59 protein-coding genes, 2 tRNA genes and 1 riboswitch (1 of these 62 only partly in view) are annotated in these 55815 nt (G+C 60.0%); of the genes, 32 read left to right on the forward strand and 29 right to left on the reverse strand.

From position 1 onward, the window contains the following. Positions 1-356: 356 nt before the first annotated feature. The 5 genes from KGA81_RS26340 to dapA all read right to left on the reverse strand — a co-directional run bounded on the left by KGA81_RS26340 (position 357) and on the right by dapA (position 4046). Positions 357-446: transfer RNA gene (locus KGA81_RS26340), tRNA-Ser, on the reverse strand. An 83-nt stretch (positions 447-529) separates the two neighbouring features. Further along, entirely contained in the window at positions 530-1243 is a 714-nt protein-coding gene (purC, locus tag KGA81_RS26345) for a phosphoribosylaminoimidazolesuccinocarboxamide synthase (RefSeq protein ID WP_007944067.1), read from the reverse strand. Positions 1244-1271: 28 nt separating this feature from the next. Beyond that, positions 1272-2030 (reverse strand): MBL fold metallo-hydrolase, encoded by a 759-nt coding sequence (locus tag KGA81_RS26350; RefSeq protein ID WP_218430385.1) that lies wholly within the window; start codon positions 2028-2030, stop codon positions 1272-1274. A 4-nt stretch (positions 2031-2034) separates the two neighbouring features. Next, the gene (gene bamC / locus KGA81_RS26355) at positions 2035-3150 is read right to left on the reverse strand and encodes an outer membrane protein assembly factor BamC (RefSeq protein WP_223549935.1); all 1116 of its coding nucleotides are present in this window, start codon (positions 3148-3150) and stop codon (positions 2035-2037) included. A gap of 17 nt (positions 3151-3167) precedes the next feature. After that, a complete protein-coding gene (gene dapA, locus KGA81_RS26360; RefSeq protein ID WP_223445998.1) occupies positions 3168-4046 on the reverse strand; it encodes a 4-hydroxy-tetrahydrodipicolinate synthase in 879 nt (292 codons plus the stop codon). A gap of 328 nt (positions 4047-4374) precedes the next feature. Between dapA and KGA81_RS26365 the strand changes: the two genes are divergently transcribed. Together KGA81_RS26365 and KGA81_RS26370 are read left to right on the forward strand one after the other, a co-directional pair. Then, positions 4375-4935 (forward strand): glycine cleavage system protein R, encoded by a 561-nt coding sequence (locus tag KGA81_RS26365; protein WP_007979776.1) that lies wholly within the window; start codon positions 4375-4377, stop codon positions 4933-4935. 10 nt (positions 4936-4945) lie between these two features. Then, complete coding sequence (locus tag KGA81_RS26370; RefSeq protein ID WP_223549937.1) at positions 4946-5419, forward strand: peroxiredoxin; 474 nt, start codon at positions 4946-4948, stop codon at positions 5417-5419. A 96-nt stretch (positions 5420-5515) separates the two neighbouring features. Here the strand turns inward: KGA81_RS26370 and KGA81_RS26375 are convergent, their stop codons facing one another. Next, positions 5516-6586 carry an AI-2E family transporter gene (locus tag KGA81_RS26375; RefSeq protein WP_085715400.1) on the reverse strand — a complete coding sequence of 357 codons (1071 nt, stop codon included), beginning with the start codon at positions 6584-6586 and terminating at the stop codon, positions 5516-5518. Positions 6587-6617: 31 nt separating this feature from the next. Beyond that, entirely contained in the window at positions 6618-6857 is a 240-nt protein-coding gene (locus KGA81_RS26380; protein ID WP_223549939.1) for a sulfurtransferase TusA family protein, read from the reverse strand. 98 nt (positions 6858-6955) lie between these two features. Here KGA81_RS26380 and KGA81_RS26385 point away from each other — a divergent pair, with 98 nt between their 5' ends. Further along, positions 6956-8389, forward strand: coding sequence for a M48 family metalloprotease (locus KGA81_RS26385; protein WP_223549941.1), 1434 nt, complete (start codon positions 6956-6958; stop codon positions 8387-8389). Positions 8390-8468: 79 nt separating this feature from the next. On the opposite strand, the gene KGA81_RS26390 is transcribed toward KGA81_RS26385, so the two are convergent. The 4 genes from KGA81_RS26390 to rpoE form a co-directional block, all read right to left on the reverse strand. Beyond that, on the reverse strand, positions 8469-9893 hold the full coding sequence (locus KGA81_RS26390; RefSeq protein ID WP_223549943.1) for a DegQ family serine endoprotease: 1425 nt from the start codon (positions 9891-9893) through the stop codon (positions 8469-8471). Positions 9894-10071: 178 nt separating this feature from the next. Then, the gene (locus tag KGA81_RS26395) at positions 10072-11034 is read right to left on the reverse strand and encodes a MucB/RseB C-terminal domain-containing protein (RefSeq protein WP_223549945.1); all 963 of its coding nucleotides are present in this window, start codon (positions 11032-11034) and stop codon (positions 10072-10074) included. A gap of 8 nt (positions 11035-11042) precedes the next feature. After that, positions 11043-11630 (reverse strand): sigma-E factor negative regulatory protein, encoded by a 588-nt coding sequence (locus KGA81_RS26400; RefSeq protein ID WP_223549947.1) that lies wholly within the window; start codon positions 11628-11630, stop codon positions 11043-11045. 31 nt (positions 11631-11661) lie between these two features. Beyond that, positions 11662-12243: an RNA polymerase sigma factor RpoE gene (gene rpoE, locus KGA81_RS26405; protein ID WP_003172477.1), complete on the reverse strand. Its 582-nt coding sequence runs from the start codon at positions 12241-12243 to the stop codon at positions 11662-11664. Between the two features lie 552 nt (positions 12244-12795). Here rpoE and nadB point away from each other — a divergent pair. After that, positions 12796-14412, forward strand: a complete 1617-nt coding sequence (gene nadB / locus KGA81_RS26410) for an L-aspartate oxidase (protein WP_223549949.1) — start codon at positions 12796-12798, stop codon at positions 14410-14412. Here nadB and KGA81_RS26415 read toward each other — a convergent pair. Together KGA81_RS26415 and KGA81_RS26420 are read right to left on the reverse strand one after the other, a co-directional pair. Continuing rightward, positions 14381-14833, reverse strand: a complete 453-nt coding sequence (locus KGA81_RS26415; protein ID WP_223549951.1) for a protein YgfX — start codon at positions 14831-14833, stop codon at positions 14381-14383. The two genes, nadB and KGA81_RS26415, sit on opposite strands and share 32 nt — an antisense overlap. Then, a complete protein-coding gene (locus KGA81_RS26420; protein WP_060541233.1) occupies positions 14817-15071 on the reverse strand; it encodes a succinate dehydrogenase assembly factor 2 in 255 nt (84 codons plus the stop codon). Before KGA81_RS26420 ends, KGA81_RS26415 begins: the two co-directional genes overlap by 17 nt. Before the next feature lie 149 nt (positions 15072-15220). Between KGA81_RS26420 and KGA81_RS26425 the strand changes: the two genes are divergently transcribed. Together KGA81_RS26425 and KGA81_RS26430 are read left to right on the forward strand one after the other, a co-directional pair. Next, complete coding sequence (locus KGA81_RS26425) at positions 15221-16162, forward strand: YgfZ/GcvT domain-containing protein (RefSeq protein ID WP_223549954.1); 942 nt, start codon at positions 15221-15223, stop codon at positions 16160-16162. Positions 16163-16186: 24 nt separating this feature from the next. Continuing rightward, positions 16187-17008: an HDOD domain-containing protein gene (locus KGA81_RS26430; protein ID WP_223549956.1), complete on the forward strand. Its 822-nt coding sequence runs from the start codon at positions 16187-16189 to the stop codon at positions 17006-17008. Between the two features lie 43 nt (positions 17009-17051). On the opposite strand, the gene KGA81_RS26435 is transcribed toward KGA81_RS26430, so the two are convergent. Next, positions 17052-18440: a sensor histidine kinase gene (locus KGA81_RS26435; RefSeq protein ID WP_223549959.1), complete on the reverse strand. Its 1389-nt coding sequence runs from the start codon at positions 18438-18440 to the stop codon at positions 17052-17054. Continuing rightward, on the reverse strand, positions 18433-19104 hold the full coding sequence (locus KGA81_RS26440) for a response regulator (protein WP_007979804.1): 672 nt from the start codon (positions 19102-19104) through the stop codon (positions 18433-18435). The genes KGA81_RS26435 and KGA81_RS26440 overlap by 8 nt, the downstream gene beginning before the upstream one ends. A gap of 238 nt (positions 19105-19342) precedes the next feature. Here KGA81_RS26440 and KGA81_RS26445 point away from each other — a divergent pair, with 238 nt between their 5' ends. From KGA81_RS26445 to KGA81_RS26465, 5 genes are read left to right on the forward strand one after another with little or no spacing between them, the layout of a single operon-like run. Then, a complete protein-coding gene (locus KGA81_RS26445) occupies positions 19343-20632 on the forward strand; it encodes an OprD family porin (protein WP_223549961.1) in 1290 nt (429 codons plus the stop codon). Between the two features lie 39 nt (positions 20633-20671). Continuing rightward, on the forward strand, positions 20672-21649 hold the full coding sequence (locus KGA81_RS26450) for a Bug family tripartite tricarboxylate transporter substrate binding protein (protein ID WP_223549963.1): 978 nt from the start codon (positions 20672-20674) through the stop codon (positions 21647-21649). Between the two features lie 59 nt (positions 21650-21708). Continuing rightward, complete coding sequence (locus KGA81_RS26455) at positions 21709-22167, forward strand: tripartite tricarboxylate transporter TctB family protein (protein WP_223549966.1); 459 nt, start codon at positions 21709-21711, stop codon at positions 22165-22167. A 1-nt stretch (position 22168) separates the two neighbouring features. After that, a complete protein-coding gene (locus KGA81_RS26460; RefSeq protein WP_223549968.1) occupies positions 22169-23683 on the forward strand; it encodes a tripartite tricarboxylate transporter permease in 1515 nt (504 codons plus the stop codon). Beyond that, a complete protein-coding gene (locus tag KGA81_RS26465; RefSeq protein WP_223549971.1) occupies positions 23676-24716 on the forward strand; it encodes an AbrB family transcriptional regulator in 1041 nt (346 codons plus the stop codon). The genes KGA81_RS26460 and KGA81_RS26465 overlap by 8 nt, the downstream gene beginning before the upstream one ends. Positions 24717-24788: 72 nt before the next feature. Here KGA81_RS26465 and ung read toward each other — a convergent pair whose 3' ends face one another. Further along, a complete protein-coding gene (ung, locus tag KGA81_RS26470) occupies positions 24789-25481 on the reverse strand; it encodes a uracil-DNA glycosylase (RefSeq protein WP_223549973.1) in 693 nt (230 codons plus the stop codon). 133 nt (positions 25482-25614) lie between these two features. Between ung and KGA81_RS26475 the strand changes: the two genes are divergently transcribed. Next, positions 25615-26727 (forward strand): enoyl-CoA hydratase/isomerase family protein, encoded by a 1113-nt coding sequence (locus tag KGA81_RS26475; RefSeq protein ID WP_223549976.1) that lies wholly within the window; start codon positions 25615-25617, stop codon positions 26725-26727. Positions 26728-26794: 67 nt separating this feature from the next. Here KGA81_RS26475 and KGA81_RS26480 read toward each other — a convergent pair whose 3' ends face one another. Both KGA81_RS26480 and KGA81_RS26485 read right to left on the reverse strand, forming a co-directional pair. Beyond that, the gene (locus tag KGA81_RS26480; RefSeq protein ID WP_223549979.1) at positions 26795-27223 is read right to left on the reverse strand and encodes a hypothetical protein; all 429 of its coding nucleotides are present in this window, start codon (positions 27221-27223) and stop codon (positions 26795-26797) included. Between the two features lie 167 nt (positions 27224-27390). Next, the gene (locus KGA81_RS26485) at positions 27391-27636 is read right to left on the reverse strand and encodes a hypothetical protein (protein ID WP_223549982.1); all 246 of its coding nucleotides are present in this window, start codon (positions 27634-27636) and stop codon (positions 27391-27393) included. A 280-nt stretch (positions 27637-27916) separates the two neighbouring features. Next, positions 27917-28017, forward strand: a riboswitch (guanidine-I (ykkC/yxkD leader). A gap of 60 nt (positions 28018-28077) precedes the next feature. On the opposite strand from KGA81_RS26485, the gene KGA81_RS26490 reads away from it, so the two are divergent. The 17 genes from KGA81_RS26490 to KGA81_RS26570 all read left to right on the forward strand — a co-directional run bounded on the left by KGA81_RS26490 (position 28078) and on the right by KGA81_RS26570 (position 43914). After that, the gene (locus KGA81_RS26490) at positions 28078-29145 is read left to right on the forward strand and encodes a putative urea ABC transporter substrate-binding protein (protein WP_223549984.1); all 1068 of its coding nucleotides are present in this window, start codon (positions 28078-28080) and stop codon (positions 29143-29145) included. Between the two features lie 15 nt (positions 29146-29160). Beyond that, positions 29161-29976: an ABC transporter permease gene (locus tag KGA81_RS26495; protein ID WP_223549987.1), complete on the forward strand. Its 816-nt coding sequence runs from the start codon at positions 29161-29163 to the stop codon at positions 29974-29976. Beyond that, positions 29973-30761, forward strand: a complete 789-nt coding sequence (locus KGA81_RS26500) for an ABC transporter ATP-binding protein (RefSeq protein ID WP_223549989.1) — start codon at positions 29973-29975, stop codon at positions 30759-30761. Before KGA81_RS26495 ends, KGA81_RS26500 begins: the two co-directional genes overlap by 4 nt. Positions 30762-30774: 13 nt before the next feature. After that, positions 30775-31500 (forward strand): urea amidolyase associated protein UAAP1, encoded by a 726-nt coding sequence (locus tag KGA81_RS26505; RefSeq protein WP_223549991.1) that lies wholly within the window; start codon positions 30775-30777, stop codon positions 31498-31500. Positions 31501-31511: 11 nt separating this feature from the next. Then, on the forward strand, positions 31512-32153 hold the full coding sequence (locus tag KGA81_RS26510) for an urea amidolyase associated protein UAAP2 (protein WP_223549993.1): 642 nt from the start codon (positions 31512-31514) through the stop codon (positions 32151-32153). 291 nt (positions 32154-32444) lie between these two features. Beyond that, positions 32445-36089, forward strand: coding sequence for an urea carboxylase (uca, locus tag KGA81_RS26515; protein WP_223549995.1), 3645 nt, complete (start codon positions 32445-32447; stop codon positions 36087-36089). Between the two features lie 25 nt (positions 36090-36114). Next, positions 36115-37893: an allophanate hydrolase gene (gene atzF, locus KGA81_RS26520; protein ID WP_223549997.1), complete on the forward strand. Its 1779-nt coding sequence runs from the start codon at positions 36115-36117 to the stop codon at positions 37891-37893. A gap of 252 nt (positions 37894-38145) precedes the next feature. Next, entirely contained in the window at positions 38146-38364 is a 219-nt protein-coding gene (locus KGA81_RS26525; protein ID WP_223549999.1) for a cysteine-rich CWC family protein, read from the forward strand. A gap of 33 nt (positions 38365-38397) precedes the next feature. Then, positions 38398-39090 (forward strand): pseudouridine synthase, encoded by a 693-nt coding sequence (locus KGA81_RS26530; RefSeq protein WP_223550002.1) that lies wholly within the window; start codon positions 38398-38400, stop codon positions 39088-39090. Between the two features lie 313 nt (positions 39091-39403). Then, a complete protein-coding gene (locus tag KGA81_RS26535; RefSeq protein ID WP_223550004.1) occupies positions 39404-40288 on the forward strand; it encodes an alpha/beta fold hydrolase in 885 nt (294 codons plus the stop codon). 181 nt (positions 40289-40469) lie between these two features. After that, a tRNA-Gly gene (locus KGA81_RS26540) sits at positions 40470-40543 on the forward strand. Between the two features lie 251 nt (positions 40544-40794). Beyond that, entirely contained in the window at positions 40795-41097 is a 303-nt protein-coding gene (locus KGA81_RS26545) for a type II toxin-antitoxin system HigB family toxin (RefSeq protein ID WP_007984692.1), read from the forward strand. After that, on the forward strand, positions 41097-41456 hold the full coding sequence (locus KGA81_RS26550; protein ID WP_150727554.1) for a type II toxin-antitoxin system HigA family antitoxin: 360 nt from the start codon (positions 41097-41099) through the stop codon (positions 41454-41456). The genes KGA81_RS26545 and KGA81_RS26550 overlap by 1 nt, the downstream gene beginning before the upstream one ends. A 304-nt stretch (positions 41457-41760) precedes the next feature. Further along, positions 41761-41940: a type II toxin-antitoxin system HicA family toxin gene (locus tag KGA81_RS26555; RefSeq protein WP_223550006.1), complete on the forward strand. Its 180-nt coding sequence runs from the start codon at positions 41761-41763 to the stop codon at positions 41938-41940. Positions 41941-41977: 37 nt separating this feature from the next. After that, positions 41978-42385, forward strand: a complete 408-nt coding sequence (locus tag KGA81_RS26560) for a type II toxin-antitoxin system HicB family antitoxin (RefSeq protein ID WP_223550008.1) — start codon at positions 41978-41980, stop codon at positions 42383-42385. 450 nt (positions 42386-42835) lie between these two features. Beyond that, positions 42836-43105, forward strand: a complete 270-nt coding sequence (locus KGA81_RS26565; protein WP_223550010.1) for a short-chain dehydrogenase — start codon at positions 42836-42838, stop codon at positions 43103-43105. A gap of 80 nt (positions 43106-43185) precedes the next feature. Further along, on the forward strand, positions 43186-43914 hold the full coding sequence (locus KGA81_RS26570) for a class I SAM-dependent methyltransferase (RefSeq protein WP_223550012.1): 729 nt from the start codon (positions 43186-43188) through the stop codon (positions 43912-43914). A 36-nt stretch (positions 43915-43950) separates the two neighbouring features. On the opposite strand, the gene tam is transcribed toward KGA81_RS26570, so the two are convergent. The 6 genes from tam to KGA81_RS26600 form a co-directional block, all read right to left on the reverse strand. Beyond that, on the reverse strand, positions 43951-44721 hold the full coding sequence (gene tam / locus KGA81_RS26575; protein ID WP_223550014.1) for a trans-aconitate 2-methyltransferase: 771 nt from the start codon (positions 44719-44721) through the stop codon (positions 43951-43953). Between the two features lie 262 nt (positions 44722-44983). Further along, the gene (locus KGA81_RS26580; RefSeq protein WP_223550017.1) at positions 44984-46069 is read right to left on the reverse strand and encodes a type I restriction endonuclease; all 1086 of its coding nucleotides are present in this window, start codon (positions 46067-46069) and stop codon (positions 44984-44986) included. Positions 46070-46503: 434 nt separating this feature from the next. Further along, positions 46504-47007 carry a DUF4142 domain-containing protein gene (locus tag KGA81_RS26585; protein WP_223550019.1) on the reverse strand — a complete coding sequence of 168 codons (504 nt, stop codon included), beginning with the start codon at positions 47005-47007 and terminating at the stop codon, positions 46504-46506. A 72-nt stretch (positions 47008-47079) separates the two neighbouring features. Beyond that, positions 47080-47238: a general stress protein gene (locus tag KGA81_RS26590; RefSeq protein WP_223550021.1), complete on the reverse strand. Its 159-nt coding sequence runs from the start codon at positions 47236-47238 to the stop codon at positions 47080-47082. A 117-nt stretch (positions 47239-47355) separates the two neighbouring features. Beyond that, complete coding sequence (locus KGA81_RS26595) at positions 47356-48702, reverse strand: bifunctional diguanylate cyclase/phosphodiesterase (RefSeq protein WP_223550023.1); 1347 nt, start codon at positions 48700-48702, stop codon at positions 47356-47358. 79 nt (positions 48703-48781) lie between these two features. Beyond that, complete coding sequence (locus KGA81_RS26600) at positions 48782-49420, reverse strand: LysE family translocator (RefSeq protein ID WP_223550025.1); 639 nt, start codon at positions 49418-49420, stop codon at positions 48782-48784. A gap of 153 nt (positions 49421-49573) precedes the next feature. Between KGA81_RS26600 and KGA81_RS26605 the strand changes: the two genes are divergently transcribed. Further along, positions 49574-49813 carry a CopG family ribbon-helix-helix protein gene (locus KGA81_RS26605; protein WP_218430355.1) on the forward strand — a complete coding sequence of 80 codons (240 nt, stop codon included), beginning with the start codon at positions 49574-49576 and terminating at the stop codon, positions 49811-49813. After that, positions 49803-50087 carry a type II toxin-antitoxin system RelE/ParE family toxin gene (locus KGA81_RS26610; RefSeq protein ID WP_223550027.1) on the forward strand — a complete coding sequence of 95 codons (285 nt, stop codon included), beginning with the start codon at positions 49803-49805 and terminating at the stop codon, positions 50085-50087. The genes KGA81_RS26605 and KGA81_RS26610 overlap by 11 nt, the downstream gene beginning before the upstream one ends. Positions 50088-50107: 20 nt before the next feature. Here KGA81_RS26610 and KGA81_RS26615 read toward each other — a convergent pair whose 3' ends face one another. Beyond that, the gene (locus KGA81_RS26615; protein ID WP_223550029.1) at positions 50108-51016 is read right to left on the reverse strand and encodes a LysR substrate-binding domain-containing protein; all 909 of its coding nucleotides are present in this window, start codon (positions 51014-51016) and stop codon (positions 50108-50110) included. A 77-nt stretch (positions 51017-51093) separates the two neighbouring features. On the opposite strand from KGA81_RS26615, the gene KGA81_RS26620 reads away from it, so the two are divergent. Further along, entirely contained in the window at positions 51094-51582 is a 489-nt protein-coding gene (locus tag KGA81_RS26620; protein WP_223550031.1) for a DMT family transporter, read from the forward strand. A gap of 78 nt (positions 51583-51660) precedes the next feature. Here the strand turns inward: KGA81_RS26620 and KGA81_RS26625 are convergent, their stop codons facing one another. From KGA81_RS26625 to KGA81_RS26640, 4 genes are all read right to left on the reverse strand, one after another. Further along, positions 51661-52992, reverse strand: coding sequence for an MFS transporter (locus KGA81_RS26625; RefSeq protein WP_223550033.1), 1332 nt, complete (start codon positions 52990-52992; stop codon positions 51661-51663). A 170-nt stretch (positions 52993-53162) separates the two neighbouring features. Beyond that, a complete protein-coding gene (locus KGA81_RS26630) occupies positions 53163-54089 on the reverse strand; it encodes a hydroxymethylglutaryl-CoA lyase (protein WP_223550035.1) in 927 nt (308 codons plus the stop codon). Next, a complete protein-coding gene (locus tag KGA81_RS26635) occupies positions 54086-55279 on the reverse strand; it encodes a CaiB/BaiF CoA transferase family protein (RefSeq protein ID WP_223550037.1) in 1194 nt (397 codons plus the stop codon). The genes KGA81_RS26630 and KGA81_RS26635 overlap by 4 nt, the downstream gene beginning before the upstream one ends. 237 nt (positions 55280-55516) lie before the next feature. Continuing rightward, positions 55517-55815, reverse strand: partial view of a LysR family transcriptional regulator gene (locus KGA81_RS26640; protein WP_223550040.1) — the final stretch only. It continues 610 nt past the right edge of the window; 299 of the gene's 909 nt are visible here — the last part of the coding sequence; its start codon lies off the right edge, out of view — the gene reads right to left on this strand; the stop codon is at positions 55517-55519.

Raw genomic sequence — 55815 nt, forward strand, 5'->3', positions numbered from 1 at the left:
CCCCTTCCCCCACCCGCCCCGCGACTGGAACAACGAAGACGTGACCTTCAATCTCGCACGCCGTTTGGCGCCCAAGGTGCGGTGGCCGACGGAAATAGATCTGGAGTCACGCACCGCACCCTAATGTCGCCGTAGCAGGGCGGACAATGCGGACTTGTGATCAGTTCCGAGCCTTCCCGAAAGGGAATAGCTGCCATGATGCGCCGCTCGTCGGAGAAAACGCCCCGTCCACCGACAGCCCCGGACAAGCATGAACGTCCATTGAATGGCGCACATCGTTTGATAGTCGCGTGACTTTTCAGCGGGCGAAAAAAATCCCGCAGAGCGTCTAACTCGCGGGATTTCTTTGGTATTTATGGCGGAGAGATAGGGATTCGAACCCTAGGTACCGGTGAAGGTACAACGGATTTCGAATCCGTCCCATTCGGCCACTCTGGCATCTCTCCAACGGCGCGCATCATAACAACACTTTCGCAGGAAGCGAACCCCCTGAGCGAAATATTTCTGTGCTATCAGATGCTTGCGTCGGTTAAAGCGGTACGCCCAGACGATTGGCGACTTCTTCGTAGGCTTCGATAACGTCACCGAGGCCCTGACGGAAGCGGTCCTTGTCCATTTTCTTGCCGGTGGCCTTGTCCCACAGACGGCAGCCATCCGGGCTGAATTCGTCGCCCAGCACGATGGAGCCATCGTGGAACACGCCGAATTCCAGCTTGAAGTCGACCAGCAGCAGGCCGGCGTCGTCGAACAGTTTGCTCAGGACTTCGTTGACCTTGAGCGACAGTTCTTTCATGCGAACCAGTTGCTCGGCGGTGCCCCAGCCAAATGCCACGACGTGGGATTCGTTGATGAACGGGTCGCCCTTGGCGTCGTCCTTCAGGAACAGTTCGAAGGTGTAAGGGTTGAGCTTCATGCCCTCTTCGACACCCAGACGCTTGACCAGGCTGCCGGCGGCGTAGTTACGCACGACGCACTCGACCGGGATCATGTCGAGTTTTTTCACCAGGCACTCGTTGTCGCCCAGCAATTTGTCAAATTGAGTCGGCACGCCGGCGGCTTCGAGTTTCTGCATGATGAAGGCATTGAACTTGTTGTTCACCATGCCTTTGCGGTCGAGCTGCTCGATGCGCTTGCCGTCGAACGCCGAGGTGTCGTTGCGAAACAACAGGATCAAACGGTTAGCGTCGTCGGTCTTGTAAACCGACTTGGCTTTGCCGCGGTAGAGTTCTTCACGTTTTTCCATGATGGGCTCCGCTTGCTAAGTAGATGGGCTAGGCGATGTGGCGCCAGTCGAGCCCTGAATCTTGATCGGCCAGTTGCAGCCAGTCCGGGTCGCACCCGAGGGTGTCGACAAAACATTGCCGGGCCAGCCGCGGCAGGTTGTTCTTGCTGCTCAGATGGGCCAGGACCAGGTGTTGCAGGTCTTTCCAGCCCAACTCGGCCACCAGGAATGCCGCCTGATGGTTATTCAAATGCCCCAGTTCACCGCCCACCCGCTGCTTGAGAAAGTACGGGTAATGACCGCGAGCCAGCATGTCACGGCAGTGATTGGACTCGATCATCAACGCATCGAGGTCCCGATAGCCGTCCAGCACCTTGTCGCAATACGAACCCAGGTCGGTTAACAGGCCAAAGCGCCGCTCACCGTCACTGAAGACATACTGCGTCGGTTCCTGTGCATCGTGGGCCACGGCAATGACACCGATGCTCAAGTCGCCGATTTGCAGTTGCTCGCCGCCGGCCAGAAAGCCTGCGGGTTCAATCGGTTTGCGCATCCCGCGCAAGGTCCCGCGACTGAGGTAGACAGGCAGATTGTAGCGCCGAGACAGCAAACCCACGCCATGCACGTGGTCGGCATGTTCGTGGGTCACGAGTATCGCGCTCAACTGCGCAGGGTTCACACCCAGGCGCAGCAGGCGTTTTTCGGTTTCCCGCAAGGAAAAACCACAATCGACCAGCACATACGTATCAGCGCTGGCTATCAGCGTGCCGTTCCCTTGGCTGCCGCTGCCGAGAACGGCAAAACGCATAGGATCAGCCCAGGTTGTCCTGAATCACGCTCAACACTTTACGCGCTACGTCTGGTGGCGCCACGGTGTTGATGTTTTTCTCGACGGTGACCTGGACGTTCTCGCCAACCTTGCTCAGGCGAACCTGATAACGCTCGGCGCGGGCATCCAGCTCTTCCTTGCTCGGCGCGCTGCCGAACAGGCTGCTCAAGAAGCCTGGCTTGTCGTCTTTCTTCTCGGCTTTTTCGGCCAGGTTGATGTAGTACAGGCCCAGGCTGCGGTTGATGTCTTCAACACGCCATTCACCTTGTTCCAGCGCACGACCGACGCTCGACCAGGCACGATCCAGGTCGGTACCGACGTTCAGCACAGGGTTGCCGCTGCCGTCTTCGCTCAGGCTGACACGGCTGGGCGCGTCGAAATCACGCGAAGCCAGCATGGAAACCGAACCGCCCTTCTCCGAGATACGGCTCATGCTCGCGAGCATGTCGTCGACCAGTGCCGCGTCCAGGCCAGTGTTGACCGAACGGTTGGTGAAAGCCACATCAGCGGTGCTGCCGGCAGGACGCTCGGCGCTGACCACATAGATTTCACTGGTGTTGCGCTGCACGCCCGGCTCAATGCGCACCCGCACGCGGGTTTCGCTGTCCGTGCTGACGCCGGCCGCGCTCAGGCGCTTGCCCATGGCGGCGGACAGTTCATCGGAGTGCTGCCAGGTCGTGGTGAACTCACCGGTTTGCGGACGCTGTTCATCCAGACGGAAACCGTTGTCCTGGAAGAACTGAACGGCCACTGGCCAGATTTCAGCCGGCGGATTCTGCGCCAGGATGGAGCTGGTACCGCCGCTCTTCTGCAGGGAGTAAGGGCTGGCGTCCGCAGCCGCCGTCAGTGGCTGCGGACGAGGCACGACGTACTCGCCCTTCTCAGTGTCATCAGCCACGTTGCGCGGGATCGGCAACAGCGGATCCAGACGCTTGGCATCATGGATATCCTGCGGTATTTGCATCGGCGCAGTCTGTTGCGCTTGCAGGTAATCGCTACCACGGTCACGGAAATAACCTTCCGGCCCCCAGATCCATCCGCAGCCACTGGTGCTGGAGATAATCAAGGCAAGTGCGGAAAGTCCGGCCATTCGCTTCATGCGTTGTACTTCCTCAATTAAACCAGGACGCCGCACTGGCGCAGGGCCGTGCGCAGCGTTTCGTGACAAGGTGCGCTCAGCCAGGTCAACGGCAGGCGAATGCCTTCGTGCATCAGGCCCATTTCAACCAAAGCCCACTTCACCGGAATCGGGTTGGCTTCGATGAACAGGTCCTTGTGCAGCGGCATCAGTTTTTCGTTGATTGCCCGTGCGGTCTCGGCATCCCCCTTGAGGGCGGCCTCGCAAAGATCGGCCATTTCACGCGGCGCGACGTTGGCGGTGACGGAGATATTGCCCTTGCCGCCCATCAGGATCAGCTCGACCGCAGTCGGATCATCGCCGGACAGGACGATGAAGTCCTTGCTTACGCCATCGAGGATGGCTTTGGCGCGCTTGAGGTCGCCGGTCGCTTCCTTGATACCGATGATGTTCGGCACGGTGGACAGGCGGATCACGGTCTCGGCCTGCATGTCGCAGGAGGTGCGGCCGGGAACGTTGTAGAGAATCTGCGGAATGTCGACCGCTTCGGCGATGTGCTTGAAGTGCAGGTACAGGCCTTCCTGGGTCGGCTTGTTGTAGTACGGCACGACCAGCAGGCAGGCGTCGGCGCCGGCTTCCTTGGCATTGCGGGTCAATTCGACGGCTTCGCGGGTCGAATTGGCGCCGGTACCGGCGATCACCGGAATGCGACCATTGACCTGTTTGACCACGGCGCGGATGACTGCGATGTGTTCGTTGACGTCCAGAGTTGCCGATTCGCCGGTGGTGCCGACGGCGACAATGGCATGGGTGCCGTTTTCAAGGTGGAAGTCCACGAGTTTGCTGAGGCTGTCCCAGTCAAGACGCCCCTGTGCATCCATGGGTGTGACCAGTGCCACCATACTGCCCGCAATCATGAAACCGCTCCTGCCGGAAAAAGAGAGCCGTAATGGTACTGGCGCCAAGATGCTTGCACAAGCGAAGTACTGTGCTGCCGCCATTCCCCTTGGCGCCGGTTTTCGCTACCCTTCAGACTTTGATCGATACAGACAAGCTCGTCCGTCGGGTTTGAGCCTCCATTTTCGGCATCACAGGCCCTGATCCAGCGTTGCCACGCCTCGCTCCCGCCCTGCCGGAGCACGTCGCAACCTGTCACTCGGGGCTTTATGAGTTCGCATCCGCAGGCTCGCTCCCGGTAAATCAGCCCATTGACGTATCGACCGCTCATCGCTTTAGGAATGCTGCATGTCCACCCCCACAGTTCGCGAACAATTCCTTGTCATCAGTGCCCTCGGCGCCAACCCCATGGAGCTGACCAACGTCCTGTGCCGCGCCAGCCATGAAAACCGCTGCGCCGTTGTCACCTCTCGCCTGACCCGTCATGGCGAATGCAGTGCGCTGGTGCTGGAAATCTCCGGCAGCTGGGATGCCCTGGCACGCCTGGAAGGCAGCCTGCCAGTACTGGCCAAGCGACATGCGTTCACGGTCAACGTGGTGCGCAGCGCCGCCCTGGAAAACCGCCCCCAGGCCCTGCCGTACGTCGCTTATGTCAGCTCGGCCTACCGCTCGGACATCATCAACGAGCTGTGCCAGTTCTTCATGGACCACAATGTCGAGCTGGAAAACCTGACCTGCGACACCTATCAGGCTCCGCAGACCGGCGGCACCATGCTCAACGCCACGTTTACCGTGACCTTGCCGGCCGGCGTGCAAATCAGCTGGCTGCGCGATCAGTTCCTGGATTTTGCCGACGCGCTGAACCTCGATGCCCTGATCGAACCCTGGCGCCCACAGAACCCAATGTAAGGAAGCTTTCATGGCCGTTGCCATCGACCAACCGGTTGCCGATTTCCAAGCCCCCGCCACCAGCGGGCACACCGTCAGCCTTGCAGACCTGAAAGGCAAGCAGGTGGTGATCTACTTCTACCCCAAGGACAGCACGCCAGGTTGCACCACCGAGGGGCAAGGCTTTCGCGATCAGTACGCAGCGTTCAAGGCCGCCAATACCGAAGTGTTCGGTGTGTCTCGCGACAGCCTGAAATCCCACGAGAACTTCAAGTGCAAGCAGGAGTTCCCCTTTGAGCTGATCAGCGACAAGGACGAAGCCATCTGCCAGCTGTTCGACGTGATCAAGCTGAAAAAGCTCTACGGCAAGGAATACCTGGGCGTGGATCGCAGCACCTTCCTGATCGACGCCAAAGGCGTGTTGCGCCAGGAATGGCGCGGCGTGAAGGTGCCGGGGCATGTCGATGCGGTATTGGCGGCGGCTCAGGCCCTGAACAAGGCCTGATACAAAAAAGATCGCAGCCTTCGGCAGCTCCTACAGGAGCACCTCGATCGGCGTAGGAGCTGCCGAAGGCTGCGATCTTTTTGCATCTCCACCGATTTAAAGCAGAGGCGCCACCACCGGCTCCTTGCGCGGCCACGCATCCAGCACCGCCTTGAACAGCGTCGCCAGGGGAATCGCAAAGAACACCCCCCAGAAGCCCCACAACCCGCCAAACAACAGCACCGCGCAGATAATCGCCACCGGGTGCAGGTTGACCGCCTCCGAGAACAGCAATGGCACCAGCACGTTGCCATCCAGCGTCTGGATAATCCCGTAGACCGCCATCAAGTAAATGAACTGATCGCTCCAGCCCCACTGGAACAGTGCAATCAGAAACACGGGCACGGTCACCACCACGGCGCCGACATAAGGCACCACCACCGAAATCCCCACCAGCAATGCCAGCAGCGCCGCGTAGTTGAGCTCAAGAACAACAAAGGCGATGTAGGTCACGCCACCGCAAATGAAGATTTCGATGACCTTGCCGCGAATGTAGTTGGCGATCTGCCGGTTCATGTCGTGGGCGACCCGGGTGATCAACGCCCGCTCACGGGGCAGGTAACCGCGTACCCACTGGCCGATCATGGCCCGATCCTTGAGGAAGAAAAACACCAGGATCGGCACCAGCACCAGGTAGATCATGATGTTTACCAGCAACGGCAGGCTCGACAGCGAGAACGTCAGTGCCCACTGGCCAAACTTGCCGATTTCGCCCCGCGCCACTTCGATGGCCCGCAGCACTTGCTCGTCGGATACCAGGTGCGGATAGCGCTCGGGCAGCAGCAGCAATAGCGACTGCCACTTGGCAAGCATGCCGGGCAACTCATTGAACAACGTGATCAATTGGTGCCATAGCAACGGCACGACAACCACGATGAATACCAGCAACAACCCCATGAACAACGCAAAAACCAGCCCCACCGCTGCCCAACCCGGTACGCGCAGGCGTTCAAGGGCCACCACCAGCCCCTGCATCAGGTACGCCAGCACCATCCCGGCGAGCACCGGCGCCAGCATACCGCCCAGGGTCAGTACGGCGGTGAACGCCAGAAACAGCAGGACGGCCAGCACTACCGCTTCTTCATCGGAAAAATAGCGCTGAATCCAGTCGCGTAACACTTTGAACATCAATAATCCTTAAAAACGAACGCAGCCAAATTCAGGCTTTTTTCAACCAGTAGCGGTAAATACCCGCGTCATCTTCTTCACGAAGCAGGGTATGACCGGCCAATCGGGCAAAGGTGCGAAAGTCGCGCTGCGAACCCGCATCGGTGGCGATGACCTTGAGCACCGCGCCACTGGCCAGCTTGTTGAGCTCCATCTTGGCCTTGAGCAACGGCAATGGGCAATTCAGGCCGCTGGTATCCAGTTCAACGTCATGCTCTACAGCGTCGGTCATTGCATCACTCCGGGTCAGATGGTTGAGTTGCCTAGAATATCTGGTCGCAACGCCGGTGTCCGGCTACAGTAAGGTCTTTGTCGACTAAGGCTTTGTGCATGACATTTTTGCGCCCTACCCTGCTGACGCTCGCTTGCCTGCTCGCCTCACCGGGCTTCGCCGACGACCTGCCGTCACTCGGCGACGCCAGTTCTGCCATTGTCTCGCCGCAACAGGAATACCAGCTCGGCCGCGCCTGGCTGGCCATGTTGCGCAGTCAGGTTTCACAGCTCAACGATCCGCAACTCAAGAATTACGTGGAATCCAGCGTCTACCGACTGGTGGAGACCAGCCAGGTCACTGACCGGCGCCTGGAGTTCATCCTGATCAACAGCCCGCAGCTCAACGCCTTTGCGGCACCCGGCGGGATCGTCGGGGTGAACGGTGGCTTGTTCCTCTACGCCCAGACCGAAGGCGAATACGCTTCGGTACTGGCGCACGAACTGGCTCACTTGTCGCAACGCCACTTTGCCCGGGGCGTCGAAGCGCAGCAACGCATGCAAGTACCCATGATGGCTGCATTGCTGGCGGGAATCGTAGTGGCTGCCGCAGGTGGCGGTAACGCCGGGATTGCGGCCATTGCCGGCACACAGGCCGCAGCCATCCAGGAACAGCGGCGGTTCTCCCGCCAGAACGAACAGGAAGCCGACCGTATCGGCATCCTCAATCTGGAAAAGGCCGGTTACGATCCCCGCTCGATGCCCAGCATGTTCGAGCGCCTGGGGCGTCAGTACCGCTACGATGCCAAGCCGCCGGAATTTCTGCTGACTCACCCGGTCACCGAGTCGCGTATCGCCGACACCCGCAACCGCGCCGAACAGTTTCCAGCGGGAGGTATCGAAGACAGCATGCGCTACCAACTGATCCGCGCACGCGTACAACTGATCTATGAAGAAACCCCGGGGCTTGGCGCCAAACGCTTCCGCGCCCTGCTCGACGAGAACCCGAAAAACGACGTGGCACGCTACGGCCTGGCGATCGCCCAGATCAAGGGCGGCCAACTGAACGAAGCACGGGAAAACCTCAAGCAGTTGCTGGCCAAGTCACCCAACGAAATCATCTACAACCTGGCTCAGGTCGATCTGGATATCACCAACAATCGCCTGGCGGATGCCCAGTCCCGGGTTGACCGGTTGATGGGGCAATACTCTGGTAACTACCCGCTGAACCAGATGCGGGTCGACCTGCTGCTCAAGCAGAACCGTACTGCGGATGCAGAGAAAGCCCTCGAAGGCCTGCTCAAGTCGCGCCCGGATGATCCGGACGTGTGGTATCAGGTTGCCGAGACGCGCGGCCTGTCGGGCAATATCATCGGCCTGCATCAGGCTCGCGCCGAATACTTTGCACTGGTCGGGGACTATAAACAGGCCATTCAGCAACTGGACTTCGCCAAACGCAAGGCCGGCACGAACTTCCCGCTGTCTTCGCGGATCGACGCACGGCAACGCGAGCTGATGGAGCAAGAGCGCATGATCAAGGACATGATGGGCTGACGCCTTCGCAGACAATAAGTCCCCCCCAAATAAAAAACCGCCTCTTTCGAGGCGGTTTCTCATTCAACCAGCCACCGGGTTATTCAGCCAGCTTGAAGGTAATGAAGCTCGCTCGACCCTGACGCAGTACCCGCATCGACACCGAGCGGTTCTTCGGCAGCGCCTTGGCGATTTCCGTGAACTCCTTGGTGGAACCGATGGCCTGGTTGTTCAGGTGGGTAATCACATCACCCGGCTGCAGGCCGATCAAGGCGGCAGGACCATCCTGCACTTCCTTGATCATCACACCGCCTTTGAGGTCATAGGTTTTCTTCTGCTCGTCAGTCAACTCGACCACAGACACACCGAGGCGATTGCTGCTGCGCTCGATGCTGGATTTTGGCTCGGCATCCAGCTCTTTGGCTTCTTCCGGAATTGCACCGACGGTCAGCTCGACTTTCTTGCGCTTGCCGTCACGAATCACTTCCAGATTGGCTTTTGCGCCAGCCTTCAACGCACCAACGAGATGCGGCAGGTCGGCCGACATGACGATTGGCTGACCGTTCATGCTCAGGATCACGTCGCCGACTTGCAGGCCACCTTTGGCAGCCGGGCCATCATCCTGGATCTGGGCAACCAGCGCACCCGCTGGCTTCTCCAGACCGAACGACTCGGCCAGGTCCTTGCTCACTTCCTGAATCACGACACCCAGCCAGCCACGGCTGACTTTGCCACCGGATTTCAGCTGATTGGAAACATCCATGGCCACGTCGATCGGGATCGCAAACGAAACACCCATGAAGCCACCGGAGCGGGTGTAGATCTGCGAGTTGATCCCGACCACCTCACCGTTCAGGTTGAACAGCGGGCCGCCCGAGTTACCCGGGTTGATCGGCACGTCGGTCTGGATGAACGGCACATAGTTTTCGTTCGGCAGGCTGCGACCGACGGCACTGACGATGCCCTGGGTCACCGTGTGGTCAAAGCCGAATGGAGAACCGATCGCGACAACCCATTGGCCAGCCTTCAGGTCCTGGGATTTACCGAGCTTCAACACTGGCAGATCCTTGGCTTCGATTTTCAGCAGTGCCACGTCGGAACGTGGATCGGTACCGATCAGCTTGGCTTTCATTTCGCTGCGATCAGCCAGGCGGACGAGGATTTCGTCAGCATCGGCGATCACATGGTTGTTGGTCAGGATATAGCCATCAGAAGAGATGATGAAACCCGACCCCAGGGAAGTTGCCTCGCGCTGACGATCACGAGGTGAACGCGATTGCGGCGGCATGCCTCGCTCGAGGAATTCGCGCAGCATTGGCGGCAAGCCTTCGAGGTCAGGCATTTGCTGGCTGACTTGGCGATCCGGCAGCTTTTGGGTGGTACTGATGTTCACGACTGCAGGCGAGGCCTGTTCGACCAGTTGCGTAAAGTCAGGCAATTCGACCGCTTGGGCGGTGACCGCCTGACCGAGCACCAGTACGGTGGCAAAAATGGAAAGGTAGGACTTCAAGCGTGGTATCGACATACGGCTCCCGTTACGACGAGCATGGTTAAGCGATATGGAGCAAGGAACACCGGGAACAATACGCCGGTATTTTTGTTCCGGGAACAACAAACAAGGCCAGAGCCGAGGGACTCTGACCTATATGAAATTTACGGAATTTTAGCAAATTGAAATGCTCACGAAACATTTCGAATTCAGCTCACTGTTTGGTTGCAGCGGCGTCTGTGGTGCGCATCGAAAGCGCTATCCGCTCAGCAGTACCGACCGGAATCTCACCGACGACGGTCACCATCATTTCACCCTGCGCCGTGGTCAAACGCCGGGAAACCGCAACGGTCGGCCCCAACTGAGTGCGGGTATCGGTGACTGTTGCGCCATTGAGCGGCTCGAGGAATACCGAAAAGCGCGTCAGACCATCGTCATACATCAGGCTATTGACCTGGGTTTTGGTCTGCGGATCCTTGCGAGCGGTGCTGCTGGTCAGTTCGAAGCCGGGCGGCAGCCAGTCGGAACGCCAGACCTGGGCAGACTTGACGGCGGAAGCCTTGTCACTTTCGAGATTGACGGGCTTGCAATCATTACTGGCCTGCAGGTCTTTTTCGGAAGGAACGTCAGCGGTATCCAGTTGCGTAAACTGGAAGCGTTCCAGCAACCGTCCCTTGTCGTCCAATAGCAAAGACTTCAGAGGCAGGCCGGTTTCTTTATCCAGATGCAGTTCAAAACCGTAGCGGTGTTGATCGCGGGGGGTCAGCGATACGACCACCGCCGAACGCCCGGCGACACGCGACTTGCCGATGACAGCGAGGTCATACCAGTTCTTGAGCTTTTGAGGATCGAATGCACGGGCAGCGGAGTTGGGGGAGTCCCCAAGCCCTGCTATCAGTGTGCCGCTAACGCATTGAGTCTGCCCATCAATGCGAACGACTTCCTGAGCGGAACCGTCGAGCTGGATCAATCGCTCGCGGACTTTTCCATCCTGGACGCGGTGCCAGATGTTATGGGTAGAAAAACTACCGTTACGCTCGTAGACGAAAGCACCCTGGAAGCTTTGCTGTTGCTCTGCCTGGCCCAGGCGGGTCAACCAGTCCTGGGCATCATCGGCTTGGGCTGGAACGATGAACCAGCCGCTGAGCAGAAGCGAAAGTAAAGGTATGGCGCGCATGGTCCTCCTTAACGGTTTTCCAGACTTGCGGCGCGAGCGTACGGCAGAGCGCTCTCAGTGCCTTTCAGTGCAGCCTGTTGTGCATGTTGGCGCAGGTAACCTGGCAGACGCTGATCGTGCCAGCCTGGCTGACCTTGCAAAACGCCGTTGGCCATTGGGCCGGTAGCATCCGAACTCTCATTGTAGCCTGCCAGAACGGCTGGGCCTTTTACTTGAGGAGCGGCCAGCGCGGGCTGACTGGATTGCTGGGCCAGTTCGACGCCGGCGATCTCATCCTGGTTGTACAGACGCACACCGGCCAGCACCGCCAGGGTCACGGAAGCTGCGACCGCCAGACGCCCAAGGCTGCGCCATGGACCACGGGAAGGTTTTGCCGGCACGGCTTCATCAGCCAGGGCAGCAGAAACAGCCGCAGCGATGTCCAGACGAGGAAGCAACAGATCCTTGTGCATCACTGCCCGAGCGATCTGATAACGAGCCCAGGTTTCACGGGTTTCAACATCGTCGCAGGCATTCAATACCCGACGCAATTCCAATTCGTCCGCTTCGTTATCCATCACTGCGGACAGCGATTCCTGCAGGGCTTCACGACTCATGGCGTTCCTCTCTTGGCTGTCGCCGCTGTCTTCAGTTTTCCTGCAACAACGGCTGCAGGGCTTTGTCGATGGCCTCCCGGGCGCGGAAGATCCGGGAGCGCACGGTGCCTACCGGACACTGCATGACGCTCGCAATGTCCTCGTAACTCAGACCATCAAATTCACGTAAAGTTAAAGCCGTACGTAAATCTTCCGGCAGTTGCTGAATGGTTCGATGGACGGTGCCTTCAATCTCATCCCGCAGCAAAGCCCGTTCTGGCGACTCGAGATCCTTGAGGCCATGATCGCCATCGTAGAACTCTGCATCCTCGGAACTGACATCGCTATCCGGCGGCCGACGGCCGCGTGAAACCAGATAATTTTTCGCCGTGTTGATGGCGATGCGGTAAAGCCACGTATAAAACGCGCTGTCTCCGCGAAAGTTTCCAAGTGCACGGTACGCCTTGATAAAGGCTTCTTGTGCCACATCCTGGGCTTCATGGGTGTCGTGCACGAAACGCACGATCAACCCGAGAATTTTGTGCTGGTATTTCAGCACTAGCAGATCGAAAGCACGCTTGTCGCCGCGCTGAACACGCTCGACCAGTTGCTGATCCTCTTCCTGGGTTAGCATGAACACTCCTCGATGAGCTCGGAGGAGGCTTGCAGAAGTAAACCACCAGACTTGCAAACATAGACTCGGGCTTTTCGCAAAAGTTCTCCCCCTCCAGGCAAGTTTCCTGCGGGCTCTGATTTGGCACGCACGAAAAGCGCAGCACGAGTTGACCCGGCTGCGCGGATAATCTTGTCATCGGACTCTTCGACAAGGATCGCACCGCAATCCCGCACTGAAGCCGACACTGTCCCTTGTTTCAGGCAACCGTCTATTGATCTTGGCTCTTTGGCAAAAGTTCCAAATATTTATAGCGGCACCGACCTGAGATTGTGCAACAGTGAAGGGAAAAAGACTGTTAAATCGGCGATACAGTCATTTTCGCGCCCAACGGGCAGAAAAACATCCGACGAAGCGACCGATGTTTTGCGTCACAGTAGTTTCACAATGCCATGCCAGCTCGGGTATTGTGCCGCTCCCCCCCTCTATATACTAGTGGGGAGTGCGGCTGCCTTGACTCGCCAGTCCAGCTGCGCCACCCCCGACCCGGGTCGCTTTGAGCGGAATCCTGAAATGAGCCAACAGTTTCAACACGATGTTCTGGTAATTGGCAGCGGTGCTGCCGGCTTGAGCCTGGCGCTGACCTTGCCCGGTCATTTGCGCATTGCCGTTCTGAGCAAGGGCAACCTCGCCAATGGCTCGACTTTCTGGGCCCAGGGCGGCGTTGCAGCCGTTCTGGATGACACCGATACCGTTGAATCCCATGTCGACGACACCCTAAACGCCGGCGGTGGCCTGTGCCATGAGGACGCCGTGCGCTTTACCGTCGAGCACAGCAAGGAAGCCATTCAGTGGCTGATCGACCAAGGCGTGCCCTTTACCCGCGATGAACAGTCGGGTAACGAAGATGGCGGCTTCGAGTTCCACCTGACCCGCGAGGGCGGCCACAGCCATCGGCGCATCATCCATGCCGCCGATGCCACGGGCGCCGCCATTTTCACCACCCTGCTCGACCAGGCCAGGAAACGACCCAACATCGAACTGCTGGAACAGCGGGTAGCGGTCGATCTGATCACGGAGAAACGCCTGGGCCTGGAAGGTGATCGCTGCCTCGGCGCCTATGTGCTCAATCGCGGCACCGGCGAAGTCGACACCTACGGCGCCCGCTTTGTGATCCTCGCCTCCGGCGGTGCAGCCAAGGTTTACCTGTACACCAGTAACCCTGACGGCGCCTGTGGCGACGGCATCGCCATGGCCTGGCGCTCAGGCTGCCGGGTGGCGAACCTGGAATTCAATCAGTTCCACCCCACTTGCCTGTATCACCCGCAAGCCAAGAGTTTCCTGATCACAGAAGCCCTGCGAGGCGAAGGTGCCCACCTGAAGCTGCCCAACGGTGAACGCTTCATGCAGCGCTTCGATCCACGGGCCGAATTGGCGCCACGGGACATCGTCGCCCGGGCCATCGACCACGAAATGAAGCGCCTGGGCGTCGATTGCGTCTATCTGGACATCAGCCACAAGCCCGAAGCTTTCATCAAGACGCACTTCCCGACGGTGTACGAACGCTGCCTGGAGTTTTCCATCGACATCACCAGGCAACCGATTCCGGTGGTCCCGGCAGCACACTACACCTGCGGTGGTGTGATGGTCGATCAACAGGGCCGCACCGACGTGCCGGGTCTGTACGCCATTGGCGAAACCAGTTTCACCGGCCTGCACGGCGCCAATCGCATGGCCAGCAACTCGCTGCTGGAATGTTTCGTTTATGCCCGCTCGGCGGCCGCGGACATTCTCGAACAGCTGCCCCGGATTCCGATGCCAGTCCCCCTTCCCGCCTGGGATGCGAGCCAGGTCACCGATTCCGATGAAGACGTGATCATTGCGCACAACTGGGATGAGTTGCGGCGATTCATGTGGGACTACGTTGGCATCGTGCGCACCAACAAGCGTCTGCAACGGGCGCAACACCGCGTGCAATTGCTGCTGGATGAAATCGACGAGTTCTACAGCAACTACAAGGTCAGCCGGGATTTGATCGAGCTGCGCAACCTGGCCCAAGTGGCCGAGCTGATGATTCTGTCAGCCATGGAGCGCAAGGAGAGCCGTGGCCTGCATTACACCCTCGACTACCCGAACCTGCTGCCGGTAGCGCTGGACACTATTCTGGTGCCGCCCACCTACGCCGGCTGAATTTGAGCCGGACCCGCAGGCGTCGGTGCACATCCGCCGCCTGCGCATCCCGGGGCACGCAAACGGACCTGGTCCGGCGCTCGCCACGCAGACGGAAACGCAGTACCACCACCAACGGCAGCGCCAGGCTGTCGGGCCTCAGCTGCACGGGCTGCCAACCCCTGGCCCGACTCCACAACTGCCAGCCATCGGCATCACGGCGCAAGCCGCAAAAGGCCTGCGGGTGCGTCAGCAAGATCTGCCGGGGCAACAGCCAGAAGCCGTGAGCCACGCACAGCACGACGCCGAGCGAGCTGGCCCAGACCGGAATCGACAGTAAAAACAACGAACCCAACGCGAACAGCTGGGCCAAAAGATATACCGCCAGCAGCTGCCGTGAGGCATGCCAGCGGCATTCGAACGAATTACTTGGGCTGGACACGGTCCAGGATCATGCGAACCATGCGCTGCAGTTCAGGATCTTCCGATTCGTTGCGTTCCATGAACCAGCCGAACATGTCCTGATCTTCGCATTCGAGCAGCCTGACGTAACAGGCGCGATCAACCTCGTTGAGGTGCGGGTAAACCTCCTTCACAAACGGCACCAGCAGCACGTCAAGCTCAAGCATGCCGCGGCGGCTGTGCCAGTAGAGGCGGTTCAGTTCAACATCTTCGACCATGGAGCGCTCCTCAAATAGGCGGCAAGTATACAGGCCCGCGCCCGGTCGAACAGTCGGCTTTGGTCGGGCACCGGTGATCCTTTGTGAACTACCCATTTCGAAGGCGCCCCCTTATGATGTCCGCCAGACTCTTTACCCTGCGATGACCCATGGCCGATTCTGCTTTTTTCTGCACCCTTTCTCATGAAGGTGTTCTCGCGGTCCGCGGCGCGGACGCCAGCAAATTCCTGCAAGGCCAACTGACCTGCAATCTCAATTACCTGAGCGATTCCCGGGCCAGTCTCGGTGCGCGCTGCACCCAGAAAGGCCGGATGCAATCGAGTTTCCGCATCCTGCTCGAAGGGGATGGCGTGGTCCTGGCCATGGCCACCGAATTGCTCGAACCGCAACTGGCGGACCTGAAAAAATACGCCGTGTTTTCCAAGTCGAAACTGACCGACGAAAGTGCCGCCTGGGTCCGCTTCGGCGTTGACCATGGCGACGCTGCACTGGTCAGCCTCGGTCTGGACCTGCCGGCAGAAACCGACAGCGTCGTGCGCAACGATGGACTGATCGCCATCCGTGTCTCGCCGCAACGCGCCGAGTTGTGGGTTGCCGCCGGTCAAGCCGATGCGGTCAAAGGCAAGCTATCGGCGGTGCTGAGCGAAGGCGACCTCAATCAATGGCTGCTGGGCCAGGTCCGCGCAGGGATCGGCCAGGTCATGCCCGGCACCCGCGAGTTGTTCATCCCGCAGATGCTCAACCTGCAAGCGGTCGGTGGCGTGAGCTTCAAGAAAGGCTGCTACACCGGGCAGGAAATCGTCGCGCGCATGCAGTACCTGGGCAAACTCAAGCGCCGTTTGTATCGCCTGCAATTGACTGCCAGCGAGCTGCCTGAACCGGGTACCGCGCTGTTTTCCCCGACCCACGGCAGTTCCATTGGCGAAGTGGTGCTGGCTGCCCGCGCCGGGCAGAACATTGAACTGCTGGCTGTGTTGCAAGCCGAAGCAGCAGACAGTGGAGACATCCACCTGGGCGAGCTCCAAGGGCCGTCCCTGCAACTGCTCGACCTGCCTTATGAACTGGACCGCGATCGCGAAATCCAGCAATAACGGCAGCACTTCTAGAGAGACTAAATGAGCGAACTGGCGGAAAAGGTCCAAAAGGATTTGGTTGAGGCCATCAATAACGATGACCTGGTTCTGCCAACGTTACCGGAAGTGGCCCTGCAGATTCGCAAGGCCGCAGAAAACCCGGAAGTCAGCGTCAGCACCCTGAGCAAAGTGATCGGCCGCGATACCGCGCTGTCGGCACGCCTGATCAAAGTGGTCAACAGCCCACTGTTGCGCGCAGCCCAGGAAGTGACCGATCTGCATACCGCGATCACCCGCCTGGGCATCAACTACAGCTGCAATCTGGCGATCGGCCTGGTCATGGAGCAGATTTTCCATGCCCGCTCCGACGTGGTCGAACAGAAGATGCGCGATGTCTGGCGTAAAAGCCTGGAAATCGCCGGCGTCAGCTACGCCTTGTGCCGCAGCCATACCCGACTCAAGCCCGATCAGGCGGCCCTTGGCGGGCTGGTGCACCAGATCGGGGTGCTACCGATCCTGACCTACGCCGAAGATCACTATGAGCTGCTGTCCGACCCGGTCAGCCTCAACCATGTGATCGACCAGATTCATCCGCTGATCGGCGAAAAACTGCTCAGGGTCTGGGAATTTCCCGACATGCTGGTGCAAGTGCCGCAGTTGTACCTGAACTTCAAACGCCAGTCTGCGCAGGTCGATTATGTGGATCTGGTGCAGGTGGCCAGTCTGTATTGCCACAAGGACACTGACCATCCGATCTCGCGCATCGATCCCTTCAGCGTGCCCGCTTTCGTCAAGCTAGGGATCGATCCGGACGACAACGCGATGTGTGCCGACCTGGAAGAAATGCGCTCGATGTTTTACTGATCATTGTGGCGAGGGGGCAAGCCCCCTCGCCACAGATGTTGTGTTACTCCCCGGAGATAAAACTCACCCGCACCTTCAACCCCGCGTGCTCACCATCATGCAGGCTGATCTGCGCCAGATGCGCGCGGCAGATCTCACCGACAATCGCCAATCCCAACCCTGAACCGGCCACTTGCTGATTGCGTCGGTAAAAGCGCTCGAACACCCGATCGCGGTCTACAAGAGGAATGCCGGGGCCATCATCTTCGACTTCCAGCACGGCGGGCGCCGAGACGCGCAAAATCACGTTGCCACCCGGCGGCGTGTGAGCCAGTGCGTTATCCACCAGATTGCTTAGCAGCTCGTTCAATAGCGTCGGCTCGCCCCGCATCCAGACGGGCTCATCCGCCTCCAGCGCCAGCGCGATGCCGCGCTTGTGGGCCAACGGCGCCATGGCCATGCCCAGCTCCCGTGCCAACTGACTGAGGTCGAGTAACTGCGCACCGCCCTCGGCAATCGCCCGGGCGCCATTTTCGACCCGGGCCATGGAAAGCAACTGATTGGCCAGATGGGTCAAGCGATCAGTACCCTGGGCGGCGGTCTCCAGCGTACTGCGCCAGGTATCGGGCTCGACCGAGCGCATACCCAGTTCCAGGCGCGCCTTGAGGGCCGCCAGCGGTGTGCGCAGCTCATGGGCGGCATCAGCGATAAATTGCGCCTGTTTCTCGAACTGCCCGCGCAAGCGCTCGGTAAAGTGATTGAGGGCGCGCACCAGCGGCCACAATTCGCGCTGCACTTCCACGAGCGGCAAGGGACGCAGATCGTCCGGCTGACGCTCCTCCACTGCCGTGCGCAAGCGCTCCAGCGGGCGCAACGCGGCACTCACTGCGAACCACACCAGCATTAACGCACCGATTGCCAGCATCCCCAGGCGCAGCAACGTATCCGCCGCCAGACTGCGGGCCATGCTGACACGCGCTTCATCGGTTTCCGCCACGCGAATTTCCGCCATGCCGTTCATGTTCGGCTCACTCACGGGCTTGAGCAGGCTCACCACGCGCACGTTCTGCCCGCGGTACTGGGCGTTGTAGAAACGTGCCAATGCTGGATAGTCATCGGTGCGCGGCGTTCCCGGCGGCGGCGCGGGCAGATTTTCGTAACCGGAGATCAGCTTCTGATTGATGTCGTTGACCAGGTAGAAAATCCGCCCGGCGCTGTCGTAGGCGAAGGTATCGAGGGCGACATAAGGCACGTCGAGGCTGAGGCTCCCATCGTGCTCGGACAGACCTGCGGCGATGGTCCGCGCCGAGGCGAGCAAAGTCCGGTCATAGGCTGTGTCGGCCGCTTCACGACCGTTCCAGTAGGCGCTCAAACCACTGGCCAGCATCAACACCACCAGCAACAGCGCCAGGTTCCACAACAACCGCCAGCGCAGGCTGCTGGGCTTATGCATCGCGGCTTTCCAGCAAGTAACCGAGGCCGCGGAAGGTCACGATGGCGACCGGCTGGCCATCGAGTTTCTTGCGCAGGCGGTGCACGTAGATTTCGATCGCATCGGGGCTGGCCTCTTCATCGAGACCGAACACTTGCGATGCCAATTGCTCCTTGCTCATCACCCGGCCGGGGCGCGCGATCAGGGCCTCGAGCACGGCTTGCTCGCGGGAGGTCAGGGTCAGCAATTCTTCGCCGAGGGTAAAGCGCCGGGTTTCCAGGTCATAGGCCAGCACACCGCAACGCTGAATGCGTTCACCGCCCAGCACGCTGCGGCGCAACAAGGCTTTGACCCGGGCTTCGAGTTCGGTCAGCTCGAACGGCTTGGCCAGGTAGTCGTCGGCGCCGAGGTTCAGGCCGTGGACCCGGTCCTTGACGTCACTGCGGGCGGTCAGCATCAACACCGGCAGGTTCTTGCCCCGCGCCCGCAATCGCGCCAGCACTTCGAAACCATCCATGCGCGGCAAGCCGACGTCGAGGATCGCCATGGCGTATTCCTCGCTACCCAGCGCCAGGTCGGCTGCCACGCCATCGTGCAGAACGTCCACGGTCAGCCCGGTGCTCTTGAGCGCCTGGGCGACACTTTCGGCGAGCTGCAGATGGTCTTCGACGAGCAGGACACGCATGGATCTTTACCTCATTCAGGGATGGTCGACGCCATTCTTTGGCGCGGAGTTTACAGCGGCATCGGTCGCTGTGAAGTCCGAAAAGTCGTGAAAGTCTTCTGAAAGGTTAGCGAAAGGTTAGACCGTTAGAGTCGGACCACGGACAGTTTCGACTGCCGTCGCCGCAGCCACACAGCGATACGAAAAACGCCTCGAAGCGTTTTCGACAAATAAGAACAATAAACGGAGTAAGTCATCCATGCAGTCCCTGCAGACCCAGGCTATCGCGCCTGCCCGCCTCTCCCGTTTCAGCCACACTGCAATTGCCAGCGCTGCTGCCCTCGCCGGTTTTTCACCGTTGAGCCAGGCCGCATTCTTCGACGACAGCTCGGCCACGTTCGAAACCCGCAACATGTACTTCAACCGCGATTTTCGCGACGGCACCAGTGTCCAACAGTCCAAGCGTGACGAGTGGGCCCAGGGTTTCATGCTCAATCTTAAATCAGGCTACACCGACGGCACCGTGGGGTTCGGTGTCGATGCGCTGGGCATGCTGGGGGTCAAGCTCGATTCGAGCCCGGACCGTACCGGTACCGGCCTGCTGCCGACCGACGATGGGCGAGCCGTCGACGAGTACTCCAAGCTCGGCCTGACCGGCAAGGTGAAAATCTCCGCCAGCGAGCTGAAAATCGGCACCCTGATTCCGGAACTGCCGATCCTCAAGCCCAACGACGGGCGCATCCTGCCGCAGACCTTCGAAGGCGGCATGCTGACCTCCAAAGAGATCAAGAACCTGACCTTTACCGGCGGTCGTCTGGACAAGGCAAAGGACCGCGACAGCACCGACTTCGAGGACATAGCCCTCAACAACAAGAACAACCGCTTCGCCGGAACGGTGGCTGGCAAGCACTTCGACTTTGGCGGCGTGGACTACAAGTTCACCGACAAGATCACCGGCAGCTACCACTTCGCGCAACTCGATGAAGTCTACAACCAGCACTATCTCGGGCTGGTTGCGTCACAGCCGTTCGGCCCTGGCACCTTTGCCAGCGATCTGCGATTTGCCATCAGTGATGACCAGGGCGAGGCCCGTGGCGGCCCGATCGACAACAAGTCCCTCAACGGCCTGGTGAGTTACGCCTTGAGCGGGCACAAGCTCAGTGCGGGCTACCAGCACATGTCCGGCGACAGCGCGTTCCCGTATGTGGATGGCAGCGACCCGTATCTGGTGAATTTTGTGCAGATCAACGACTTCGCCGGCGCCCAAGAGCACTCCTGGCAAGCGCGTTATGACTTCGACTTCGTCACTCTCGGCGTCCCCGGCCTGACCTTCATGAGCCGTTACGTGAGCGGTGACAACATCAAGCTCAAGAACGGTGACGAAGGCAAAGAGTGGGAGCGCGACAGCGAGATTAAATACGTTGTACAAAGCGGTGCGCTCAAGGATGTCGCCGTGCGCCTGCGCAATGCCACCTACCGCTCAAACTACTCCGCTCGCGATGCCGATGAAGTGCGTCTGCTGGTGAGCTATAGCGTTGCCCTTTGGTAATTCAGTACGTCAATAACAACAACTCCCAAGGAGACTTGAATGAACCTGTCGATGCGTAAACTAGCCCTCGCCGCCAGCGTCCTGCTGCTCACCGGCCAAGCACTCGCCGAACCCAAACGTCCGGAATGCATCGCCCCGGCCTCGCCCGGCGGTGGTTTCGACCTGACCTGTAAACTGGCGCAAAGCGCGCTGGTCAACGAAAAACTGCTGACCAAACCGATGCGCGTGACCTACATGCCCGGCGGTGTCGGCGCCGTGGCGTACAACGCGGTGGTCGCCCAGCGTCCGGCCGATGCCGGCACCCTGGTGGCCTGGTCCAGTGGTTCGCTGCTGAACCTGGCGCAAGGCAAGTTCGGTCGTTTCGATGAAAGCAACGTGCGCTGGCTGGCGGCCGTTGGCACCAGCTATGGCGCCATCGCGGTTAAAAGCGATTCGCCTTACAAGACTCTCGACGACCTCGTTCAGGCACTGAAGAAAGATCCGAGCAAAGTGGTGATCGGTTCCGGCGGCACCGTCGGCAGCCAGGACTGGATGCAGACCGCGCTGATCGCCAAGGCCGCCGGGATCAACCCGCGTGACCTGCGTTACGTCGCCCTCGAAGGCGGCGGTGAAATCGCCACAGCCCTGCTCGGTGGGCACATCCAGGTCGGCAGCACCGACATCTCCGACTCCATGCCGCACATCCTCAGCGGTGACATGCGATTGTTGGCAGTGTTCTCCGACAAGCGTCTGGACGAGCCGGAAATGAAGGACATTCCGACAGCACGCGAGCAAGGCTACGACATCGTCTGGCCGGTGGTGCGCGGCTTCTACCTCGGGCCAAAAGTCAGCGACGAAGACTACGCCTGGTGGAAAGCGGCCTTCGACAAACTGCTGGCTTCCGAAGACTTCGCCAAGTTGCGCGATCAGCGCGAGCTCTTCCCGTTCGCCATGACCGGCCCGGAGCTGGACACCTACGTGAAGAAGCAGGTTGCGGACTACAAAGTGCTGGCCAAAGAGTTCGGCCTGATCCAGTGATCGTCTCTGTCTAGCGGTTGCGGCTCCGTTTTGGCGGGGCCGCAGCCCAGGAGTTCCCCATGCTCTTACAACGCATTTTCGCCTCGGTGCTGTTGCTGGCCTGTATCGGCCTGGCACTGATGGCGTGGCCGTATCAAGCGGCTTTTTCCTACGAACCGGTGGGGCCTCGGGCCTTCCCGTTGTTGATGCTCGGCCTGATGGGCTCGGCGCTGTTGTACATGGTATTTCGTCCTGCGCCGATCAAGCACAGCGATGACGAGCCGCCGCTGGACCGCGAAACCCTGAACAAGATCGGCATCTGCGTGGTGCTGTTGCTGGTGTTCGCCGGCACCTTCGAACCACTGGGTTTCATCGTCGCCAGCATACTGACCGGTGTGCCGATGGCCCGTCTCTATGGCGGCCGCTGGGTACCCAGCATCGTGATCATCAGCCTGATGGCCGTCGGTCTCTATCTGCTGTTCGACCGCGTGATGGACGTACCGCTGCCCCTCGGCCTGCTCGACGTTCTGGAGAACTGATATGGATACTCTTGGCTATTTGGGTCAGGGCTTCGGCGTCGCGCTGAGCCCGTACAACCTGGTGACCGCCCTGTGCGGCACCCTGATCGGCACCGTGGTCGGCCTGTTGCCGGGCCTCGGCCCGATCAACGGCGTCGCACTGCTGATCCCGATCGCATTCGCCCTCGGCCTGCCACCGGAATCGGCACTGATCCTGCTGGCGGCGGTGTACCTGGGTTGCGAATACGGCGGCAGAATCAGCTCGATCCTGCTGAACATCCCGGGCGAAGCGTCCACCGTGATGACTACCCTCGATGGCTACCCGATGGCCCGCCAGGGCCTGGCCGGTGTCGCACTGTCGCTGTCGGCATGGAGCTCGTTCATCGGTGCCTTCATCGCGACTTGCGGCATGGTGCTGTTCGCCCCGCTGCTGGCGAAATGGGCGATTGCCTTCGGGCCGGCGGAGTACTTCGTGCTGATGGTGTTTGCAATTGTCTGCCTTGGCGGCATGGCCGGAGACCGTCCGTTGAAAACGTTCATCGCGGCGCTGATCGGCCTGTTCCTGTCGACCGTCGGCATCGACGCCAACAGCGGCGTGTATCGCTTCACCGGGGACAACATCCACCTGACCGATGGCATCCAGTTCGTCGTGCTGGTGCTCGGTCTGTTCTCCGTCAGCGAAATCCTTCTGCTGCTGGAAAAAACCCATCACGGCCAGGAAGCGGTAAAAGCCACCGGGCGCATGATGTTCAACTTCAAGGAAGCGGCGTCGGTGTTCACGGTGAACATTCGTTGCGGCGTACTGGGTTTCATCATGGGCGTGTTGCCGGGTGCCGGCGCGACTCTGGCCAGTGCCGTGGCCTACATGACCGAAAAACGCATCGCCGGTGCCGGCGGCAAATTCGGCCAAGGTGACAAGCGCGGCCTCGCCGCCCCGGAAACCGCCATCGGTGGCGCGGCCTGCGGTGCGCTGGTGCCGATGCTGACCCTCGGCGTTCCAGGTTCCGGCACCACTGCGGTGATGATCGGCGCCCTGTCGCTGTACAACATCACCCCCGGCCCGTTGCTGTTCCAGGAACAACCCGACATCGTCTGGGGCCTGATCGCTTCGTTGTTCGTCGCCAACGTGATGCTGGTGATCCTCAACATCCCGATGATCCGCGTGTTCACCCGCATCCTCGCGGTGCCGAACTGGGCACTGGTGCCGGTGATTGCGATCATTACCGGGATCGGCGTCTACGCGGTGCACGCCACCACCTTCGACCTGTTCCTGATGATCGGCATCGGCATCTTCGGCTACATCCTGCGCAAGCTGGACTTCCCGTTGTCGCCGCTGCTGCTGGGCTTCATCCTCGGCGGCCTGATGGAACAGAACCTGCGCCGCGCCCTGTCGATTTCCAACGGTGCGCTGGAAATCCTCTGGTCGAGCCCGATCACCTTCGGTGTCTGGGTACTGACGGCGATCATGCTGTTGATGCCGATCCTGCGCATCTGGCGCAAACGTTCGGCCACGCAGCGCGCTATCGCCGATGTCTGATCGGCCCCCCTTCAGAAGCTGGTGGGGAACCCCGCTGGTTGGCCTGCTTGGCGGTTACCTCGCCAGCCAGGTCGGCTGGCCTTTGCCGTGGATGGTCGGCTCGTTGCTGGCGATCATCCTCGTGCGCTGCCTGACACCCTGGCAATTGGCCGAAATCCCTGGCGGTCGCAAGTGCGGCCAGTGGATCGTTGGTATCGGTATCGGTCTGCACTTCACCCCGCTGGTGATGGAGCAGGTACTGAGTCATTTCGGTCTGATCTTCTTCGGTGCGCTGGTCACCAGCCTGTCTGCCGTGGTCGGCGTGTGGCTGATGCGCCGCACCGGTGAAGATCGCGCCACGGCGTTCTTTTCCAGCATGCCCGGTGGTTCCGGGGAGATGGTCAACCTCGGCGCCCGCAATGGTGCGGTGCTCAGCCGTGTGGCGGCGGGGCAGAGTTTGCGGGTGTTGGTGGTCGTGCTGTGCGTACCGGCTGCCTTCAAGTACCTGTTGGGCGACGGAGCACCGATTTCCCACGCTGGCAGCATCGATTGGCGCTGGTTGGCGGTGTTGTTTCCCGTCGGTGCATTGGCCGCCTGGATCTGGGAGCGCCTGCGTCAACCCAACCCCTGGCTATTCGGGCCATTGCTGGTCAGTGCGGCAGTCAGCATCGGCTGGGACCTGCACATCGGTTTGCCCAACGGCGCTAGCCAGATCGGGCAATGGCTGATCGGCAGCGGTCTGGGCTGTCACTTCAACCGGCAGTTTTTCCGGCATGCGCCATCGTTCATGGGCCGTACCTTGATCGGCACGGCGTTGACCATGCTGATCGCCACGGTGGCGGCATTGGGCTTGAGCGCGCTGACCCATCTGGACCTGCGTTCGCTGACATTGGGCATGATGCCCGGCGGCATTGCCGAGATGAGCCTGACAGCGGAAACCCTGCAACTGTCAGTGCCGCTGGTGACGGCGATGCAGGTGATGCGGTTGTTGTTCGTGCTGTTTCTGGCGGAGCCGTTGTTCAGGTACTGGAATCGGAATCCAGAAGAGTCCTGACGCGTTTTATGTGGCAGGTGATGACTGTGGCGAGGGGGCTTGCCCCCTCGCCACAAAAGCCCTCCAGCCTCCCTAAACCGGCGGCAACCGCCACTCGATCGGCGTCTCGCCATTCTGTTCCAGAAACTTGTTGGTGCGGCTGAAGTGCCCGCAACCGAGGAAGCCGCGATAGGCCGACAGCGGTGACGGGTGCACCGATGTCAGCACCAGATGCTTGGTGGCATCGATCAGTTTCTGCTTGCTCTGGGCATGGGCGCCCCACAGCATGAACACCAGGTGCGGTTGCTTCTGGCTGACCACTTCAATGATTCGATCGGTAAAAATCTGCCAGCCCTTGTCCTTGTGCGCATTGGCGTTGGCGCGCTCGACGGTCATGGTGGTGTTGAGCATCAGCACGCCCTGATCGGCCCAGCTCTGCAGGTAGCCATGGTCGGGGATGTCGATGTTCAGGTCGCGCTTGAGTTCTTTGTAGATGTTCACCAGCGACGGTGGCGCCGGCACGCCGGGTTGCACCGAGAAGCACAAACCATGGGCCTGGCCTGGGCCGTGATAAGGATCCTGGCCGAGGATCACCACCTTGACCTTGTCCAGCGGCGTGGAATTGAGCGCGTTGAAAATCATCGGCCCCGGCGGATAGATCTCCTTGCCGGCCGCCCGCTCCTGTTGCAGGAAGTTTCGCAACTCTGCCATGTAGGGCTGGTCGAATTCGGCACGCAGTGCCTCCTTCCAGCCCGGTTCGAGTTTGATACGGTCGTCAGCAGTCATGGTTACATCCGGCAAAAACAATTGGGGCGAACCCTAGGAAAGCTCAACACGCTTGTCAATTGATCTGACGCAGATCCGGCACTTTCCCATACAGCGATCATACTTAACCTTCAAATTCCCGATCGAGGTCACGATGAATCTGCACTTCGAAGAACTCACCGGCACGGATGGCGCCCGCATCGGCATCGCCAGTCTGGATGCCGAAAACTCCCTCAACGCCCTGTCCCTGCCGATGATCAACGCCCTGCGCGACCGGATGGAGGCCTGGGCCAAGGACCCGCAGATCGTTTGCGTCCTGTTGCGCGGCAATGGCGCCAAGGCTTTTTGCGCCGGTGGCGAAGTGCGCAGTCTGGTGCAAGCCTGTCGCGCCCATCCCGGTGAAGTGCCGCCACTGGCTGCGCAGTTTTTTGCGGCGGAATATCGCCTGGACTTCAAACTGCACACCTATCCCAAACCGTTGATCTGTTGGGGCCACGGCTATGTGCTCGGCGGCGGCATGGGACTGTTGCAAGGAGCAGGCATCCGCATCGTCACACCGAGCAGCCGGTTGGCCATGCCGGAGATCAGCATCGGCCTGTACCCGGACGTTGGCGCCAGTTGGTTCCTGTCGCGCCTGCCCGGCAAGCTCGGGTTGTTCCTGGGCCTGACCGGTGCGCATATGAACGGCCGCGATGCCATCGACCTGGACCTGGCGGATCGTTTCCTGCTCGATGAGCAGCAGCCGGAGTTGATCGAAGGCCTGCTGCAATTGAACTGGCAGGAACAGACGCCGATGCAACTCAACAGCCTGCTCAAGGCCTTGCAGCAGGAAGCCGTGGCGCAGATACCCGAAGCCCAGTGGCTGCCGCGGCGCCAACAGATCGACGAACTGCTGGATGTCAGCGACGTGCGTTGCGCCTGGAAGGCCATCAGCGCCTTGCGCGATCACCCCGATCTATTGCTGAGCCGCGCGGCCAGGACCATGACCGAAGGCGCCCCGCTGACCGCTCATCTGGTGTGGGAGCAGATCATCCGGGCCCGGCACCTGTCACTGGCCGAAGTCTTTCAGATGGAATACACCCTGAGCCTCAACTGCTGTCGTCATCCGGAATTCAGCGAAGGCGTACGTGCCCGGTTGATCGACAAGGATCAGAAGCCGCACTGGCACTGGCCGGACATCAAGAACGTGCCGAACGCGGTGGTAGAGGCGCATTTCCACAAGGCATGGGAAGGTCGGCATCCGTTGGCGGATTTGTCCGAATACTGAAAACACACACAAAACTGTGGGAGCGCCGCACCGCCGCTCCCACATTAGAGCTGTGCTTTATATAAAACTAGCGGTGGTTACCCCGCCAGTTGTGATCGCCACGCCCGCTGCGATAGCCGCGCCCGTCGTGACCGCGATAGTCGTTGTTCCCGCGGCTACGGCCGTCCCAGTCATGGTTCTGATGCATGCGGTAGTCGCCCCGCGGTGGCTGATAGTAACGAGGCGCCGGCTGGTAATAGCGTGGGGACGGTTGATACATCCGCGGCTGCGAATAATAGCGCGGTGTCGGCTGGTAATACCGCGCTGGCGGCACGTAATACCGGGGTGGCGGTGTGTAATAACCGTTGGAATAGTAAGAACGCCCCCCGGTGTAATAGGTTGGCGCAGGCGAGGTATAGACCTCGGAACTGTAGTAACTGCCTCCTTCGTCGTAGTAAGGCGCGCACCCACCAAGGGATAATCCCAATACAGCTAGCAGAAGTATTCGACAGAGCATGGCGGCCTCCTGGACCGCGGGTAAGCCACACCAGCGACGCTGGCAGGCGACAGTCAAATGTTCGGTGACTGTCGAAAGATCAGACACCGAATTCGGAATCTGGTGCGTCCATGAAACAAGTAGAAACATCTGGCCGATGAAAGGTTTTTCATCCCTTCACGCCCTGATTAATGGTGGCCACCGCGATATCCACCGCCGTGATAACCGTGGCCACGGTAATAACCATGCCCACCGTAGTAATAGGAGCGATAACCACCGTAATAACGTGGGCCGTAATAACCGCCGTGGTAATAGGGCGAGTAGTAACCGGGATAGTAATAAGGTGCCGCGTAGACATCGGCAGGACCGTCGTAGTAGTAGCAGCCAGACAATCCAAGGCCGAGTACTGCACCCAACAACAATCGACGTAACATGGCGGCCTCCGTAAAGACCTGCGACAGCAGTGACACCTGTTTTGACTGGCGATCCCCTGCCAAGTGCGACGTTGCATCCATCTTCTGATCAGCGGCGGACAGGTTCCAATGCGGTGCACCAGCGCACCATCACAAGGCACTGCGCCTTCCAAACCAACACCACCGACCTCCCTGCCCCCCACGCTAGAGCGCTCGGGCCGACTTGGCACGCCTCTCGCTTTAGCGCACTTGTTCCAAAAAATGTGCAGGCGTCATCACAGGTTCGCGGCACCACAATTTGCAAATGGCTGACTAGGGTTCCGGCTCGCAATCGCGAGTGACTGGTCCGAGAGTTGGCGACCTCCAGTTGAGGTTACACGGCGGGACAAAAGCCCGGGAGACAAGCCACCGTTCGCGGTGCCGCTGCCGTCCTGTCCGTCCTTGATCAACTGGAGAACCACCATGTCCCGACTTCGTTTACCCGCCCTGCTCGCCGCTGCATTCGCAGCCTTCGTGAGCTTCTCGTCCCAGGCCGCCCAGAAAGATCACTTCAGCGTGTGCTGGACGATCTACGCCGGCTGGATGCCGTGGGAATATGCCGGCAGCCAGGGCATCGTCGACAAATGGGCGAAAAAGTACGGCATCAAGATTGATGTGGTGCAGCTCAACGACTACGTGGAATCGATCAACCAATACACCGCCGGCCAGTTCGACGGCTGCACCATGACCAACATGGACGCGCTGACCATTCCGGCTGCCGGTGGCGTCGACAGCACTGCGCTGATCGTCAGCGATTTCTCCAACGGCAACGACGGCATCGTGCTCAAGGGCGAAGGCAAGAAAGTCGCCGACCTCAAGGGCATGGACGTCAACCTGGTGGAGCTGTCGGTGTCCCATTACCTGCTGGCCCGGGCTCTGGATTCGGTGGACCTCACCGAGAAAGACCTGACAGTGGTCAACACCTCCGACGCCGATATCTCCGCCGCCTTCAACACCGATCAGGTCAACGCCATCACCACCTGGAACCCGATGCTCTCGGACATCAAGGCCAAGCCTGCCGTGACCGAGGTGTTCAACTCCAGCCAGATCCCCGGCGAAATCATGGACATGATGGTGGTCAACAGCGCCACCCTCAAAGACAACCCGGCCCTGGGCAAGGCACTGACTGGCGCCTGGTTCGAAGTGGTCGAGTTGATGAGCGCGAAAAACGCCGCCAGCAAAGCCGCACTGGAACACATGGCCAAAGCTTCGGGCACTGACCTGGCGGGTTTCCAGGCACAACTGGACACCACCAAATTGTTCGCCACCCCGAAAGAAGCCTTGGCGTTCAGTACCAGCAAGCAACTGCCGGAGACCATGCGCAAGGTTGCCGAATTCTCCTTCCAGCACGGCTTGCTGGGTGAAGGCGCCAAAGACACCAGCGCGGTCGGTATGGCCTTCGCCAATGGCGTGACCAGCGGCGACAAAGGCAACCTCAAGCTGCGCTTCGACCCGAGTTACGTGCAGATGGCCGCCGACGCCAAGCTGTAATCAGGAGAACTGGCCATGCGCCTGATCAACCGTCACCCGGACCGTCCGAGTCGCCTGTTGCTGGTGATCCTGCCGTTCGCCCTGGTGCTGTTCGCCTACTTCACGGGCTCGGCCGAGCGACTGGCGGACAACCCCAACGACAAGCTGCTGCCCAGCGCCGTGCAGATGAGCGATGCGGTGAAACGCCTGGCGTTCGTGGCCGACACCCGCACCGGCGAATACCTGCTTTGGCAAGACAGCGTTGCCAGCCTGCGACGGCTGGCCATCGGACTTGGCATCAGTGCATTGGCCGGGCTTTGCCTGGGCATCGCCGCCGGGACGTTGCCGCTGTTTGGCGCACCGTTGTCGCCGGTACTCACCGTGCTGTCGATGGTGCCACCGCTGGCGATCCTGCCGATTCTGTTCATCGTGTTCGGGCTGGGGGAGTTGTCGAAAGTGATGCTGATCGTGATCGGTATCACTCCGTGCCTGGCTCGGGATCTGGAACAGCGCGCCCGGGAAATTCCCGTCGAGTTACTGATCAAGGCGCAGACGCTTGGCGCTTCGACCTGGACCTTGATGCTGCGCGTGGTGCTACCGCAGTTGTTGCCGCGCCTGTTGATATCACTGCGACTGATGCTGGGTTCGGCGTGGTTGTTCCTGATCGCTGCCGAAGCCATCGCCTCCACCGATGGTCTCGGCTATCGGATTTTCCTGGTGCGCCGCTACCTGGCGATGGACGTGATCCTGCCCTACGTGGTGTGGATCACCCTGCTCGCCTGGTTGATGGATTGGGGCCTCAAACGCCTGACCCAGCGTGCTTTCCCTTGGTATGAAGGAGCGCGGGCATGAGTTTCATCACGGTGAAAAACGTCTGGCAGCAATACGCCGATCAGGTGGTGCTGGAAGGCCTGAACCTGAACGTCAACGAGGGCGAGTTCTGCACGCTCGTGGGCGCCTCCGGATGCGGCAAATCGACCTTCCTGCGCCTGCTGCTCGGCCAGGAACGCGCCAGTCGCGGCCAGATCCTGCTCGACGGCCAGCCCTTGGCCAGTGAGCCGGATGCCAGCCGTGGCGTGGTGTTCCAGCGCTACTCGGTGTTCCCGCACTTGAGCGTGCTGGACAACGTCGCCCTGGGCCTCGAACTGCCGCGCTCACCCTTGCTCGGGCGCCTGTTCGGCAGCGCGAAAAAACAGGCCCGCGAACAGGCGTCGGTGTTGCTGCACAAAGTCGGCCTCGGCCACTCGCTGGACAAGTACCCGGCGCAGCTCTCCGGCGGCATGCAACAACGGCTGGCCATTGCCCAGGCGCTGATCATGAAGCCGCGGGTGTTGCTGCTCGACGAACCGTTCGGCGCCCTCGATCCGGGCATCCGCAAAGACATGCACGCCTTGCTGCTGGAGCTGTGGCGTGAGACCCGACTGACGGTGTTCATGGTCACCCATGACCTGCCCGAAGGCTTCAGCCTCGGCACGCGCCTGCTGGTGTTCGACAAGGTTCGTCTCGACCCGCACGCACCCGGCGCCTATGGCGCACGCATCACCTACGACATCCCTTTGAACAGCGACCGCCGCGCCCATCGTGCCGCCGTCGACGCCTTGCCGGCTCCTTTGGCAGGCACGCTTCGTATCGCTTAGAGGAATTTTGCAAATGACTGATTCGACCCAACTGTTCCCGCCCTTCGCCGAAGAAATGCTCCCCGGCGGCGGCCATCGTTCCTTCGTCTTGAAGCGCGGACAACTGCTGCGCCTGACCGACCTGCGCGGCGGCGCCAACGTCAGCCTGACAATGCTCAACGCCAATGAAAAAACCGAACGCCTGAACCTGCCCGACAGCCTCAAATGCCAACACACCGCCAAGCTCACCGCCGGCCACTGCCTGTACTCGGACATGGGCCGCGTGCTGGCTGCCATCACTGCCGACACCTGCGGCTGGAGCGACAGCCTCGGCGGTGTGCTCTGCGCTGAAGAGGTGGCCGAAAAATACGGCACCGGCCGCTATCAGGAACTGCGCAACGGCTTCTTGCGTAACGGCACCGACAACCTGCTGGTGGAACTGGGCAAGTGGGGGCTGGGCCTGTCCGACCTGCTGATGACCCTCAATCTGTTCAGCCGCGTGAACGTCGATGACGCCGGGCGTTTCCACTTCGTAGAAGGCAACTCCAAGGCTGGCGACTACATCGAGTTGTACGCGCCGATGGACACCCTGGTGGTGCTCACCGCGCTACAACATCCGATGGATCCGACGCCGGACTATGCACCGAAACCCTTGAAGCTCAGCTGGATGAACGCCGACGCCAGCGTTGCCGAACACTGCCGCACCTCGCGCCCGGAAAACGAGCGCGGCTTCATCAACACCGACCGTTTGTTCGCCTGAGGATCGCTGCCATGTCACTCGCAATCGCCACCGCTCCACAGTCGCCTGAAACGGCCGCCTACCGCGCCACCATCCCCGCCGGCGAACCCTGGCTGATGGAGGTCAAGGCCGGCCAGACCCTGCGCATCCTCGACCTTGAGGGCAATCAGGCCGTCGACACCTTGTTCTACAGCGTTGCCAATCCCAAAGAGCGCTACGACGTACAGCGCACCCTGCGCCGGCAGAACAGCGTGTACCTGAGCACCGGCAGCGTGCTGTATTCCAACCTTGGCAAGCCGATGCTGACCATCGTCGCCGACACTTGCGGGCGTCACGACACCCTGGGCGGTGCCTGTGCGCAAGAGAGCAACACCGTGCGCTACGCCCTGGAAAAACGCTACATGCACAGCTGCCGCGACAACTACCTGCGTGCCTGCGCTCACGATGGCCGCCTGGGCAAGGGCGACATCGGGCCGAACATCAACTTCTTCATGAACGTGCCGGTCACTGCTGATGGCGGCCTGACCTTCGAAGATGGCATCTCGGCACCGGGCAAGTACGTCGACCTGCGGGCCGAGATGGACGTGATCGTACTGATCTCCAACTGTCCGCAACTGAACAACCCGTGCAATGCCTACAACCCTACGCCTGCGGAGCTGCTGGTATGGAACTGAAACATTCGCGGTTGCGCCGCTGGTTGTTTGCCTTGTGCCAGGCCCGATCAGGGCAGTGCCTGAAAAAGTAAAAACCACCACCCCCCTGTAGGAGCGAGCTTGCTCGCGAAAAACCCAAGAGCACCACTGGGTATCTGGCTTTACGCGTAATCGTTCACGACCATCGCGAGCAAGCTCGCTCCTACAAGAGGCCAATGGTGTTTTGGAACGAATTGATTATTCCACCGGGGACGACCCCGTTGCCTTTCAAAAAACTGCGGGACGGCCCGCATCCCCTTCAGGGGTTATGCCATGTTCGAAAAAGTCCTGATTGCCAACCGTGGCGCCATTGCCTGCCGCATTCTGCGGACCTTGCGCGAGCTGCAAGTTCAGGGTATCGCCGTGTACTCCGAAGCCGATGCCGCCAGCCTGCACATCCTGCAAGCCGACGAGGCCCACAGCCTCGGCGAAGGTGCGGCCGCCGGCACTTACCTGATGGTCGATAAAATCCTCGCCATCGCCAAAACCACTGGCGCCACCGCGATCCATCCCGGCTACGGCTTTCTCTCGGAAAACGCCGCGTTCGCCGAAGCCTGCGAGGCCGCCAACATCGCCTTCATTGGCCCGACGCCCGAACAACTGCGCGTGTTCGGCCTCAAGCACACCGCCCGCGCCCTGGCCAAACGACACGGCGTGCCCATGCTCGAAGGCACCGAGTTGCTCGACAGCCTCGACGCCGCATTGGTCGCCGGCGAACAGGTCGGCTATCCGGTGATGCTCAAAAGCACCGCCGGCGGTGGCGGCATCGGCATGCGCGTGTGCCGCAGCGCGGCCGAGTTGAGCGAGTCCTTCGAAGCGGTCAAACGCCTGGGTCAGAACAACTTCAGCGACGCCGGGGTGTTCATCGAGAAGTACATCCAGCGTGCCCGCCATCTGGAAGTGCAGGTGTTCGGCGACGGTCGCGGCGAGGTGATCGCCCTCGGTGTGCGCGATTGCTCGGTGCAACGCCGCAACCAGAAAGTCCTCGAGGAAACCCCGGCGCCGAACCTGCCCGACGGCATGGCCGATGAGTTGTGCGCAGCGGCCATCAAACTGGCCAAAGCGGTGAATTACCGCAGCGCCGGCACCGTGGAATTCGTCTTCGACAGCGACGCCCGGCGCTTCTACTTTCTGGAAGTGAACACCCGCTTGCAGGTGGAACACGGTGTCACCGAACAGGTATGGGGTGTCGATCTGGTGCGCTGGATGGTGCAACTGGCGGCCGGTGACCTGCCGCCGCTGAGCGATCTGGCGAAGGGTTTGAAACCGCAGGGTCATGCGATTCAGGCACGGTTGTATGCCGAGGATCCAGGCCGCGATTTTCAACCCAGCCCGGGGTTGCTCACCGCCGTGGATTTCCCGGTAGCCGATGGCATTCGACTACGCATCGACACCTGGGTCGAGGCTGGCTGCGAGATCCCGCCCTACTTCGACCCGATGATCGCCAAGGTCATCAGTTGGGCGCCGACTCGCGAGAAGGCCACTGCGGACCTGCATCAGGCGCTGGGCGACAGCCTGCTCTATGGCGTGGAAACCAACCGCGACTACTTGCGGCAGATTCTGCTGGATGCGCCTTTTACCAGCGGCCAACCGTGGACCCGTTGCCTGGAAGGCCTGGTGTATCAGGCCAACACGTTCGAGGTGCTCAGTGCGGGCACCCAGACCAGCGTGCAGGACTATCCCGGTCGCCTCGGTTACTGGGCGGTGGGTGTTCCGCCGTCGGGGCCGATGGACAGTCGCGCGCTGCGTCTGGGCAACCGTTTGCTGGGCAACGAAGAAGGCGCCGCGGCGCTGGAAATCACCATGAGCGGGCCGTTGCTGCGCTTCAATTGCGAGGCGGTGGTGGCGGTGACTGGTGCGGTGATTGCATTGCTGCTCAACGGCGAAACTGTGCCGATGAACACTGCGCTGTTGGTCGCCGCAGGATCCACCTTGAGCCTCGGCACCATTGCCGGCGCTGGCGCGCGCAGCTATCTGTGCCTGCGTGGCGGCCTGCAAGTACCGGATTATCTGGGCAGCAAAAGCACCTTCACCCTCGGCCAGTTTGGTGGCCACGGTGGCCGCGCCTTGCGAGCCGGTGATGTGTTGCACCTGCCAGCCCTGAATGACCGCAGTGCCGGTCGGCAACTGGCTCAAGAGCAGCTCACCGAACTGCCTGCGATTCGGCAGATACGGGTGATCTACGGCCCCCACGGTGCGCCGGAATATTTCACCGAAAACTACATCGGCACCTTCTTCGCCACGCAGTGGGAAGTGCATTTCAACTCCAGCCGCACGGGCGTGCGCCTGATCGGGCCGAAACCTGAGTGGGTGCGTGCCGACGGCGGTGAAGCCGGTTTGCATCCGTCGAACATCCACGACAATCCGTACGCGATCGGCGCGGTGGATTTTACCGGTGACATGCCAGTGATCCTCGGCCCGGATGGCCCGAGCCTCGGCGGGTTCGTGTGCCCGGTGACGGTGATCGAGGCGGATCTTTGGCAATTGGGGCAGCTCAAGGCGGGGGACAAGGTGCAGTTCTCCCCTGTCGACCTCAAGACCGCCCGCACCCTTGCCTTGAAATGGCAACCCTGTAGGAGCTGGCTTGCCAGCGAAAACGGTGCGTCAGACACATCAAGGTTGGCTGAAAGGGCCCCTTCGCTGGCAAGCCAGCTCCTACAGGGGGTTGTGTCGCCTGTTGTATTGGACATTGGGCAGGGTGATACGCGGCTGGTCGCAAGACTGTCCGGCGATACTCACCTGCTGCTGGAAATCGGCGCCCCTGAACTGGACCTCGTCCTGCGCTTTCGTGCCCACGCCCTGATGCAGGCGCTGGAAAGCAAAGACCTGCAGGGCGTGATCGACCTCACCCCCGGCATCCGCTCACTGCAAATCCACTATCAGCCCGAGCGACTGTCTGTGTCGGATCTGCTCGGTATCGTTGCCGGCGAATGGGACGCCGTGTGCGCCGCCAAAGACCTGCAAGTACCGTCGCGCATCGTTCATCTGCCGCTGTCCTGGGACGACCCGGCGTGCCAGTTGGCCATCGAGAAATACATGACCACCGTGCGCAAGGACGCGCCATGGTGCCCGAGCAACCTGGAGTTCATCCGCCGCATCAACGACCTGCCGAATCTCGATGAAGTACAACGCACAGTGTTCGACGCCAGCTACCTGGTGATGGGCCTGGGTGACGTCTATCTCGGCGCACCGGTCGCCACCCCTCTCGACCCGCGTCATCGCCTGGTCACCACCAAGTACAACCCGGCGCGCACCTGGACCGCGGAAAACTCGGTGGGCATCGGTGGCGCCTACATGTGCGTCTACGGCATGGAGGGCCCCGGTGGTTATCAGTTTGTCGGGCGCACGCTGCAGATGTGGAACCGCTACCGCGAAGTCGCTGCCTTCGATGGCAAACCATGGCTGCTGCGGTTTTTCGACCAGATCCGTTTCTACCCGGTCAGCGCCGATGAACTGCTGCGCATTCGCCGGGATTTCCCCCTCGGGCGCTTCGACCTGAACATCGAACACAGTCAATTGAACCTGGCGGATTACCAGGCATTTCTGGCGCAGGAAGCCGAATCCATCAACGCTTTTCGTGCACAGCAACAAGGAGCGTTCAACGCCGAACGCGAACGCTGGATCGCCAGCGGCCAGGCCCATTTCGACAGTGAAGAGCCGGCCCCGGAAGCGACCGAAGAGGCGCCGCTGGCCAGCGGCCAACAGAGCGTCGACAGCCACTTTGCCGGCAACCTCTGGCAGGTCCGGGTCGAGGCTGGCAGCCGCGTCGAGGCCGGTGACGTGCTGGTGATCCTGGAGTCGATGAAGATGGAAATCCCCCTGCTCGCACCGATGGCCGGCGTAGTGCGCGAGATTCGCGTGCAACCGGGTTCGGCGGTGCGCGCCGGACAGCGCGTCGTGGTGCTGGAACTCGACTGAACCCATTTTGAAAAGGACTCACGCCATGAACATCAATCTGCAACTCGACGCCCTGCGCGGCGCTTATCGCGAAGGCCGCACCACACCACGGCAATTGCTGCTGCAACTGCGGGACAAAGCCGCAGCACTGAACCCGGACTATCACCTGTTCATCCACTTGCTCAGCGCCGAGGAACTGGAACCTTACCTCGCCGCCCTCGACGGTCGCGCTCCCGACAGCCTGCCGCTGTATGGCGTGCCGTTCGCGATCAAGGACAACATCGACCTGGCGGGCATTCCGACCACGGCGGCGTGTCCGGCATTTGCCTACGTGCCAGAGCGTTCGGCGACCATCGTCGAGCAACTGCTGGCCCTCGGTGCGATTCCGTTGGGCAAGACCAACCTCGACCAATTCGCTACGGGACTCAATGGCAGCCGCTCACCCTACGGCGCGTGCCCCAACAGCGTGCTGCCGCAGTACCCGTCGGGCGGATCCAGCGCCGGTTCGTCGCTGGCGGTGGCGCTCGGTGTCGCGAGTTTTTCCCTGGGCACCGACACGGCAGGCTCCGGGCGTGTGCCGGCGGCGCTGAACAACCTGGTCGGCCTGAAAGCCACCAAGGGCCTGATCTCGACGGCCGGCGTCGTACCGGCCTGTCGAACGCTGGATTGCGTCACCACGTTCACCACCACCGCGCGGGAGGCCAGCCACTTGCTGGCACTCACCGCGCGCCTCGATCCACGGGACGAATACAGCCGCAGCAACCCGCTGTGGAACGACGGCTCGGCGTTCGGTACACCGCGACCGTTCCGTTTCGGCGTACCGCGCGCGCAGGACCTGCAATTTTTCGCTTGCCCTGAAGGCCCGCTGTTGTTCGGTGATGCCATCGACCGCCTCAAGGCCTTGGGCGGCGAGGCAGTGGAACTGGACCTGTCGCCGTTTCTGGAGGCCGCCCGCTTGCTCTATGAAGGCCCGTGGGTGGCCGAGCGCTACAGTGTGGCCGGTGAGTTGATGGCGCAAAACCCCGAAGCCGTGTTGCCAGTGATTCGCGCCGTATTGGCCAAGGCGCCCGCCGTCGACGGCGTGCAAACCTTCCGCGCCCAATACCGCCTGCAAGCGCTCAAAGCCTTGTGCGACAACGCGCTGAAGGGCCTCGATTGTGTCGTCACGCCGACCATCGGCCGCCCGGTGACGCTGGCTGAACTCGAGGCCGAACCGGTGCTGCGCAATTCGGAACTGGGCTACTACACCAACTTCATGAACCTGCTCGACTACGCCGCCGTCGCCGTGCCCAGCGCCTTCATGGACAACGGCATGCCTTGGGGCGTGACGCTGTTCGGGCGGGCCTTCACCGATCAGTATCTGTTGAGCGTGGCGGATGCCTTGCAGCGTCAGCAAGGCCTGGCCGCACCTGCCCCGGCGCCGGTTGCACGCCATGATCGGGCGCGGCTGGTGGTCTGCGGCGCGCATCTGGACGGGCTGGCGTTGAACTGGCAACTCAAGCAGCGCGGCGCCCGCCTGGTGGAAACGACCTTCAGCTCGACAGACTACCAACTCTATGCCCTGGCCGGCGGTCCGCCGTATCGTCCGGGCATGGTCCGCGTGAAGGATGGCGGCGTGGCGATTGCGGTGGAAGTCTGGGAGTTGCCGAGCAGCGAGTTGGGTTCGTTCCTGACCGGGATTGCGGCACCGCTGGGGTTGGGCAAGGTGCAACTGGCGGATGGTCGCTGGGAGAGCGGGTTTATCTGTGAGGCCTATGGATTGGAGGGCGCGGTAAATATCAGCCATTTTGGCGGGTGGCGGATGTATCTGAAAACACTGCTGTGATCTTTCGATTCGCTGGCAAGCCAGCGCCTACAGGGCCAGCGCAGAACTTGTAGGAGCTGGCTTGCCAGCGAAGGCATCAGCTCAGGCACCGCCGCACCTGATCCCTGCCGATTTACCCTATGAACCCAGCAGCTATTTACCGGCAGCCCGAAGACAGCTTGCACAGCCTGCTGTCGCGGGCGGATCATGGGATGTATCGGGCCAAACAAAGTGGCCGCAACCGAACCTGCGTAGAGAAGTCTCACTCCGCCCATGAACCAGCCTGACCTCTGCCCCGCCTGCGGCGCCCCCAACGACTGCACCCTGGCCGACCCGCGAACCGCCGACCGCGCCTGCTGGTGCTACGGCGTCAGCATCGACCCGGCTGTGCTCCAGGCGCTGCCGACGGAACTGCGCGACGCCTCGTGCCTGTGCCCGCGTTGCGCCGAAGTCGAAGCGCAGCTGCAAGCAGTGTCCAAGTCAATCAAGTAAGATGCGCGCCCCTTTCTTCACCGATCCTTAGCCATGCGCGTCGACCGCTTCCTCAGCAATCTGCCGTGCTTCAACCGTAAGCAGGTGCGCCTGTTGCTGGTGGAAAAACGCGTCAGGGTTGACGGAAAAATCGTCAGCGACCCCCACAGCGAAGTCCGCGAATTCAGCCGCGTCGAAGTCGACAACAACGTGCTGCAAGTCGGTAAACCCCTGCGCCACTTCATGCTGCACAAACCTGCCGGTTGCGTCAGCGCTACCAAGGACCCGCAGCACCCGACCGTGCTCGACCTGATTGATGAACCGGACAAGGAAGAACTGCACATCGCCGGACGCCTGGACTTCAATACCACCGGTCTGATGCTGATCACCAACGACGGCAGCTGGTCGCGACGCTTGACCCAACCGCAGACCAAACTGCCCAAGGTCTATTACGTCGAAACCGAACAGGATATCGGCCCTGAATACGCGATCAAGTTCAGCGAAGGGCTGTACTTCGCCTTCGAAGACATCACCACGCAACCAGCCGGTCTAGAGCTGCTCGGGGCAAAATGCGCACGCCTGAGCATCGTTGAAGGCCGCTATCACCAGGTCAAGCGCATGTTCGGCCACTTCAACAACAAGGTGATGCGCCTGCACCGCGAACGCATGGGGCCGCTGGTGCTCGACGACGCGTTGAAACCGGGCGAATACCGCTCACTGAGCAATGCTGAGATCGGATTGATCTAAGCAGGCGACCGCCGAGCAGAAAGTTGTCGAACAATTTACCAATGGCACTTGCGCGATGACGTGACCCCTGCTTGAATCAGGACGTCGGCCGAAATGTGACCGATGAGTCATCCCATACTTCTAAGAAACTTTTTGCCGGTAGGAACCCTTCGGTTCCGGCCTCATCCGGCAGACTGCCCGCCAATAACAATACCCGTCGACCGGACTGCAGTGGATCGACATGGGCCTCTCAAATTCCAGGCGTATGCCTACCTGTCACAAAGCTCGTGCAATCTCATTTGCGCGCATACCCGCTTGCCAGGAGTCTTATGACATGAGGCCAGAAATCGCTGTGTTGGATATACAGGGTCAGTATCGGGTTTACACGGAGTTCTATCGCGCAGACGCCGCAGAGAAGACCATTATCCTGGTCAACGGCTCGATGGCCACGACTGCGTCGTTTGCACAAACCGTGAAAAACCTCCATCCGCAGTTCAACGTCGTCTGCTACGACCAGCCCTACGCGGGCCGGTCAAAAGCCCACAACCTGCATGAAAAAATGCTCACCAAGGAAATCGAAGGACAGATCCTGCTTGAGCTGATCGACCACTTCGCCGCCGAACACGTGCTGTCGTTTTCCTGGGGCGGTGCAGCAACCATGATGGCGTTGTCGCAACGACCACGGCGCATCGAAAAAGCCGTGATCAGCTCGTTCTCCCCGGTGATCAACGCACACATGCTCGACTACCTCGAGCGCGGCGTCGAACACCTCGGCAACCTGGACCGCGACCGGGTCGGGCACCTGGTGAACGACACCATCGGCAAACACCTGCCGTCGTTGTTCAAGCGCTTCAACTATCGCCACGTCAGCTCCCTGGCCGAACATGAGTACGGGCAGATGCACTTCCACATCAACGACGTGCTGCACAACGATCGCCAGTGCTACCTGCACGCGGCGAAAAAAATCGACGTGCCGGTGCTGTTCCTCAACGGCGAATGGGACGAATACACCGCCGCCGCCGACGCCCGGTTGTTCGAAAGCCACGTGCAACACAGCACGTTCAGCACCATTCAGGCCACCGGCCACTTTCTCGACATGGAGCACAAAGCCGCCTGCCGAGACAGCCGCAACGCACTGATGGGTTTCCTGAAACCTGCGCAACTCGAAAGCCGACCGCGTTACCACTACGTCCAGGAACACCATGCATTGGCAGGCTGAAGTAGCGTCATCGCGAGCAAGCCCCGCCCTGCTGCGTTAAACGCATTCTGCAGGCGCGAGGTTTGCCCGCGATCGACCGTCAGGCGGTCCGGGCTTCTTTGTCGCATCTGCGTTAAACCCGCCCCACGTAAAGAAAAACTTCAAATCCGCGGCCGTATCTGGTACAAAGTCAGCGCTCTGAGCGGGTGTCGTATAATGGCATTACTCCAGCTTCCCAAGCTGATAACGAGGGTTCGATTCCCTTCACCCGCTCCAATCGAATTTTGATCTCACGTCAGGGTGGTTTTGACGGGGGATGCAGAGACAGAAAAAACCGGTCCGAGTGGCCGGTTTTTTTATGGGCGGGATTTGGGTCAGCGTCTCCAAACCCTGAAAATTAGCGTTTTCGCGCAAGATCCAGGTTTTGTGAACGTTTTCTTGTCCCGATAAAGGATTTCCTCCACGACATCAGAGATTGCAACTCTCCAAAACCCAGACTAATATCTCCCAAAACGGGAGGAAGTGTAGTGCGTGTGATTGCAAAAGGAACATTGCGGGAGTTCTGGGAAAGTAGCCCGGCTTATGCTGACTCCGAAACACCACTGGTTGAATGGTATCGGCACATGGAGAAAGCCGTTTATGGCACGCCGCAAGAGGTTAAAGCTGAGCTGAGAACGGCCAGCATCCTCAAGGGTGGCAGGGTTGTATTCAACATCGGTGGCAACAAATACCGAGTAATCATGGCAATCGACTATCAGCGCCAGCTTGGTTTCATACGATTCGTTGGCACCCACGCCCAGTACGATCAGATCAACGCGGAGACCGTGTGATGGACATTAAACCTATTCGCAACCAAGAAGACCTGACTGCAGCATTTGCACGCGTGGAACAATTGTGGGGAGCTGAAATTGGTTCGCCTGAGGGCGATGAGCTGGAAATTCTGGCACTACTCATCGAAAAGTACGAAGACGAGCATTACCCGATGCCGCCCTCCGATCCGATTGAGGCAATTAAATTTCGCATGGACCAGCAGGGCCTGACTCCTCGCGATCTGGAACCCTTCATTGGCACGAGCGGAAGGGTATCTGAGGTGTTGAACCGCAAACGTAAATTGAGCCTGTCGATGATCAAGCGCTTGCACGACGGGTTGCGGATTCCTTACGAAAGTTTGCTGGCGGGTGTTGTCTGATAACGTAAGCCTCCCCCCAATTTCAACCTCACGTCAGGATGGTGGCGGGAGATGCAGAGATTGAAAAACCGGTCCAAGTGGCCGGTTTTTTTGTGCCTGATATTCAAACGCAACGTGTTCGTGGCAAAAACTCGTAATACACAAAACACCTCATCTCGGGCTTGCCCAAAGCCATTGCCGCAGCGCCCTCCTAGACTCGAAGCCTATCGCTCTCCCACCGAACCCAGGAAGGTTTGGTAGGTATAGTGTTGATAACAAAATTTCAGTAGGTATAGTAACCACAAGCACACCACAGGGAGGTGATGTGAATAGCCGATTTTTGATAAGCCAACTCCTTGCGGACGGCTGGTATCTGGTACGAATCAGAGGCAGCCATCATCACTTCAAGCATCCGACCAAACCGGGGCTGGTGACTGTCCCTCACCCGAAGAAAGATCTGCTCAAGAAAACGGCCATCAGTATTTTGCAACAGGCGCTGCTCTGAGGAGCCCGAAGCGCTACGTCCGTGGAGGACAATGAACATGCTGTACCCAATTGCAATTTCAATGGGTGACGACCAACACGCCTGGGGCGTGGAAATTCCCGACATTCCGGGGTGCTTTTCCGCCGGGGAAGACCTGGATGACGCGATGGCCATGGCGCGGGAAGCCATCGAGGGCCACTTCGAGATTCTGGCCGAAGACGGCTCGCCCATTCCCCCAGCCAATAAAGTGACCTTGCATGCTGCCAACCCAAAATATGCGGGGTGTGCGTGGGCACTGGTGGACATCGACGTCACCAAATACCTGGGCAAGGCACAGAAGCTGAACATCACGTTGCCTGGCTACCTGCTCAACCGGATTGATGAGTACGTACTGCATCACCCGGAAGAGAAAAGCCGTTCGGGTTTTCTGGCCTCGGCGGCACTCAAGGTGTTGCAACAAGGCTAGAAACGTCTTTTTCTGAAATGAACAAACCGGTCCCAAGTGGCCGGTTTTTTTTGTGGGCGGGATTTGATGAAGGGCCCGTCAAAGTCAGTGCAAAGACCCATCTTTAAAGGCCCAACGGAGATCAACATCAGAAAAAGCAACGTCCTACACGACACTGGGAAATGTCCGTACACTTGCGCATTGCTGTGCCTTTGTCATGAGACCTATAGTCCGACCGCGCCCAAATGGCGTATCGGGTTTGGCGACTCGATGCCGTGGTACAGGAGCCTCCGAGAGTTTCTCGGAGTGCTTTTGAACGCAGTTGGCTACCTGTTTTTTGGTAGCTGTGCGTGGGAGACCTCAGGGTCTGCCGGTTTTACCATGGCCCGGTTCGCCAACCCGCGTACAGCTACCACCCTATTGTTTGGCGACAATTGAGTGGTGCGTCCTCCTCCAACATGGTGATCACTCATGAATGAATACATGGCTTTAACCAGCAACGCCGACGACCTCCCCTCCCTCTACGTCAACACCACCCAACCCCTGCACTCCCTGCTCAGCACCGCCAGATACAGAATTCGCGCCGTGACGCAGCTTCTTGAAAATCTCGCAATGCGCGGCGACCTGACCTCTGACACCGTGGTGCTGAGCGACTTCGCATTGCTCTGCTGCGTGCCGCTGCGCGACGGTTGCGATGTGCTGGACGTTATCGCTCGACGCATGGATGCAGCGCCGTCCTGACGCCCCATGCCCGGTCTTCCAGTGCTGGCTTGGTCCGGTACTATGGTCGGGCTTTTTCTCTCCGGGAAATGGACTTTTACATGACTCAAAACATCTACGACGACCCTGAATTCTTCCAAGGCTACAGCCAGATGGCCCGCTCCATCGGCGGTCTCGATGCCGCGCCGGAATGGCCTGCACTGAAAGCCATGCTGCCGCCCATGCAGGGCTTGAAGGTGGTGGATCTCGGTTGCGGCTACGGTTGGTTTTGTCGCTGGGCCAGTGAGCAAGGTGCTGACAGCGTGCTCGGTCTGGACGTATCGGAAAAGATGCTGGAGCAAGCGCGCAAGACCACATCCGCATCAAACATCCGTTATGAGCGCGCCGATCTGGAACAGCTCGATCTGCCCGCCGCCACGTTCGATCTGGCCTACAGCTCCCTGGCGCTGCATTACATCAAGGACTTGCCTGGACTGTTCACGCATCTCTACGCAGCCCTCAAACCCGGATCGCATTTCGTGTTTTCCATCGAGCATCCGATCTTCATGGCTCCGCGCAATCCTGGCTGGATCATCGATGCCGAGGGCCGCAAGAGTTGGCCCGTGGACGGTTACCAACTGGAGGGGGAGCGCGTGACCAACTGGCTGGCGGACGGCGTTATCAAGCAGCATCGAACCATCGGGACGTTGTTCAACTCGCTGATAGCGGCGGGTTTCAACATCCGCCATGTCAACGAATGGGGGCCGAGCGATGCCGAGGTCACAGCGCAACCGGCCCTTGCCGAAGAGCGGGAACGGCCAATGATGATGTTGGTCAGCGTTCAGCGTTGATAAAAAAGGGACAGATAAGTCTGTCCCTTTTTCCCATCAGCGGGTCGCGACGATAAACAGTCGCGGAAACGGCAGCAGTACCGAACCATCGGCCAATACCGGATACGCCCGCTCGATAGCGACCTGATACTGCTTCAGATACTGCACCCGTTCCGCCTCGTCCAGCGGATCGAGAAACGGCCGCAGTGCGCTGCCCTTGAACCACTCCACCACGCCAGACGCGCCGCCCGCCAAAGGATGGTGGTAGGTGGTGCGCCACACATCGACGCGGGTGCAACAGGCTTTGAGTATCGAGTAGTAACCGCTGGCATCGGCCATTTCAGTCCGCTGCCCGGCGGCGCCTGCCAGTTTGCCGACCCAAGGGCCATCAGCGGCGACTTCACGCATCAAGCGGTGCGAGTGTTCATTCAGGTTGTCAGGCATCTGGACAGCCAGGCTGCCACCCGGCGAGAGTTTGCTCACCAATGAAGGCAACAACGTGGCGTGATCAGGCACCCACTGCAATACCGCGTTGGCGAAAATCACATCGAACGGGCCGCTATCGTTCCAGGTGTCGATGTTCGCGACATCAAACTGCACCTGCGGCAGACGCTTGCGCGCGGCCTCGATCATGTCGATCGAACTGTCCAGGCCTCGGACCGTGGCGTTGGCAAAACGCTCCACCAGCAACTCGGTGGAGTTACCGGGCCCACAACCGATATCGATGGCCGAACGCACATCCCCGGCGGGGATGGCCGCCAGCAGGTCACGGGCGGGACGGGTGCGTTCATCTTCAAAAGCGACGTACTGTTTGGCGGACCAACTCATTGCGTTCTCCTGTTGGTGTGTTGTCGTGATCTGGGCAGACAACCAGTTCGCTACGATACATCGGCCAATAGGCTCTGCTCTATTCCACCTTTGAAGCAAAAACTTCTGTGGGAGCGAGCTTGCTCGCGATGGCGATTGCACAGTCAACATCGTCGTCGACTGACATGGCGCTATCGCGAGCAAGCTCGCTCCCACAGATTTTTCACCTTAACTGATCGGCCTAGACTCTATTAACCAGTTTTTTCGTCGCTAGACAGCAATCTTAATCGTAGTACCCGACAGTCTTCTTCAAATGATCCGAGTATTCGTAAATGTCATCAACGGAGTTGATTGCATGCCGGGTTTCATTCTTATCTTCGTCAAATATGCCGATGTATTTCTGTGATCGGTTGAAATGCAGTCGGCAGATCGGTTTACGGTTGTTGTCATCGAGCAGGATGCCGAAATAGCTCTGTGTGTCGCGCTGAACAATCCGCTTGGCATCAACAACGGATCGAACCACGGCCCGGACGATGTGATAGCCCTCCAGCTCTTCCAATGTCGTCAGTATCTTGTCCTCTGAATCGTTTCGAACATCTGATTGCTCAGTGTCACCAATAGCGATCGGTACAGAGGCGAGCGCAGGCTGGATGGAGCCACTCATGGCCGACTTGAGCCTGTCATTGATTTGGTCATTGAGAAACTGCACTACAGCCTTTCTCGTCAATTCATGAAACTGCTCGCGGACCTTCTGAGTAATCACCCCGTCGTAAACCCGAGAAGCAAATACTTTGACGAAGTCGTCATCAGGCTTGATGACCTGAGAAGCAATCACCTTTTTGATTTGGCTGACATACTTCAACTCACCAGCGGCGCTGATGATCGAATCCACATCGAATGCAGATTTGGTGAGCTTCACCAACTCTGGGACGGAATATTCGTCGATATCCAGCAGGTCGAGTTCAAGGAATGGCTTCTCGTCCATCTTGTTCGGCGCATCCAGATCGGTGAAAAACTTATAGACCTGACCGTTTGTGAGAATGGAAATTCGAGCACTGGTGACATGGAAATAGCGAAACAGTTGGGAGGCATGATTGATGTGCAGTGGCTCGCCTATTTTCTTGCACTCGATGAGGATCTGTACCTCTCCTGCCTTCATGATTGCGTAGTCAATTTTCTCCCCTTTCTTCGTTCCAATATCGCAAACGAATTCAGGTGTCACTTCCGTCGGATCGAAAACATCGTAGCCCAGTACCGTGCTGATAAAGGGCATGACAAAAGCATTCTTGGTCGCTTCTTCCGTTTGAATGGCAGCGCTCTGCAAACGAACTTTGGCAGCGAGACTTGCTAACTTTTCGAAGAATTCCATGAGTAGCCTCTTTTCCGGTTTCGATCCGTGTGAATACATGCTGGCAAATTGACTGCCATTGATACTAGACACAAACCGGCACAAAGGAGGAATCCCACCAAAAATTAAGATCTTGCCCACCGCCATGCTTCATTGGGTCGCAACCCCAGCCGAATTCTCATCTCGCCACCAATGCCTGAACTTCAGGTTCATCCCCTACAAGGAGCACGGCCATGAAACTCGCAAAAAACGCGCAGACACTCACCCTCTGCGCCGGTAGCCTTGGACGTTCCTGGAGACGCTGCGCAGGCATTACCGTGCCATGGACGAGAACGAAGTACTTGACCTCAATAACCTGAATCCAACGCATAACCCCAATCCGCCTCTGGATCCGTGCTGAAAAGAAAAACGGCGCGTAACCGAAGTCCCGCGCCGTGTGCGTTCAATCCTTGTGCTCAACTTTTAGCCTGCAATGCCTTGGCCATTTGCAGATGATTTTGCAATTTCGGCAGGGTTTCCTCGGCGAACGCCTTGATTTCCGGCAGGTCGGTGGTTTGTGCTTCCTGCTGCAACTGATCGATGGCTTCCTGGGTGGTCTTCACCTGACTGGCTGCATAGGCCTCGTCGTAGGTCTCCCCTTCCATGATTTGTGGCATCAGGGCTTTGGCTTTTTCGACAACCTCTTCGCGCGGGGCGACAGGTAAATCCAGTTGTTTGGCGATTTTCGCCAGGTGCTGGTTCGCAGTGGTGCGGTCGTTGATGACGACGATGGTGTAGTCCTTGACCTCTTTGGACTCGGATTTCTGGTGCGCCTGGCGACTCACTTCAATATCGGCGATACCTTTTGCCGAGGCCTCGTCGATGAATTCGGCGGGCGACTGGGCAAAGGCGCTGCTCGCAATCAGGCCCAGTAACGTGGCAATACTGACATTACATAATCGGGTGGCCATCCGGTTCATGGTCGCGCCCTCCTTTTCAAAGTCAAACGGGAGCTTGCGCCCCCGCTTCTCAATCAAAACCACCTGCATCCTTTAGCGGGTTTTCTGACCGCCCTTGCGACCCATGCCGGGTTTCGCAGGGTCTTTATCGACGGTCGTGGTGGTGGTTCTCCCACCCTTGCGACCGGCTTCAGAGGCCTTCGTTCGATCGTTGGCGAAGTTTCCCGAGTTCGGGTTTCTTGAATCACGCATGACTCTCTTCCTCCTGGTGATGATCGCGGCGAGCTGTATCCCTCATAGAATCTGAAGTTGCGCGCCCCAAAAGGTTTAGAAAATTGCATGGATACCACGACGAACGGTGCCCGGTTTTCAGACCAGTCGCAGGTGATTCTCGCGTTTGGCGCAGTACATCGCCTCGTCGGCATGCCTGAACAATTGCTTCTCTTCGGTACCGTGATCGGGGTATCGGGCGACGCCGATACTTGGCTGGATGTTCAGGCTATGCCCGTCCAGGCGCAGAGGCTGGACCAGGACCTGACGGATTTTCTCGACCACGATGTCGGTATCGTCCGCAGCGCGGATGCTGTGCAACAACACCACGAATTCATCGCCGCCGATGCGGGCCACGGTGTCGGTTTCCCGCACGCAGCCCTTGAGCCGGTTAGCCACCGCTTGCAGCAGCATGTCGCCGACCGCGTGGCCATGGGTGTCGTTGACTTGCTTGAAGCGGTCGAGGTCGACGTACAGCAGCGCCATGCGCCCGCGGCCCTCCCGGGCCACTTGCAGTGATGCCTTGAGGCGCTCGCGCAACAGTTCGCGGTTGGGTAACTGGGTCAGTTGGTCGTACTGGGCCATGTATTGCAGGCGGGCATGCAATTGCTTGCGCTCGATGGCAGTTGCGACCTGGGCGCAGACGTATTGCAGCAGTTCCTTGTCTTGCTCGGTGTAGCGCTCGCCGCCCGGAATGCTTTTGACGATCAATGCGCCGATGGTGCCGTTTTGCGAGTTCAGCGGCACACCCAGCCAACACGCTGTGCTCTGCCCGGTCGACAGCACTTCGAAGCCGTCAGGCGGTGTGTTCTGGTCCGGGGTCAACAGGATCGGCTGCCCCGTGCGGATCACTTCGCTGCACAGGCGCCCGGTCATGGTTCCGGGCTGTTCGGGCTGTGGCTCGTGGTCATCGACGTGATAAGGGAAATTCAACTGCGCGCAGCGCTCGTCGTACAGCGCCACGGAAAAATTCAGTGCCGGCAGCCATTCGCCGATGATCATGTGGATGCGTTTGAACAACGCCAGCAGATCCTCCGCCGCGTGGGCCGCTTCGGAAATCGCATATAACGCTGCCTGCCGGGATTCGGCCTGCTTGCGTTCGGTGATGTCGCGGGCCACCGCGATGCGTAATTGATCATCCTCCGACCAACGTGCCGACCAGAGGATGTGCACCACGCTGCCATCCTTGCGCAGGTAGCGGTTTTCGAAGTTGAGTTTGGGTTCGCCACCCATGATTTCCCGGGCGGCGTCGAGGGTGCGCTGGCGATCGGCCGGGTGCACCATATCGATCATCGTCTCTCCGATCATCTCATCGGCGCTGTAGCCGAAAATGCGCTCGCACGCCGCGCTGACAAAGACGAAACGGCCTTGTTTATCCACCGCGCAGACGGCGTCCAGCAACAGATCGATATAGCTCGCCAGCGGCGCGGAATTTCGATTTTCCATGGTTCAGCGTGGGTGTCCCGATACTGCAGCGCTTATCAACCATCCCTGCCCTGTCGGCCTTGCGTCCTTGTGATCACATTCAAGCCTTGTTCGGCATCAGCCCCGGCAACGCATGGACCAGCGCGTTGATGGCGAAACCGATGAACATCACCCCGCACAACCGGGTGATTGCCAGTTCATGACGCTGGTACAAGGTGCGTACTCGCCGTGCACCGACAATGCCAATGAGAATAGCGTAGGCAAGCAACCCGCCGACGAAACTCAGGACGATCAGCGCCGGCAGCATTGACCAGCTGAGCAATTCCGCGCGGCTCGACAACAGTGCCGTGAACGTCGCCACCGCCACCGGATAGGCCTTCGGATTGGTCAGGCCAAACACAATGCCGTGCCAGAATGGTTGCCGCGCCGGACCCTGCGGCGCATCACCGTTGCTGCGCCGGGCGCGCACCGCACGCCAGCCGAGCCAGAACAGGTACAGGCCGCTGAGCACACCGAGCACATCGAACGCCGCACTGCCGATCTCCCGCGCACCGACTATCGCGATCAGCGCCGTGCTGCACCAGATCACATCGCCGAGCAAATGCCCGCACAGAAACCCCGCCCCGGCCCGTCGCCCATGGGCCGCACCAATGCCGAACACCGCCAGCACACCCGGCCCCGGGGTGATGCCGTAGATAAAACCCGAGGCAAGCACGGCCATTAGCAACGATGGAGTCATGGGGAATCCTTTTGAACGGCTTGGTGAATGGTGGCCAGTCTATATCAGGTCATTACCTGTCGACTGAAACATCTCGACAGACGAACGGGCTGGCCCCGCCCCACAGATGACGGTGTAGTATGTTGTATTACAAACCACTACATCGAGACCACCATGTCAGTTATGTCCCTGCGCATACCAGACGAAATCGCCGATACCCTCGCGAGTCTTTCCAAAGCAACGGGCCGCAGCAAATCATTTCTGGCCGTGGATGCGCTGCGTGAATACCTGGCCCGTGAAGCGTGGCAAATCGAGGAAATTCAGAAAGCCTTGAAAGAAGCTGATGAAGGTGACTTCGCGACACAAGAGGAAGTGAACGCAATGGCTGACAAGTGGACGACGAATGCGCGTTGAGTGGTTGCGTACGGCGTTAAAGAATCTGGATGATGAAGCCGCATACATCGCCATCGAGAACCCAAAAGCTGCTGCAGATTTTGTCCAGGCGATTCTCGCCAGTGTCGATCACCTTGCCCGATTTCCAGCAACGGGTCGTGAAGGACGCTTACCCGGTACCCGGGAATGGATCATGCAAGATCGCCCCTATTTGATTCCCTACCGGGTTCGCCAAGGTCGGCTTCAGGTACTACGAATTTTTCATACGCGTCGCCTGCCACCTTCCAATTGGTAAAGGCCATTTTAGAAAAGCCTCTAGCGATCGATCCCCTCCCCAATCCTGCGATTCAACCAGTTCAACGCCTGATCCCCGCCCCGCCGCTTGTGCCAGACCAGTACAAACGCAAACGACGGGATTTGAAATGGCGGCGGGACGACAATCAGTGATTGCTCATCGATACCGTGCAAGCCACGCGATGCGACAGTGAGGATCAGGTCCGTTCCACTGATGAGCTGCGGGGCCACGCTCCAATGCGGCAGGCTGATGGCGACACGCCTGCGTTCGCGCAAGGCAGTCAAGGCGCGCTCGATCTCCGGGGTGCCGCTGCCGCGCATCTCCAGCAGCACATGGGGCCGTGCCAGATAAGTGGGCAGGTCGAGCACACCATCGGCGGGCAGGCTTTTGCAGTCGACCAGGCAGGCGTAGTGCTCTTCGAACAGCGGCGTGCTGCGCAACTCGTTGGGCATTTCCGGGAACACACCGGCGGCGACATCAATGTCACCGTTGAGCACCCCTTCAAGCATGCTTTCGCGGCTGCCGTGGCTGATTTGCAGGTCGATGCCCGGCGCTTCGCGGCGCAACGCTCGGATCAGCCCCGGCAGGACAATGGCGGCGCCGTAGTCGGACATCGCCAGGCGGAAGGTGCGCCGGGTGGTCGCGGGATCGAAGGCATTGGGCGCCAGCAGTGCCTGCACCTGGGCGAGGGCTTCGGCCAGCGGTGCCACCAGCTCCAGCGCTCGCGGAGTCGGCACAAGGCCGGCCCCGGCGCGCACCAGCAGTGGGTCGCCAAGCAGGTCGCGCAATCGCGCCAGCGCATGGCTGACCGCTGGCTGGCTGAGGTGCAGACGCTCGGCCGCCCGGGTCACGTGTTGCTCGGCGAGCAGGGCGTCGAGGATCACCAGCAAGTTGAGGTCGATACGGCGCAGATCATTCATCTGATGCATGTTCTGGATAACAAATCGGAATTTAAATCTGCGCGACGAATACTCTAGAGTCCAGCAAAACCTGTTGGAGCATGAACATGAGTACGTTGCATTGGGCCGGTCTGATAGGGCTGGCGATGATCGCCGGGGCGGTTGTGCCGTTTCAGAGCGCCATCAATGTCAATCTCGGGCGCGGGCTGGGCCATCCGTTGTGGGCGACGCTCGCCTCGTTGCTGGTAAGCGTTGTGGTGTTGTTGCCGATCATCGTTGCGATGCGCTTGCCGTTGCCGTCACTTACGTTCATCAGCAAGGCGCCGCTCTGGATGTGGGCCGGTGGCGCGTTTGGGGTGTGCTTTATTTCGTTGGCATTGGTGCTGCTGCCCAAGCTGGGTGCCGCAGGGTTCATGGCATTGGCGCTAGCGGGACAAGTGGTGGCGTCGTTGTTGCTGGATCACTTTGGCTGGTTTGGATTGATGGAGCGGCAGGTTACCTTGCCCAAGTTGATTGGGGTGGTGCTGTTGATGGCCGGGGTGGTGTTGATTCAGTTTAGTGACGCTGCGGAAAAAGCGATGACAGCGACTTCTTGAAGATCAAAAGATCGCAGCCTCCGGCAGCTCCTTCGGGGATGCGTGGTCCGAGTAGGAGCTGCCGAAGGCTGCGATCTTTTAAAACTTGTCGAGGGTCCGCAACTTCTGCGGCAACCCCCACAGCAACAGCGCCACCGCAATCAGCGCACAAACCCCGATGACATACAGCGCCGGCGTGGTGCTGCCGGTCAGGTCCTTGATCCGGCCGACCATTACCGGGCTGACGATGCCGCCGAACTGGCCCAGGGTGTTGATCACCGCAATCCCGCCGGCAGCGCCTGCGCCGGCACCGGCCAGCAGTTTCGGCGGCAGGGTCCAGAAGCTCGGAATGGAGGCGATGATCCCGGCACCGAGCAGGCCCAACGCGACTATCAGGAAGGTCGTGTGGTTGGCGAAAATCCCTGCACAGAAGAAACCGATCGCGCCGACCGCCACCAGACCGGCGACAAACTTGCGCCGCTCGCCGCTCGCATCGGACAGGCGTCCGATCACCACCATGCTGATTGCACCGCAGATGTACGGTATGGCCGTCAGCAAGCCGATCATCACCGGACTTTCGGTGCCGGCGCTGCGGATCAGTTGCGGCGCCCAGAAGTTCAAGCCGTAGGACGCCACCTGGATCAGGAAATAGATCAGGCCCAAGGTCAGGAAGCCCGGAATCCGCAGCGCGGCGAGCAGCGAACCACCGCTCTTGTGCGGCTCATGCCGGGCGATACGGCTGGCCAGCAGGGTCTTCTCCGAAGACGTCAGCCAATGGGCGTCTTCGATACGGTCCTTGAGCAGGGTCAGCACCAGCAGGCCGAGGCCGATGCACGGCACGCCGCCTAGCAGGAACAGCCAGTGCCAGCCACGCATTTGCAGGAAGCCGTCGAGGTGTTGCAGCACCAGCCCGGAGAACGGCGCGCCCACCAGGCCGGCAAATGCCGACGACAGGAACAGCATCGAGGTGATGCGCCCGCGATAGTGCTGCGGGAACCACAGGGTCAGGTAATACAGCACGCCCGGGGCAAAACCCGCCTCCATCGCACCGATCACGAAGCGCAGCACGTAGAACTGCCATTCGCTGTTGACGAACACCATGGCCGCCGTGGCCAGGCCCCAGGACATCATGATTCGGGCGATCCAGCGCCGGGCACCGACCTTGTACAACATCATGTTGCTCGGCACTTCGAAAATCACGTAACCGACCACGAATAACCCGGCACCCAGGCCGTAGGCGGTGTCGCTCAGGCTCAGGTCAGCCTGCAACTGAAACTTGGCGAAGCTGATGTTGATGCGGTCGAAAAAAGCGAACAGGTAGCAGACCATGATCAGCGGCATCAGGCGCCAGGCGACTTTGCTGACCAGGGCTTTTTCGGTGTCGTGGCTAACGGCCGGGCTCGTGCCCGCCTCCAGTGCATTGAGGCTCATTGTGGTTCTCCAGGCGGACTTCCCGGGGGTGTCCGATTGTTTTTGTTGTCTGGTTTATGGTGTTTTTTTGTAGGAGCCGGCTTGCCGGCGAAGCGGTCTGTCAAACGCTTCGATGCTGAATGGGCTGGCCTCTTCGCTGGCAAGCCAGCTCCTACAAGTGATTCGGTGTGTCAGGTGGGAATCGGGTGCAAGTCACAATTGCGCCCGACCTTGGCCAGTTGGCCCGGCACTTCGTGGCCGAGCAGCGCCGGTAATCCCCGGGACAGTTTCAGCAGCAGCGGCAAATCGATGCCGGTATGAATGCCGACTTCATCGCACAGGTTCACCAGATCCTCGGTGCAGATGTTTCCCGATGCCCCCGGCGCGAACGGGCAGCCACCGAGGCCGCCGAGGGCTGCGTCGAAGCGACGGGCACCGGCCTCATAAGCGGCCATTACGTTGCACAGGCCAAGGCCGCGGGTGTTGTGAAAATGCAGGGTCAGGTCCGCCGGGGACACCCGTTGCAGCACCCGGCGCACCAGCCGGTCGACCTGGCGCGGGTTGGCCATACCCGTGGTATCGGCCAGGGTGATGCCCTGGATGCCGAGTTCCTGATAGGCCTCGACGATTTGCAGTACGCGGTCCTCATCGATCTTGCCCTCGAACGGACAGCCGAAGGTGGTAGCGATGCTGCCGTTGAGTCGCACGGGGCTGTCGCCAACGAACTGCACAATCTCGCCGAATGCGGCCAACGAATCCTCGCAACGCATGCGCATGTTCGCCAGGTTGTGAGTCTGGCTGGCGGACATCACCAGGTTCAGCTCATCGGCACTGCACGCCAGCGCCCGTTGCGCGCCTTTGAGATTGGGGATCAGCGCGACATAGATCACCCCCGGTTGCCGGGTGATGCCCTTGAACACCAACTCGCCATCGCGCAGCGCTGGAATGGCCTTGGGCGACACGAACGAACCGGCTTCGATACGGCTGAATCCGGCCTGCGACAATTGATCGATCAAGGCGATCTTGTCGTGGGTTTCAACCCAGGTCGGCTCGATCTGCAAGCCATCGCGCGGGGAGACTTCCTGCACGATCAGGCTATCGGAATAGCCGGAGATCATTGCACCACTCCTTCGACTTTCAGGCGCTCTATGTCGGCAACGGTCAGGCCCAGTTGCGCGAGGATGCCGTCGGTGTGCTGACCCAAACCAGGGCCGGACCAGTTCACGCCGCCGGGGGTTTCGGAGAGTTTCGGCACGATGCCCGGCATCTTCACCGTGGCACCACCGGGAAGTTCGGCATTGAGCAGCATGTCCCGTGCCTGATAGTGCGGATCGGCGACGATGTCGGCCACCGAGTAGATGCGTCCGGCCGGGACTTCGGCGGCCTCCAGCGCGGCCAGGACTTCGTCGATGGGCAGGCTGCTGGTCCAGTGGGTGATGGCGGCGTCAAGCACATTGCTCTTGGCTGCACGCCCGTCGTTGTGGGCGAACTCCGGGGCTTCGGCCAGATCGGGGCGGCCGATGGTTTGCATCAGGCGCTTGTAGATCGGATCGCTGTTGCCGGCGATCACCACGTAGGCACCATCGGCAGTCTGATAGGTGTTGGATGGCGCGATGCCAGGCAAGGCGCCGCCGCTGCGTTCACGCACATGGCCCAGCATGTCGTATTCCGGCACCAGGCTTTCCATCACGTTGAACACGCTTTCGGCCAGGGACACATCAACGATTTGCCCGCCGCCCTGCCCGGTCTTGACCCGCAGCAGCGACATCAGCGCACCGATCACCGCATGCAGCGATGCCAGGGAGTCGCCAAGGCTCACGCCGACCCGCGCCGGCGGCGAACCGGGGGTGCCGGTGGTGTAGCGAATCCCGCCCATGGCTTCGCCAATGGCACCGAAACCCGGACGATCGCGGTACGGGCCAGTCTGGCCGTAACCGGAAATCCGCACCAGCGTCAGGTTGGGGTTCAGTGCATGCAATACCTCCCAACCCAGGCCGAGTTTCTCCAGGGCGCCGGGGCGCAGGTTTTCGATCAGCACATCGGCGCCGGTCGCCAGTTGCTTGACCAGTTCGATGCCTTCGGGGGATTTGAGGTTCAGCGCCAGGGACTTCTTGTTGCGCGATTGCAGGTACCACCACAGCGAGGTGCCTTCGTGCAGCTTGCGCCATTTGCGCAGGGGATCGCCCTGGCCCATGGCTTCGATCTTGATCACCTCGGCGCCGAACTCGGCCAGCATGCGCGCCGCAAACGGCGCGGCGATCAGCGTGCCGATCTCGATCACTTTGATCGCACTCAAGGGGGCAGTCATCGCGGGGTACCTCTTGTTCTTGGAATATGCGCCAAGGCTAGAGGACAGGGGGGGCGGGAATCCAACCTTCAGTTGGCAACGATCGTTCGCGAAATGCGAACGCTCTTGGGGGATTGTCGCAGCCTCAAGGCCGCCTTCGCGGGCAAGCCCGCTCCTACAGGGGATGTGTGATCGCCACGAATCAACTGTAGGAGCTGGCTTGCCAGCGAAGAGGCCGGCCCATTCAGCCGAGAACTATCAGGCTGAACCCCGCAAATGCTCAAACAACATCCGGCTCACCGGCGACAGCAACGCCTCGTCGCGCACCACCAGAATCAACGCCCGATCCGACCATTCGTCCGTCAACGGCACCGCGTGCAATCCCAGCGCCCGGCCAAACAATTCATAGGCCCGCTGCGGAAGAATGCCGATCCCCATGTTGGCCTGGATCATGCGACACATGGCATCGAACCCTGGCACATGAATGCGCACCTGCAACACCTTGCCGGCCTCACGGGCTGCGGCGTGGGTGCGCATGTTGATCGAACTGGCGGCAT

Source organism: Pseudomonas sp. A-B-19 (genome assembly GCF_019947515.1).
Lineage (GTDB): Bacteria > Pseudomonadota > Gammaproteobacteria > Pseudomonadales > Pseudomonadaceae > Aquipseudomonas.

Bases quoted from the DNA above. Each gene is read 5' to 3' on its own strand.
- KGA81_RS26450 (WP_223549963.1), top strand. From the start codon at position 20,672: ATGAACCTGTCGATGCGTAAACTAGCCCTCGCCGCCAGCGTCCTGCTG.
- KGA81_RS26510 (WP_223549993.1), top strand. From the start codon at position 31,512: ATGTCACTCGCAATCGCCACCGCTCCACAGTCGCCTGAAACGGCCGCC.
- KGA81_RS26535 (WP_223550004.1), top strand. From the start codon at position 39,404: ATGAGGCCAGAAATCGCTGTGTTGGATATACAGGGTCAGTATCGGGTT.
- KGA81_RS26590 (WP_223550021.1), bottom strand. From the start codon at position 47,238: ATGCGTGATTCAAGAAACCCGAACTCGGGAAACTTCGCCAACGATCGA.
- purC (WP_007944067.1), bottom strand. From the start codon at position 1,243: ATGGAAAAACGTGAAGAACTCTACCGCGGCAAAGCCAAGTCGGTTTAC.
- KGA81_RS26370 (WP_223549937.1), top strand. From the start codon at position 4,946: ATGGCCGTTGCCATCGACCAACCGGTTGCCGATTTCCAAGCCCCCGCC.
- KGA81_RS26395 (WP_223549945.1), bottom strand. From the start codon at position 11,034: ATGCGCGCCATACCTTTACTTTCGCTTCTGCTCAGCGGCTGGTTCATC.
- ung (WP_223549973.1), bottom strand. From the start codon at position 25,481: ATGACTGCTGACGACCGTATCAAACTCGAACCGGGCTGGAAGGAGGCA.
- nadB (WP_223549949.1), top strand. From the start codon at position 12,796: ATGAGCCAACAGTTTCAACACGATGTTCTGGTAATTGGCAGCGGTGCT.
- KGA81_RS26435 (WP_223549959.1), bottom strand. From the start codon at position 18,440: ATGCATAAGCCCAGCAGCCTGCGCTGGCGGTTGTTGTGGAACCTGGCG.
- KGA81_RS26615 (WP_223550029.1), bottom strand. From the start codon at position 51,016: ATGCATCAGATGAATGATCTGCGCCGTATCGACCTCAACTTGCTGGTG.
- KGA81_RS26580 (WP_223550017.1), bottom strand. From the start codon at position 46,069: ATGGAATTCTTCGAAAAGTTAGCAAGTCTCGCTGCCAAAGTTCGTTTG.
- KGA81_RS26560 (WP_223550008.1), top strand. From the start codon at position 41,978: ATGCTGTACCCAATTGCAATTTCAATGGGTGACGACCAACACGCCTGG.
- KGA81_RS26570 (WP_223550012.1), top strand. From the start codon at position 43,186: ATGACTCAAAACATCTACGACGACCCTGAATTCTTCCAAGGCTACAGC.
- KGA81_RS26485 (WP_223549982.1), bottom strand. From the start codon at position 27,636: ATGTTACGTCGATTGTTGTTGGGTGCAGTACTCGGCCTTGGATTGTCT.
- KGA81_RS26595 (WP_223550023.1), bottom strand. From the start codon at position 48,702: ATGGAAAATCGAAATTCCGCGCCGCTGGCGAGCTATATCGATCTGTTG.
- KGA81_RS26430 (WP_223549956.1), top strand. From the start codon at position 16,187: ATGAGCGAACTGGCGGAAAAGGTCCAAAAGGATTTGGTTGAGGCCATC.
- KGA81_RS26605 (WP_218430355.1), top strand. From the start codon at position 49,574: ATGTCAGTTATGTCCCTGCGCATACCAGACGAAATCGCCGATACCCTC.
- KGA81_RS26630 (WP_223550035.1), bottom strand. From the start codon at position 54,089: ATGATCTCCGGCTATTCCGATAGCCTGATCGTGCAGGAAGTCTCCCCG.
- KGA81_RS26440 (WP_007979804.1), bottom strand. From the start codon at position 19,104: ATGCGTGTCCTGCTCGTCGAAGACCATCTGCAGCTCGCCGAAAGTGTC.
- KGA81_RS26585 (WP_223550019.1), bottom strand. From the start codon at position 47,007: ATGAACCGGATGGCCACCCGATTATGTAATGTCAGTATTGCCACGTTA.
- bamC (WP_223549935.1), bottom strand. From the start codon at position 3,150: ATGAAGCGAATGGCCGGACTTTCCGCACTTGCCTTGATTATCTCCAGC.
- dapA (WP_223445998.1), bottom strand. From the start codon at position 4,046: ATGATTGCGGGCAGTATGGTGGCACTGGTCACACCCATGGATGCACAG.
- uca (WP_223549995.1), top strand. From the start codon at position 32,445: ATGTTCGAAAAAGTCCTGATTGCCAACCGTGGCGCCATTGCCTGCCGC.
- atzF (WP_223549997.1), top strand. From the start codon at position 36,115: ATGAACATCAATCTGCAACTCGACGCCCTGCGCGGCGCTTATCGCGAA.
- KGA81_RS26625 (WP_223550033.1), bottom strand. From the start codon at position 52,992: ATGAGCCTCAATGCACTGGAGGCGGGCACGAGCCCGGCCGTTAGCCAC.
- KGA81_RS26525 (WP_223549999.1), top strand. From the start codon at position 38,146: ATGAACCAGCCTGACCTCTGCCCCGCCTGCGGCGCCCCCAACGACTGC.
- KGA81_RS26490 (WP_223549984.1), top strand. From the start codon at position 28,078: ATGTCCCGACTTCGTTTACCCGCCCTGCTCGCCGCTGCATTCGCAGCC.
- KGA81_RS26565 (WP_223550010.1), top strand. From the start codon at position 42,836: ATGAATGAATACATGGCTTTAACCAGCAACGCCGACGACCTCCCCTCC.
- KGA81_RS26530 (WP_223550002.1), top strand. From the start codon at position 38,398: ATGCGCGTCGACCGCTTCCTCAGCAATCTGCCGTGCTTCAACCGTAAG.
- KGA81_RS26365 (WP_007979776.1), top strand. From the start codon at position 4,375: ATGTCCACCCCCACAGTTCGCGAACAATTCCTTGTCATCAGTGCCCTC.
- KGA81_RS26460 (WP_223549968.1), top strand. From the start codon at position 22,169: ATGGATACTCTTGGCTATTTGGGTCAGGGCTTCGGCGTCGCGCTGAGC.
- KGA81_RS26505 (WP_223549991.1), top strand. From the start codon at position 30,775: ATGACTGATTCGACCCAACTGTTCCCGCCCTTCGCCGAAGAAATGCTC.
- KGA81_RS26600 (WP_223550025.1), bottom strand. From the start codon at position 49,420: ATGACTCCATCGTTGCTAATGGCCGTGCTTGCCTCGGGTTTTATCTAC.
- KGA81_RS26465 (WP_223549971.1), top strand. From the start codon at position 23,676: ATGTCTGATCGGCCCCCCTTCAGAAGCTGGTGGGGAACCCCGCTGGTT.
- KGA81_RS26550 (WP_150727554.1), top strand. From the start codon at position 41,097: ATGGACATTAAACCTATTCGCAACCAAGAAGACCTGACTGCAGCATTT.
- KGA81_RS26455 (WP_223549966.1), top strand. From the start codon at position 21,709: ATGCTCTTACAACGCATTTTCGCCTCGGTGCTGTTGCTGGCCTGTATC.
- KGA81_RS26375 (WP_085715400.1), bottom strand. From the start codon at position 6,586: ATGTTCAAAGTGTTACGCGACTGGATTCAGCGCTATTTTTCCGATGAA.
- KGA81_RS26475 (WP_223549976.1), top strand. From the start codon at position 25,615: ATGAATCTGCACTTCGAAGAACTCACCGGCACGGATGGCGCCCGCATC.
- KGA81_RS26610 (WP_223550027.1), top strand. From the start codon at position 49,803: ATGCGCGTTGAGTGGTTGCGTACGGCGTTAAAGAATCTGGATGATGAA.
- KGA81_RS26350 (WP_218430385.1), bottom strand. From the start codon at position 2,030: ATGCGTTTTGCCGTTCTCGGCAGCGGCAGCCAAGGGAACGGCACGCTG.
- KGA81_RS26390 (WP_223549943.1), bottom strand. From the start codon at position 9,893: ATGTCGATACCACGCTTGAAGTCCTACCTTTCCATTTTTGCCACCGTA.
- KGA81_RS26445 (WP_223549961.1), top strand. From the start codon at position 19,343: ATGCAGTCCCTGCAGACCCAGGCTATCGCGCCTGCCCGCCTCTCCCGT.
- KGA81_RS26380 (WP_223549939.1), bottom strand. From the start codon at position 6,857: ATGACCGACGCTGTAGAGCATGACGTTGAACTGGATACCAGCGGCCTG.
- KGA81_RS26620 (WP_223550031.1), top strand. From the start codon at position 51,094: ATGAGTACGTTGCATTGGGCCGGTCTGATAGGGCTGGCGATGATCGCC.
- KGA81_RS26635 (WP_223550037.1), bottom strand. From the start codon at position 55,279: ATGACTGCCCCCTTGAGTGCGATCAAAGTGATCGAGATCGGCACGCTG.
- KGA81_RS26500 (WP_223549989.1), top strand. From the start codon at position 29,973: ATGAGTTTCATCACGGTGAAAAACGTCTGGCAGCAATACGCCGATCAG.
- KGA81_RS26480 (WP_223549979.1), bottom strand. From the start codon at position 27,223: ATGCTCTGTCGAATACTTCTGCTAGCTGTATTGGGATTATCCCTTGGT.
- KGA81_RS26385 (WP_223549941.1), top strand. From the start codon at position 6,956: ATGACATTTTTGCGCCCTACCCTGCTGACGCTCGCTTGCCTGCTCGCC.
- rpoE (WP_003172477.1), bottom strand. From the start codon at position 12,243: ATGCTAACCCAGGAAGAGGATCAGCAACTGGTCGAGCGTGTTCAGCGC.
- KGA81_RS26425 (WP_223549954.1), top strand. From the start codon at position 15,221: ATGGCCGATTCTGCTTTTTTCTGCACCCTTTCTCATGAAGGTGTTCTC.
- KGA81_RS26420 (WP_060541233.1), bottom strand. From the start codon at position 15,071: ATGGTCGAAGATGTTGAACTGAACCGCCTCTACTGGCACAGCCGCCGC.
- KGA81_RS26400 (WP_223549947.1), bottom strand. From the start codon at position 11,630: ATGAGTCGTGAAGCCCTGCAGGAATCGCTGTCCGCAGTGATGGATAAC.
- KGA81_RS26495 (WP_223549987.1), top strand. From the start codon at position 29,161: ATGCGCCTGATCAACCGTCACCCGGACCGTCCGAGTCGCCTGTTGCTG.
- tam (WP_223550014.1), bottom strand. From the start codon at position 44,721: ATGAGTTGGTCCGCCAAACAGTACGTCGCTTTTGAAGATGAACGCACC.